This window comes from Paenibacillus sp., from assembly GCF_035645195.1.
Lineage (GTDB): Bacteria > Bacillota > Bacilli > Paenibacillales > YIM-B00363 > Paenibacillus_AE.
On sequence record NZ_DASQNA010000030.1, the window covers coordinates 288,358 to 346,028 of the forward strand.

43 protein-coding genes (2 of these 43 only partly in view) are annotated in these 57,671 nt (G+C 61.7%); 27 read left to right on the forward strand and 16 right to left on the reverse strand.

Translation table 11 applies throughout. The features are described 5' to 3' along the window. From VE009_RS16260 to VE009_RS16295, 8 genes are all read right to left on the reverse strand, one after another. Window positions 1-615 carry the 5' end (the start) of a PAS domain S-box protein gene (locus VE009_RS16260; RefSeq protein ID WP_325009400.1) on the reverse strand. Its footprint begins 1,206 nt before the window's first position, so the window shows 615 of its 1,821 coding nt (coding positions 1-615); its start codon is at window positions 613-615; its stop codon lies off the left edge, out of view. Between the two features lie 184 nt (window positions 616-799). Beyond that, window positions 800-1,060 carry an HPr family phosphocarrier protein gene (locus VE009_RS16265; RefSeq protein ID WP_325009401.1) on the reverse strand — a complete coding sequence of 87 codons (261 nt, stop codon included), beginning with the start codon at window positions 1,058-1,060 and terminating at the stop codon, window positions 800-802. Continuing rightward, window positions 1,057-2,787, reverse strand: coding sequence for a phosphoenolpyruvate--protein phosphotransferase (ptsP, locus tag VE009_RS16270; protein ID WP_325009402.1), 1,731 nt, complete (start codon window positions 2,785-2,787; stop codon window positions 1,057-1,059). Before ptsP ends, VE009_RS16265 begins: the two co-directional genes overlap by 4 nt. Next, entirely contained in the window at window positions 2,784-3,968 is a 1,185-nt protein-coding gene (locus VE009_RS16275; protein ID WP_325009403.1) for a mannitol-1-phosphate 5-dehydrogenase, read from the reverse strand. The genes ptsP and VE009_RS16275 overlap by 4 nt, the downstream gene beginning before the upstream one ends. Next, window positions 3,965-4,402 (reverse strand): PTS sugar transporter subunit IIA, encoded by a 438-nt coding sequence (locus VE009_RS16280; RefSeq protein WP_325009404.1) that lies wholly within the window; start codon window positions 4,400-4,402, stop codon window positions 3,965-3,967. The genes VE009_RS16275 and VE009_RS16280 overlap by 4 nt, the downstream gene beginning before the upstream one ends. A 1-nt stretch (window position 4,403) precedes the next feature. Further along, window positions 4,404-6,494 (reverse strand): BglG family transcription antiterminator, encoded by a 2,091-nt coding sequence (locus VE009_RS16285; protein WP_325009405.1) that lies wholly within the window; start codon window positions 6,492-6,494, stop codon window positions 4,404-4,406. Window positions 6,495-6,577: 83 nt separating this feature from the next. Then, on the reverse strand, window positions 6,578-8,017 hold the full coding sequence (locus VE009_RS16290) for a PTS mannitol transporter subunit IICBA (RefSeq protein ID WP_325009406.1): 1,440 nt from the start codon (window positions 8,015-8,017) through the stop codon (window positions 6,578-6,580). Window positions 8,018-9,327: 1,310 nt separating this feature from the next. Beyond that, complete coding sequence (locus tag VE009_RS16295; protein ID WP_325009407.1) at window positions 9,328-10,068, reverse strand: FadR/GntR family transcriptional regulator; 741 nt, start codon at window positions 10,066-10,068, stop codon at window positions 9,328-9,330. A 149-nt stretch (window positions 10,069-10,217) separates the two neighbouring features. On the opposite strand from VE009_RS16295, the gene VE009_RS16300 reads away from it, so the two are divergent. The 4 genes from VE009_RS16300 to VE009_RS16315 all read left to right on the forward strand — a co-directional run bounded on the left by VE009_RS16300 (window position 10,218) and on the right by VE009_RS16315 (window position 14,908). Beyond that, the gene (locus tag VE009_RS16300; protein WP_325009408.1) at window positions 10,218-11,633 is read left to right on the forward strand and encodes an FAD-linked oxidase C-terminal domain-containing protein; all 1,416 of its coding nucleotides are present in this window, start codon (window positions 10,218-10,220) and stop codon (window positions 11,631-11,633) included. Further along, window positions 11,626-12,954 carry a (Fe-S)-binding protein gene (locus VE009_RS16305; RefSeq protein WP_325009409.1) on the forward strand — a complete coding sequence of 443 codons (1,329 nt, stop codon included), beginning with the start codon at window positions 11,626-11,628 and terminating at the stop codon, window positions 12,952-12,954. The genes VE009_RS16300 and VE009_RS16305 overlap by 8 nt, the downstream gene beginning before the upstream one ends. A gap of 103 nt (window positions 12,955-13,057) precedes the next feature. Continuing rightward, window positions 13,058-14,617 (forward strand): diguanylate cyclase, encoded by a 1,560-nt coding sequence (locus tag VE009_RS16310; RefSeq protein WP_325009410.1) that lies wholly within the window; start codon window positions 13,058-13,060, stop codon window positions 14,615-14,617. 69 nt (window positions 14,618-14,686) lie between these two features. Then, the gene (locus VE009_RS16315; RefSeq protein WP_325009411.1) at window positions 14,687-14,908 is read left to right on the forward strand and encodes a YwbE family protein; all 222 of its coding nucleotides are present in this window, start codon (window positions 14,687-14,689) and stop codon (window positions 14,906-14,908) included. Here the strand turns inward: VE009_RS16315 and VE009_RS16320 are convergent. The 5 genes from VE009_RS16320 to VE009_RS16340 all read right to left on the reverse strand — a co-directional run bounded on the left by VE009_RS16320 (window position 14,899) and on the right by VE009_RS16340 (window position 17,682). Continuing rightward, entirely contained in the window at window positions 14,899-15,231 is a 333-nt protein-coding gene (locus tag VE009_RS16320; RefSeq protein ID WP_325009412.1) for a hypothetical protein, read from the reverse strand. The genes VE009_RS16315 and VE009_RS16320 overlap by 10 nt on opposite strands. A 165-nt stretch (window positions 15,232-15,396) precedes the next feature. Continuing rightward, complete coding sequence (locus tag VE009_RS16325; RefSeq protein WP_325009413.1) at window positions 15,397-16,077, reverse strand: hypothetical protein; 681 nt, start codon at window positions 16,075-16,077, stop codon at window positions 15,397-15,399. Further along, window positions 16,074-16,976, reverse strand: a complete 903-nt coding sequence (locus tag VE009_RS16330) for an ABC transporter ATP-binding protein (RefSeq protein WP_325009414.1) — start codon at window positions 16,974-16,976, stop codon at window positions 16,074-16,076. The genes VE009_RS16325 and VE009_RS16330 overlap by 4 nt, the downstream gene beginning before the upstream one ends. 3 nt (window positions 16,977-16,979) lie before the next feature. Continuing rightward, on the reverse strand, window positions 16,980-17,342 hold the full coding sequence (locus tag VE009_RS16335; RefSeq protein WP_325009415.1) for a GntR family transcriptional regulator: 363 nt from the start codon (window positions 17,340-17,342) through the stop codon (window positions 16,980-16,982). 124 nt (window positions 17,343-17,466) lie between these two features. After that, window positions 17,467-17,682, reverse strand: coding sequence for a hypothetical protein (locus tag VE009_RS16340; RefSeq protein ID WP_325009557.1), 216 nt, complete (start codon window positions 17,680-17,682; stop codon window positions 17,467-17,469). Between the two features lie 206 nt (window positions 17,683-17,888). Between VE009_RS16340 and VE009_RS16345 the strand changes: the two genes are divergently transcribed. Beyond that, the gene (locus tag VE009_RS16345; protein WP_325009417.1) at window positions 17,889-18,905 is read left to right on the forward strand and encodes a potassium channel protein; all 1,017 of its coding nucleotides are present in this window, start codon (window positions 17,889-17,891) and stop codon (window positions 18,903-18,905) included. 90 nt (window positions 18,906-18,995) lie between these two features. Here VE009_RS16345 and VE009_RS16350 read toward each other — a convergent pair whose 3' ends face one another. After that, window positions 18,996-19,874, reverse strand: a complete 879-nt coding sequence (locus VE009_RS16350; RefSeq protein ID WP_325009419.1) for an AraC family transcriptional regulator — start codon at window positions 19,872-19,874, stop codon at window positions 18,996-18,998. Window positions 19,875-20,016: 142 nt separating this feature from the next. Here VE009_RS16350 and VE009_RS16355 point away from each other — a divergent pair, with 142 nt between their 5' ends. From VE009_RS16355 to VE009_RS16435, 17 genes are all read left to right on the forward strand, one after another. Further along, a complete protein-coding gene (locus VE009_RS16355) occupies window positions 20,017-22,092 on the forward strand; it encodes a TIM-barrel domain-containing protein (protein WP_325009421.1) in 2,076 nt (691 codons plus the stop codon). 95 nt (window positions 22,093-22,187) lie between these two features. Beyond that, window positions 22,188-24,422 carry a helix-turn-helix domain-containing protein gene (locus VE009_RS16360; protein WP_325009423.1) on the forward strand — a complete coding sequence of 745 codons (2,235 nt, stop codon included), beginning with the start codon at window positions 22,188-22,190 and terminating at the stop codon, window positions 24,420-24,422. 290 nt (window positions 24,423-24,712) lie between these two features. After that, complete coding sequence (locus tag VE009_RS16365; protein ID WP_325009425.1) at window positions 24,713-25,669, forward strand: ABC transporter permease; 957 nt, start codon at window positions 24,713-24,715, stop codon at window positions 25,667-25,669. 12 nt (window positions 25,670-25,681) lie between these two features. After that, window positions 25,682-26,557, forward strand: a complete 876-nt coding sequence (locus tag VE009_RS16370) for a carbohydrate ABC transporter permease (protein ID WP_325009427.1) — start codon at window positions 25,682-25,684, stop codon at window positions 26,555-26,557. Window positions 26,558-26,668: 111 nt separating this feature from the next. Beyond that, window positions 26,669-28,318: an extracellular solute-binding protein gene (locus VE009_RS16375; protein WP_325009429.1), complete on the forward strand. Its 1,650-nt coding sequence runs from the start codon at window positions 26,669-26,671 to the stop codon at window positions 28,316-28,318. A gap of 83 nt (window positions 28,319-28,401) precedes the next feature. After that, the gene (locus VE009_RS16380) at window positions 28,402-33,321 is read left to right on the forward strand and encodes a right-handed parallel beta-helix repeat-containing protein (protein ID WP_325009430.1); all 4,920 of its coding nucleotides are present in this window, start codon (window positions 28,402-28,404) and stop codon (window positions 33,319-33,321) included. 236 nt (window positions 33,322-33,557) lie between these two features. Beyond that, window positions 33,558-35,804, forward strand: a complete 2,247-nt coding sequence (locus tag VE009_RS16385) for a heparinase II/III domain-containing protein (RefSeq protein ID WP_325009432.1) — start codon at window positions 33,558-33,560, stop codon at window positions 35,802-35,804. A gap of 23 nt (window positions 35,805-35,827) precedes the next feature. After that, entirely contained in the window at window positions 35,828-38,980 is a 3,153-nt protein-coding gene (locus tag VE009_RS16390; protein ID WP_325009434.1) for an alpha-mannosidase, read from the forward strand. Continuing rightward, a complete protein-coding gene (locus VE009_RS16395) occupies window positions 38,977-40,167 on the forward strand; it encodes a glycoside hydrolase family 88 protein (protein ID WP_325009436.1) in 1,191 nt (396 codons plus the stop codon). Before VE009_RS16390 ends, VE009_RS16395 begins: the two co-directional genes overlap by 4 nt. A 231-nt stretch (window positions 40,168-40,398) precedes the next feature. Then, window positions 40,399-42,048: a GTP-binding protein gene (locus tag VE009_RS16400; protein WP_325009438.1), complete on the forward strand. Its 1,650-nt coding sequence runs from the start codon at window positions 40,399-40,401 to the stop codon at window positions 42,046-42,048. Between the two features lie 298 nt (window positions 42,049-42,346). Further along, the gene (gene abc-f, locus VE009_RS16405; RefSeq protein ID WP_325009440.1) at window positions 42,347-44,314 is read left to right on the forward strand and encodes a ribosomal protection-like ABC-F family protein; all 1,968 of its coding nucleotides are present in this window, start codon (window positions 42,347-42,349) and stop codon (window positions 44,312-44,314) included. A 190-nt stretch (window positions 44,315-44,504) separates the two neighbouring features. Beyond that, window positions 44,505-45,353, forward strand: coding sequence for an SPFH domain-containing protein (locus VE009_RS16410; RefSeq protein ID WP_325009442.1), 849 nt, complete (start codon window positions 44,505-44,507; stop codon window positions 45,351-45,353). A gap of 15 nt (window positions 45,354-45,368) precedes the next feature. After that, window positions 45,369-45,560: a toxin-antitoxin system HicB family antitoxin gene (locus VE009_RS16415; RefSeq protein WP_325009444.1), complete on the forward strand. Its 192-nt coding sequence runs from the start codon at window positions 45,369-45,371 to the stop codon at window positions 45,558-45,560. 737 nt (window positions 45,561-46,297) lie between these two features. Further along, on the forward strand, window positions 46,298-46,729 hold the full coding sequence (locus tag VE009_RS16420; RefSeq protein WP_325009446.1) for a hypothetical protein: 432 nt from the start codon (window positions 46,298-46,300) through the stop codon (window positions 46,727-46,729). Between the two features lie 74 nt (window positions 46,730-46,803). Continuing rightward, window positions 46,804-48,747 (forward strand): stalk domain-containing protein, encoded by a 1,944-nt coding sequence (locus VE009_RS16425; RefSeq protein WP_325009447.1) that lies wholly within the window; start codon window positions 46,804-46,806, stop codon window positions 48,745-48,747. A gap of 93 nt (window positions 48,748-48,840) precedes the next feature. Further along, window positions 48,841-50,034 (forward strand): MalY/PatB family protein, encoded by a 1,194-nt coding sequence (locus VE009_RS16430; RefSeq protein WP_325009449.1) that lies wholly within the window; start codon window positions 48,841-48,843, stop codon window positions 50,032-50,034. A 5-nt stretch (window positions 50,035-50,039) separates the two neighbouring features. Further along, window positions 50,040-51,176, forward strand: a complete 1,137-nt coding sequence (locus VE009_RS16435; RefSeq protein ID WP_325009451.1) for a PQQ-dependent sugar dehydrogenase — start codon at window positions 50,040-50,042, stop codon at window positions 51,174-51,176. A gap of 14 nt (window positions 51,177-51,190) precedes the next feature. On the opposite strand, the gene VE009_RS16440 is transcribed toward VE009_RS16435, so the two are convergent. Next, window positions 51,191-52,075: an AraC family transcriptional regulator gene (locus VE009_RS16440; RefSeq protein ID WP_325009453.1), complete on the reverse strand. Its 885-nt coding sequence runs from the start codon at window positions 52,073-52,075 to the stop codon at window positions 51,191-51,193. Window positions 52,076-52,212: 137 nt separating this feature from the next. Between VE009_RS16440 and VE009_RS16445 the strand changes: the two genes are divergently transcribed. The 5 genes from VE009_RS16445 (at window position 52,213) to VE009_RS16465 (ending at window position 57,177) form a co-directional block, all read left to right on the forward strand. Beyond that, complete coding sequence (locus tag VE009_RS16445) at window positions 52,213-53,394, forward strand: galactokinase (protein WP_325009455.1); 1,182 nt, start codon at window positions 52,213-52,215, stop codon at window positions 53,392-53,394. Beyond that, window positions 53,382-54,380: a UDP-glucose 4-epimerase GalE gene (galE, locus tag VE009_RS16450; protein WP_325009456.1), complete on the forward strand. Its 999-nt coding sequence runs from the start codon at window positions 53,382-53,384 to the stop codon at window positions 54,378-54,380. Before VE009_RS16445 ends, galE begins: the two co-directional genes overlap by 13 nt. Further along, a complete protein-coding gene (locus tag VE009_RS16455) occupies window positions 54,377-55,924 on the forward strand; it encodes a UDP-glucose--hexose-1-phosphate uridylyltransferase (RefSeq protein ID WP_325009458.1) in 1,548 nt (515 codons plus the stop codon). The genes galE and VE009_RS16455 overlap by 4 nt, the downstream gene beginning before the upstream one ends. 137 nt (window positions 55,925-56,061) lie before the next feature. Then, on the forward strand, window positions 56,062-56,226 hold the full coding sequence (locus VE009_RS16460) for a hypothetical protein (protein ID WP_325009460.1): 165 nt from the start codon (window positions 56,062-56,064) through the stop codon (window positions 56,224-56,226). A gap of 63 nt (window positions 56,227-56,289) precedes the next feature. Further along, the gene (locus tag VE009_RS16465) at window positions 56,290-57,177 is read left to right on the forward strand and encodes a CPBP family intramembrane glutamic endopeptidase (protein WP_325009462.1); all 888 of its coding nucleotides are present in this window, start codon (window positions 56,290-56,292) and stop codon (window positions 57,175-57,177) included. 476 nt (window positions 57,178-57,653) lie between these two features. Here VE009_RS16465 and VE009_RS16470 read toward each other — a convergent pair whose 3' ends face one another. Next, window positions 57,654-57,671, reverse strand: the end of a protein-coding gene (locus VE009_RS16470) for an LLM class flavin-dependent oxidoreductase (RefSeq protein ID WP_325009464.1). Its footprint extends 996 nt past the window's final position; 18 of the gene's 1,014 nt are visible here — the last part of the coding sequence; its start codon lies beyond the right edge, outside the window; the stop codon is at window positions 57,654-57,656.

Here is a 57,671-nt window from a genome sequence, read left to right on the forward strand (position 1 = left end):
AGCTTTGGCCTGGGCGATCCGGGCTTGTCCTTCGGCAAGGTAATCGGGGTGGACGTGGTCGTAGATGTTCCGGCCGATCAGGTCGGCGGCGGAGCGCGCATGGAACATCCGGACCGCCGAATCGTTCACGTAGTAAACGATATCGTTCGCGTGGAGCACGATCGCATCCGGCGAATGCTGGACCATGCGCCGCAGCGTTCGCTCGCTCCGGTACAGGGAACGTTCGAATCTTTTCTCGGCGGTGAGATCTTTGCCGATCAGCAGCACCGAAGGCTGGCCGTTATAATCCATGGGAAACGCTTGCAATCTAACGATCACCGGTTTCCCGTCGAGCCGTATGAAATGCATGATCGCCGGCCTCGTCGGCATGCCGTTCAGCGGCGATTCGATGAAGCGCTCGAAGGCGGAGCGGTAGGCGCTTGGCACGAAATCGATAACGGAGTTACCTAATATCTGCCCCGGCGTCTGGGCCCCCGCGATCGCCGCGGCAGCGGGGTTCGCATAGACGATACTCCCATCGCGGTAAACGGCGACCGGATCTGGAAGCGAATCAACGATGAATCGGTACTGTTCGGACGAAAACAACGGGACGACGGGTTGCGCGCGATGCGGCATGGAACCAGCCTCTTTCGCCTAACGATGGGTATTTTGATTGTAAGATACCACAAATTATGTATATTAATAAAGATAAAATTACGCGCGCGTGATTTGCTTCGGCAAAAACGCGGCGCCGGACCCGAAAAAAAGGCCGTCCGCCGGAGCGGAACGGCCTTCGTTCGTAGGAATAAACGAGTGCTGATTAATCGTGAATTTGCGCGAACAGCGGCCCGAGCGCTTCCATCGCTTGCGCTTCCTGCTCGCCGTCGATTTCGAGCGTGACTTCGTCGTTCTGGGCGATGCCGAGCGTCAGCATGCTTAACGAGCTTTTGCCGTTCACTTTTTTTCCTTTGCTGATGACGCTGATTTTGCATGGGAACGCGCTCGCTTTTTCGACGAACGTTTTCGTCGGGCGAACGTGAAAGCCTTGCGGGTTGGCGACTACGAACGTTTTGCTGATCATACGGGAACACTCCTCAGTTGGTTTTGGACGAACGCTTTGACTTCTTCGTGGCTGCTCATGTCGAGCGCCTGCTCCGCGAGAGTCTTCCATTGTTCGCGGGAAAGGCCCCCGATGAGCCGGCGCGCCGGCAGGATCGAGCCTGCGCTCATGCTGAATTCATGCAAGCCGAGGCCGAGCAGCAGCGGGATCGCCGTTTCGTCGCCGGCCATTTCGCCGCACATGCCGACCCATTTGCCCTCGCGCTCCGCCGCGCGGATCACCATTCGGATCAGGCGCAAAATGGACGGATGGCAAGGCTGGTACAGATAGGACACGGTTTCGTTCATCCGGTCCGCGGCCATCGTATATTGGATGAGATCGTTCGTGCCGATGCTGAAAAAGTCGACGTCCTTCGCGAACGTATCCGCGGCGATCGCGGCCGCCGGCACTTCGATCATGATGCCGACCTCGATGCGCGCCGCGACGGGAACGCCTTCGGCTTGCAGTTTGGCGCGCTCCTCGTCGAGCAGACGCTTCGCGGCGAGCCATTCCGAGCGGACGGCGACCATCGGGAACATGATTCTCAGGTTCCCATGCGCGCTCGAGCGCAGCAGGGCGCGGAGCTGCGTGCGGAACACGTCCTCGCGGTCGAGGCACAGGCGAAGGGCGCGCTGCCCGAGGAACGGGTTCGATTCCTTCGGCAGGTCGAGGTACGGCAGCTCTTTGTCGCCGCCGATGTCGAGCGTCCGGATGACGACGGGTTTGCCGTTCATTTTCTCGAGCACGGTTTTGTACGTGTGATACTGTTCCTCTTCGGTCGGAAGGGAGGAGCGCTCCATATAGAGAAATTCCGTTCGGAACAGGCCGATCGCTTCGGCTCCGTTCGCGAGCGCCTTCTCGACGTCGGCGATGCCTCCGATGTTGGCGGCCAGCTCGACGCGATGGCCGTCGCTCGAGACGCTCGGCCGCTCGCGCAGCCGCGCCAGCTCGGCTTTGTCCCGTTCGTAGGCGGCTTTCTTCGCTTCGTACTCGGCGAGCCGCTCGGGCGCAGGTTCGACGATGATGCGGCCCTCGACGGCGTCGAGGATGACGGTCGCGCCGTTCGGGACGCTCAGGACGTCCGCGCCCGCGCCGACGACGGCCGGCAGCTCGAGCGACCGCGCCATGATGGCGGAGTGCGACGTCCGGCTGCCGATTTCGGTGACGAAGCCGCGCACGGCGTCAAGGTTCAGCTGCGCCGTATCGGACGGCGTCAAATCGTGCGCGAACACGATGCACGGCTCGGCGACGGAGGCGAGGCTCGCGTTCGGCACGCCGCGCAGATGGCTCATCAGCCGGTCGGCGACGTCCTTCACGTCCGCGGCGCGGGCGCGGAGCAGCTCATTGTCCATGGCGAGCAGCATGTCGATGAAGCCTTGCGCGGTGTCGTGGAGTGCGAACTCCGCGGTGACGCGCTGTTCGGTCAGCCGCTCCTCGATGCCGTCCATCAAGTCAGGGTCCTCGAGCAGCAGGAGATGCCCTTCGAAAATTTCGGCTTTGTCCGCTCCGAGCTTCGCGGCTGTCCGGTCGCGGATCGCTTCCAGCTCGCCGCGCGCCGCGGCGGCCGCTTGCGAGAGCCGCTGGCGCTCCACGGCCGGATCTTCCGCCGTCGTCCGCTCCGGCACGTACGTCTCCGCCGCGGCGACGAACGCCTTGGAGATGACGATGCCCGGGGAGGCGGCGATGCCTTGCAGCGTAATTTCGGTCATGGGCGTAACGCTCCTTTCGGTTCCGCCGCCGTCGAGGCGTGACGTTCGTACGCGGCAGCGGCTTGATCGTGGATCGGATGGCCCTTCGGCAATCCGGTATACTTCTCGAGCGCGCCGTGCACGCCGAGGTCCTGCAGCGCCTGCTGGAGCTCCGCCGCCTCGGGATCGTCCGCGGCGTCGAAGCGGAGGGCTGCGCCCATCGCGGCGGCCAAGTGCGGCACGGCGATGCCGAGCTCGTGCGCGAGCGTCGCCGGGCGAACGAGCCGGTCGTTCGGCGACAGCTTCCGGATCGGCGAGCGGCCGACCCGCGCGACCTCGTCGGTAAGGTAAGGGTTCGCGAAGCGCTCGAGAATCGTTTCGCGGTAGCGGCGGTGCTCTTCTTCGTCGAAGCCGTATTTGGCGACGAGCATCGCGCCGGTTTCTTCGAGAATGGCGACGACTTCCGACTTGACGCGTTCGTCCGCCATGGCGGCTTGAATCGTGTCATGGCCGAGGAGGTAGCCGTGGTACGCGGCGCAGCAGTGGCCGGTGTTGACCGTGAACAGCTTGCGCTCGATATACGGCTGCAGCTCATCGACGTAGTGGACGCCTTCGATGTCGAGCGGTCCGCCGGGCAGCATCGCGGAGCGGTCGACGACCCACTCGGCGAACGGCTCCACCGTGACGCGGAGCGGATCGTCGTGCTTCTGCAGCGGCACGATGCGGTCGACCGCCGCGTTCGGGAACGCGACGCGGCCTTCCGCCGCGGCCCGCGTCTCCGGCGACAGCCGCGCGTAGACATGCTCCTTCAGCTGCTCGCTGCCTCGAATCGCGTTCTCGCAGGCGATGACGTGCAGCGGCGCGGCGACTCCCGCTGCGAGCCGGCGCTCGATGCCCCGCGCGATTCCGTCGGCGATCAGCTTCAGAATGTTCACGCCGACCGCCGTCGTCACGAGATCCGCCTTCGCGACCGCCGCGGCGACGTCGTCCGTCCGCTTGCCGTCGATCGCGTCGACGCCTTCGACGCGGATCGTGTCGCCGCTGCCGTTCGCGAGAGCGACCTCGTAGCTGCCGCGCTCCTGCAGCAGCTTCACGAGGGCGTCGTTCACGTCGACGAACACGACGTTATACCCGGCTTTCGCCAGCATGAGGCCGATGAAGCCGCGTCCGATGTTGCCGGCTCCGAAATGTACCGCGTTCATTCGTCCATCCCGCTTTCGAAAATGTCGATGAGCGCTTGCTCCGAGTCGGCCGACAGGATGCGTTCGAAGCTCTCTTCATCGGAGCAAATCATCGCTACGTTCGTGAGGATGTCGAGGTGATCGTCGCCGGCCGCCGCGATGCCGATGACGAGCTTCGCCGTTTGGCCGTCCCCGAACGGCACGCCGTCCGGGAACACAAGGATCGACATGCCCGTGGTACGGACTAGGCTTTTCGCTTCGTTCGTGCCGTGCGGGATGGCGAGGCCGCCGCCCATGTAGGTGGAAGCAATCGAGTCGCGCTCGATCATCTTGTCGACATACTCGGCGGGCACGTGGCCCGCGTCGACGAGCAGCTGCCCGGCCATGCGGATCGCTTCGTTTTTGTCTGCCGCCTTAGCGTTGAGGCGTACTTTCTCTTTGGATAAAATGCTCATCTTACGCTCCACTCCTATCGATATTTGTATGGATATATTCTTCGAGCTGTCCTGCCAAATAACTCAGTATGGTTGCTGCGTCGTCCGTCGTCAGCGCATCGACGAATTCGGGCTGCAGCAGCATCGCGCTCACTTCGCTGAGCAGCTCGAGCTCGTGGCGGGCGAGCCGCTGCGGCGCGAGCATGAGCAGAAAGCGGGAGATGCGGCCGTCGTTCGCCGCAGGACCGGGGGCCTGCGCGAGCGGCGCGCCGATCGGCGGTTCGAGCTTGAACAGCGCCAGCACCGGCGACTCGAGCCGATCGCTGCGCGTATGCAGCAGCGCCAGCTCCGTCCCCGGGATGAGCAGGGAGCCCTGGCGTTCGCGCTCGAGCAACCGGTCGGCTACGTCGCCGGCCGCCTCGCCGGCCCGCGCCAATCGGCAGGCTTCGGTGAGCAGCTCGCGTTCGCCGCGCCCGGCGGTCCGGAGCGTGTGGACGTCGAACCGCTCGAGCAGCCGCAGCACGCCGTCGGCGTACCGCCGCAGCGAGCGCAGCCGCTCGAGCGCGCCCGCGCCGTCGTGCGCCGCATCGGGTTTGTCCGCGGCATCGTTTCGCTTGCGGGAGGCGACGTCGCGCAGCGCTTCGCGAAGCCGCTCCGTCTCCTCGGCGGTGAGCAGCGGCGACAGCTTCAAATATTGCTCCGGCGGGATCGGCAGGTCGACGGTCGACACGATCAAATCGTAATCGCCGCTCGGCCGATGGGCCGCCTCGAACCACGACGCATGGCCGATGATGTCGACCTGCGGGAATTCTTTGGCGATGCGGACGGCAAGCATGTTCGAAGAGCCGATGCCGCTCGTGCAGACGAGCAGCGCCCGAACGGCCGCCGGCAGCTGCTTCGCCCGCTCCAGCGAAGCGCCGAAATGCATCGCGAGAAATCCGATCTCTTCGTCCGGCAGCGCAAGGTCCGGGAAGGCGTCCGAGGCGGCCGCTTTGACGGCGGCGAACAGCGCCTCGTAGTCCTTGCGGATTTGGGGCAGCAGCGGATTGCGAATCGTTCCGCCGGCGCGGATGCGCGCAAGCGCGGGCTCGAGATGCAGCAGCAGCCCTTCCCGCAGCTGGCGGTCCCCGGCGAGCGACGCGTCGAGGCGCCGTTCCACGCCGCGGATGAGCGCTTCGGCCGCCTGCAGCCGCAGTCCGTCGAACGAGGCCAGGCCGCCGCCGCTCGGCGCCCCGTCCGCCGGCTCCGCGAGCAGCGCGGCGATATGCGCCGCTTCGTCCGGCGGCAGCGCTTCGACGCCGATCCGCTCGGCGAGGGCGCGCGCGGTGTCGAGGTGCGCCGCGGCTTCGCGGGGCGGCTCGGCCGGCGCGCCGATGCGGCGGCCTTTCCGGAAGCGGGCGAACGCGACCGAGAGCTGCAGCAGCTTGCGCGTGTACGCCGCTTCTGACAGCTCGTCGGCGCGGTTGCGCTGCAGCGCCCAGAGCGCCTGCTCGAGCGGGAACAGCGTCGCCCCTCCGACCATGTCGAGCAGCTTCGCGTTGACCGGGTGCGGCGCCTCGCCCGGCTCCGGCCGGCCGAACAAATCGGATTCGTCCAGCATATCGAGGGCGAGCTTCACGATCGCTTCGCGCTTCGCCGCCTCGGAGCCCTCGAGCGCCACGCCGTAGCCTCTGCGGCGCACGAGCGTTAGGCCGCGCTTCGCCGCCCACGGCTCGACCTCGTCGAGGTCGTGCGTCACGGTCGGCGCCGTCACCTGCAGCTCGTGCGAGAGCGCGAACAGCTTCGCCGGCTCGCCGGCGTCGAGCAGCTCGCACAGCAGCAGCGTCTTCCGGTCGACGGCCGACAAATCGTGCGATTCGGCGTGGCGGATGACGTGCTCGAGGGAAGCGAGCCGCTCCGGCGGCGCGTCGAGCCTCAGGCCCGCGCCCGCCTTTTTGTGCAGGGCGACGCCGACCGACGCGAGCAGCGCTTCGATGTCGGGCAGCTCGCGATGGACGGTGCGCCCGCTGACGCCCGCCGCCTCGGCGAGCTCGCCCGCGGATACGTCGCCGTGGGCGCGAAGCAGCGCTTCGATAATTTTCTTTTGTCGCTGGGATACCTTCATGGCATGCATGGCGCGCGGCTCCCTTGGGAAACGGAAATGGACCTAACGCCGACGACTCGGGGTCGGCAGCGTTAGGGTCGGAAGATGTCCAATTACTTGAATCGCTTTACGAGCTCGTCGTATTCCGGGCTCTTCAAGAAATCGTCGATGGAAATATGCTCCGCGTTCGGCGCTTTTTGCTTTGCGCGGTCGGTCAGCGTTTTGTGCGTGATGACGATGTCGGCGTCCGACGGAATGTCGTTGATCGCCGTATTCGTCACCGCGATCGGCACGTCGGCCGACTTCATTTTTTTCCGAAGGATGGACGCGCCCATGGCGCTGGAGCCCATGCCGGCATCGCAGGAGAAGACGATTTTCTTCACTTCGTCCTTCGCTTTGGCCGGCGTTGGCGCCGCAGCTTGCGCCGCAGACTGCGCCGGAGCGGCCGCGGTCGAGCCGGCACTCTTCATTTCGCGCATCTTCGCCTGCGCTTGCTCCAGATCTTCTTCCGACTGACGGCCCGTCTTCAGCAGCAGCGCGGACACCGCGAACGATGCGGCGGCGGCGGTCAATACGCCGGCGAGCACCGGCAGCAGCCCGCCCCGCGGCGACATGGCGGCCAGCGCGAAAATGCTGCCCGGCGACGGCGTCGCGACGAGCCCCGCGCCGAGAATCAAGAACGTGAATGTGCCGACGACGCCGCCTGCAATGACGCCGAGAATGAGGCGCGGGTTCATGAGAATGTACGGGAAGTAAATCTCGTGAATGCCCCCAAGGAAGTGGATGATCGTCGCGCCCGGCGCCGACTGCTTCGCCGCGCCCCGGCCGACGAGCCAGTACGCGAGCAGGACGCCGAGGCCCGGACCCGGGTTCGCTTCCAGCAGGAAGATGATCGACTTGCCGGCGGTCGACGCCTGCTCGAGCGCGATCGGACCGAGCACGCCGTGGTTGATCGCGTTGTTGAGGAACAAAATTTTACCCGGCTCGATCAACAAGTTCGCGAGCGGGAGCAGTCCGGTGTCGACGAGGAAGCCGACGCCGCCTGCGAGCGCCTGGCTGATCGCTTGCACGACCGGGCCGATGCCGACGTACGCGAGCAGCGCCAGCGCCGCGCCGATGATGCCGGCGGAGAAGTTGTTGACGAGCATCTCGAAGCCGGCGCGGACTTTGCCTTCGATCGACTTGTCGAACTTCTTCAGCACCCAGGCCGAGAGCGGTCCGACGATCATCGCCCCGAGGAACATCGGGATCGAGGAGCCGACGACGACGCCCATCGTCGCCACGGCGCCGATGACGCCGCCGCGCGTGCCGTGGATCATCGAGCCGCCCGTATAACCGATGAGGATCGGGAGCAGGTACGTGATCATCGGGCTGACGAGCGCAGCGAGATTTTCGTTCGGAATCCAGCCGGTCGGAATGAACAACGCGGTAATAAGACCCCATGCGATGAACGCGCCGATATTCGGCATCACCATACCGCTTAAGAATCGGCCGAATTTTTGAACCGATACGCGAAGACCTCCTTGGCCTTGCGATGAAGCAGTGTCTTGCATGGACGAAACCTCCTTAACATCCAATCTATTGAGAGTAGTATGGGTTAAATCCTTACGAACAAATCGTAAGATAAACCGTTTTCAGCTTCAACAAAAGGATAATCAGGTTCCGTCATGATTGCCGATGACAGCATTTTGTTTTATTTGCGGCGTTAATAATGAGGGGGCGCGAGCGGCGGGTTTGGTGGGGGAGAGGATGCAGGAGCATCGGGGGGCGTTGAAGTATTCAGCGATTCGTCCGCCTCGGGTCCGCGGGCAGTTTAGCCGGAGTTTTTCCGACTATTTCGTCCCGAGCAGGGGCCGCAGGCAGAATAGTCGGAGTTTTTCCGGCTATTTCGTCCCGCGCAGGGGCCGCAGGCAGAATAGTCGGAGTTACTCCGGCTATTCCGTCCCGAGCAGGGTCCGCGGGCAGTTTAGTCGGAGTTTCTCCGACTATTTCGTCCCGAGCAGGGTCCGCGGGCAGTTTAGTCGGAGTTTCTCCGACTATTCCGTCTCGCGCAAGGTTCGGCGGCAGAATAGTCGGAGTTTCTCCGACTATTTCGTCCCGCGCAGGGGCCGCAGGCAGCTTAGTCGGAGTTTCTCCGACTATTTCGTCCCAAGCAGGGTCGGCGGGCGGTTTAGTCGGAGTTTCTCCGACTATTTCGTCCCGCGTAAGGTCCGGCGGCAGTTTAGTCGGAGTTTTTCCGACTATTTCGACCCGAGCAGAGGCCGCAGGCAGCTTAGTCGGAGTTTCTCCGACTGTACCGCATCGCGCAAGGTCCGCAGGCAGTTTAGTCGGAGTTTCTCCGACTATTCCGTCTCGCGCAAGGTTCGGCGGCAGCTTAGTCGGAGTTTCTCCGACTATTCCGCATCGCTCAAGGTCCGGCGGCAGAATAGTCGGAGTTTTTCCGACTATTTCGTCCCGCGCAGGGGCCGCAGGCAGTTTAGTCGGAGTTTCTCCGACTATTCCGCACCGTGCAAGGTCCAGCGTCAGTTTAGTCGGAGTTTCTCCGACTATTTCGTCCCGCGCAGGGTCCGCGAGCAGTTTAGTCGGAGTTTCTCCAACTATTTCGTTCCGCGCAGGGTCCGGCGGCAGTTTAGTCGGAGTTTCTCCGACTATTCCGCACCGTGCAGGGTCCGCAGGCAGAATAGTCGGAGTTTTTCCGACTATTTCGTCCCGCGCAGGGTCCGCGGGCAGTTTAGTCGGAGTTTCTCCGACTATTCCGCACCGCGCCAGGTCCAGCGGCAATATAGTCGGAGTTTCTCCGACTGTTCCGCATCGCGCAAGGTCCGTCCGCCAGCAGTGTAGTCGAAGTTCCTCCGACGATGGACTACGCGAGCTCGTTCAGCACCTGCTCCACCTTGGCGATATGCGCCTCCATGCGGCGCTGCGCCTCGGCGGCGTCGCCGTCGCGGATCGCTTCGAGGATCGAGCGATGCTCCCGCAGCAGCCGCTCGGCGGTCGACTGCTCGGCGTAAAACCACAGCTCCCGCGTGTCCCGCATGCTGTCGTGCAGCCGCTCTGTCAGCGACTCCATCATGTCGACCAGCAGCGGGTTGCGGGTGGCGGCGGCGACGCCGAGATGAAACTTGACGTCGGCTTGCTCGCCGAGCGACTGGTCGCCGAGGCCGCGCTCCATCTCCGCCACCAGCGCCTCGAGCGCGGCGACGTCCTCCGCGGTCCGGTTGGCGGCGGCGAGGGCGGCGCAGCCCGCCTCGAGCACGCGGCGCACCTCGAGGATGCGCTTCAGCGTCGCGGCGCGGCCGGACCACAGCGCGGGGCGGTCCCGCGCGGGCGCCGGCGGCGGCGCCGCCAAGGCGAACGTGCCCCCGCCTTGGCGAACGGCGAGCCGGCCCATCGCCTTCAAGGCGCTGATCGCTTCGCGGACGGTGGAGCGGCCGACGCCGTAGCGCCGGCTCAATTCGTCGACGGACGGGAGCCTCGCGCCCGGCGCGAACGTGCCGTCGTCGAGCTGGCGGAGCAAATCCGCTTGGACCCATTCGGAGCTTTTCATCGGGCGCGGGGCTTCGCCGGCCGGAAGAGCGGACGGTCCTTCTTGTCGGTTGGTCATCGGCTTTGCCGCCTCCTTTTACGCAGAAGCAAATTTATCGAAACGGTCTCTATTGGCCATATCCATTTCCACTATTTTATTGTATACTACTCTCACACTAAAGTCATCAGATGACCTGACGACCGTGATTTCGGGGAGGATGAAACGCAGTGCTGCCGGAACAAGTAAAACGAGAGCTTGAGGACATATTGGGTTCAGCTTATGTGAAAGACGATCCGCAAACGCGGGTTACGCATTCGTACGATGGAACGCCGATGCTGCAATCGCTGCCGGACGCGGTCGTGTACCCGGCGTCGACGGAGGACGTGTCGCGGACGATGAAGGTGCTACATAAGCATCGCATTCCGGTCGTGTCGCGCGGCTCCGGGACGAACTTGTGCGGAGGCACGGTGCCGACGGAAGGCGGGGTCGTCATGGTTATGCACCGGATGAACCGCATTCTCGAGGTCGACCTCGAAAATTTGACCGCCACGGTTCAGCCGGGCCTCAATACGAAGCAGTTCATTACGCACGTGGAAGAGCTTGGCTTGTTTTATCCGCCGGACCCGAGCTCGATGGCCGTCTCGACGATCGGCGGCAACATCGCCGAATGCTCCGGCGGTCTGCGCGGGCTGAAATACGGCACGACGAAAGATTACGTGATCGGGCTCGAGGCGGTGCTCGCGAACGGAGACGTGCTTCGCACGGGCGGCAAGCTGATGAAGGACGTGGCCGGCTACGATTTGACGAAGCTGCTCGTCGGCTCGGAGGGGACGCTCGCGATCGTGACGGAAGCGACGCTGAAGCTGATTCCGCCCCCGGCGTACAAGAAAACGATGCTCGCCATGTTCAAGGAGCTGCACGGCGCGGCGCGGGCCGTCTCCAGCATCATCGAGGCGAAGATCATTCCGGCGACGCTCGAAATTATGGATAACCCGACGATCCGCGTCGTGGACGACTTCGCGAAGCTCGGGCTGCCCCGCGACATGGAGGCGATCCTCTTAATCGAGCAGGACGGGGATGAGGCGACGGTCGAGCGCGACATCGCCCGAATCGCGGACATTTGCAGGGCGGAGCAGGCGGATCGGGTCGAAGTGGCGAAGACGCAGGAGGAGGCGTTGAAGCTGCTGACCGCGCGGCGCAGCGCGTTCACGGCGCTCGCGCGGCTGCGCCCGACGACGATTCTCGAGGACGCGACGGTGCCGCGGTCCAAAATCGCCGACATGGTGCTCGAAATTAATCGGATCGCGAAAAAATACGACGTGCAAATCGCGACGTTCGGCCATGCCGGCGATGGCAACCTGCATCCGACGGCGACGACGGACGCGCGCGATGTCGACGAGGTGCATCGGGTGGAGGCGGCGTTCGAGGAAATTTTCGAGGCGGCCATCCGGCTCGGCGGCACGATCACCGGCGAGCACGGCGTCGGCCTCGTGAAGGCGCCGTTCCTCGAATGGAAGGTCGGCGCCCCGGGGATTGCCGTCATGCGCGGCATCAAGCAGGCGTTCGACCCGCATAATCTGCTGAATCCCGGCAAGCTGTTCGCCAAGGAGACGCGGAAAAGGGTGGTGATCGACCGTGGCTGAGGCGCTTAGAACGAGCGAAGCGACGGCGGCGAAGCTGAAGCTGAAGCTCGACTACGATCAGTTGACGAACTGCATGCGGTGCGGGTTCTGTCTGCCGGCGTGCCCGACGTTCCGGGAGACAGGCGTCGAAGCGGAATCGCCGCGCGGCCGCATCGCCCTCATGAAGGCGGCCGCCGACGGCCTGCTGAAGCCGGATCGGGCGTTCGAGGAGCAAATGAACCACTGCCTCGGCTGCCGCGCCTGCGAGCCGGCTTGCCCGGCCGACGTCAAGTACGGGCGGCTGATCGAGCAGGCGCGCGACGCGGTGGAGGATCATACCGACAGCCATCGCTGGTGGATTCGCGCGATTCGCAAGACCGCCTTCGACGGCGTCTTCCCGCATCCGAAGCGGATGCGCGCGCTCGGCAAGGCGCTGAAGCTGTACCAGCGCACTCCGCTCCGCCGCTGGGCGCGCGCGAGCGGCGCCATGAATTTGCTGCCGTCCCATCTGAGGGACATGGAGCGGGTGCTTCCCGACGCCGCGGACGACGGCGTCGTCGCCCGCATCGGCGCGTCGCATTCCGCCCGGGGGCGGCCGGCCGCCAAGGTCGGCTTGTTCCGCGGCTGCGTCATGGACGTCTTGTTCACCGAGACGAACGTCAACACGGTGAGGCTGCTGACCGAAGCGGGCTTTACCGTCGTCATTCCGGACGCTCAAAGCTGCTGCGGCGCCTTGCACGCGCACAGCGGCGAGGCGGACGGCGCCAAGGAGCTGGCGAAGCGCAACATTCGCGCGTTCCACGAGGCGGAGGTCGATTATATCGTCACGAACGCGGGAGGCTGCGGCGCCATCCTCGTGGAGTACGACCACCTGCTGCATGGCGAGCCGGAGTGGGAGGAGGCGGCCGCTTGGTTCGCCGCCCGCGTCGTCGACGCCGCGGAGCTGCTCGTGCGCAAGGGACGGCCGCTCGACTTCGAGTCGGCGCTAGAGACGCGCGTCACCTACCAAGATTCGTGCCATCTCCGCAACGTGATGAAGAGCGCCGCCGCTCCCCGGGAGCTCATTCGCCGCGCCGCGGGCGACGCGTTCTGCGAAATGAAGGAGGCCGACCGCTGCTGCGGCTCCGCGGGCATTTACAATTTGACGCAGCCCGAGATGGCCGGACAAATTCTCGAGCACAAGATGGAGCACGCGAACGCGACGGAAGCCGGCGTGCTGCTGACGAGCAACCCCGGCTGCTTGCTCCAAATGAAGCTCGGCATCGAAAAGCACGGCGACCCGAAGAAGATGCAGGCGATGCATGTCATTGATTTTATTTACGCGCGCATGAAAAAACAGTAAAACCGATGCGATGCTGGGACTTTTTGCCCAATTAGAGGTGTACACCCGCCGCTCCCCTGGATTATAATTTGGGAAACCGAATCCGCGTAAGGAGCAATGTGCGATGATTACCCTCGGCTTCATGTTGTCGGCGACCCTAGCCCTATTCGGACTATGGTTCGCGTACCGGCATCGCCATGTGCCCGGAGCCCTGTCGTTTATGGCGGTTTGCGCGCTCGTCTGTTGGACGGCGGTCGCCTCGGGCTTCGAATATACGGGAGTGGGCTTGGAGCAAAAGCTGTTCTGGCGGAATGCGCAGCAGCCCGGGTATTACTTTTTGCCCGTAGCCGTACTTGCGCTGTCGGCTGCCTATGCCTCGGAGGGCGGGAAGATCGCCGCGTCGAAGCTGGCGCTGCTTTCGATCGCGCCCGCCGCGGCGGTGCTGCTGCTGTTTACCGACGAATCCCACCATTGGATGCGGGCGTCGATCGCATGGAACGGGACCGGACAACTGGTCATCGAGCGAACGTTGCTGAGCCAACTGTTTATAAATTATAACTTCCTATTGAATATCGTTTCGCTCGGACTGCTGACGCGAGCGCTGCTGACGGCGAAAGGGCGGCCTCGCAAACAGCTCGCCTTCCTCGCGTCCGGCGTGGCGCTGCCGTGCGTCATCTCGCTGCTGCGGACGTTCGGCATGTTTCCGATTACCGGGTACGCGGCTTTGACCGCCATTACGTACGTGCCGGCTTCCGTCATCATGATGTGGGGCATTTTCAAATATCAACTGCTACAGGTCGTGCCGATCGGGCGAAGCGCGCTCGTGGACGCGATGAAAGAAGGCATCGTCGTATTGGACGCGGACAAGCGGGTGCTCGACGCGAACGTGTCGGCCCGGCGGATGGTCGCCATGCTCGCCGGACGTTCGGAGGAGCCGCTCGAAGGGCGTTCGTTCGCGGACGTGCTGCCGTCCGCCGACGCCTGGCTCGGGGTTCATGACAGCCGGAAGGAAGGAACGATCGAGCTTGCGTCCGGTTTAGGCGAGGAAGGCTATTACTGGACGGTGCGGGTCATGCCGATCTGGCGCGGGGAAGACCGGTTCGGCGGCTCGGTGTCCGTCATTACCGACATGACGGATATCAAGCGCCGGGAGCGGGAGCTGCGCCGCACCGCTTCGATCGACGCGTTGACCGGCGTGTACAACCGCGCGGCGTTCGTCGAGCGGACGGAGAAGCTGATGAAGGCGGCCGCCGTGATGGACCAGCCGGTGTCGCTGCTCCTCATGGATATCGACGAATTCAAACCGATCAACGACCGGTACGGCCGCCGCGTCGGCGACGAGGCGATTCGCGCGTTCGCCCGCGCGGTGGAACCATGTCTCGACCGCACGCATGTGTTCGGCCGCATCGGCGGCGAGGAGTTCGCGGTCGCGCTGCCCGGCGTCGCGCTCGACGGCGCCGCGGCGCTGGCCGACGCGATCCGGCAAGCGGTCGAGCGAACGCGCGTCGCCGCCGGCGACCGGGACATTCGCATGACGGTCAGCATCGGCGCGGCATGCGGCGCGGCGGGGGAGCTGTTCGACCGGCTGCTCGCCGAAGCCGACCGAAGGTTGTACCGGGCGAAGCGAGGCGGACGCAATCGCGTCGCGGCCGACGACGACACGGAAGCTGTCCCCCGCGGATGAACATCCGAAGGGACAGCTTCCTTTTTGGGCATGCTTTTGACATCAAATGAAGTACAGGAGGAATCGAGCATGACGAACGGATCGGGACAAGTGCGCAGCAACATTCGGCCGGGCCTTGCGGTGGATATCGTACTGAAGCAGGACCAGCGAACCGGGAAAACGACCCGCGGCGTCGTGAAGGATATTCTGACGAATTCGCCCCGCCATCCCCACGGCATCAAAGTGCGGCTGCAGGACGGTCAGGTCGGACGCGTCAAAGCGATTCTAAGCGCGGAAGCGGATCAAATTTGAAAATCGGCGCCGATTTCGCGGTGGACGTACGCCCGGAAGCCGGGGCCGGCGGAGGAGACGGCGCGGTACAGCTCTTCCAGCCGGTCGTTCAGCACCGCTTCCATTAACTGAACGCGCAAATTGCCGTCGTCTTTCCGGAGATGGTGTACAACCCGGATCGGCTGCAGCGCGCCGCCGTCGTTCAAGCAAAACAGAGCGAACGACACGCCTTGATAATAAAACGTAACGACGAGTTGACGTTGGGCGGGGATATACTGCAGGGCGACATCTTCCAGCCGGTCGTTGCCGAAAGGCACGGAACGGGCATAGGGTGTTGCGGTCACGTAAATAATCCCTTCTTTCATCGGGCGAAATGGATAGAGCTCAAGAACCATTATGCCATGAACGAAAGAAGGAAACTAGTTCCTTCGCCCGGTTAATTTAGGGTCGAATATGCCGAAAGAATCAGCCTGCGCGGTATGCGGCAGGCTGATTTTTTAGACTTGCGTTTATACGGTCGCCCTGCGCAGCAACACGAAGGAGACGAGCGCCAGAAGCGCCGTGACGGGCAGCACCCAAAGCGAAAGGTCGACGATGCTGTCGAGCGACAGCAGCCATTCGAACACCGCGGGCCAACCGTCGAAGAGGTGAAGGGCCGTCGCCGCGAGGAACAGCCCCGCGAAGAACAGATACAGACTGATATTCCCGAACCGCTTATGGAGCAGCGCCAGCATCATCCCGAGCGCGAAGGCGGACGCGAGGAATACGAACTGCGAGCCCCATTCGCCGCCGAGCCCGATCGTCCGGTACACGGGCATGCTGAAGAACGAAATGCGGATATCCGCGCCGGCGAACACGGCTTGCTCGATGCGGGACAGCAGCGTGGAGAAGGCGCTGAACGCCGCCGCTACGGCGAGGCCGCCGCCGAGCAGCCCGAAATAATAGTCTTTGCGCCGGACGCTCATCCCGAGCGCGTACGGCAGCGTTTCCCGCAGCGCGACGATGCCGAGTATCACCATATATATATACATCGGGGTGAGGCCGCCGGTCGTCGCCTCGCCGCCGCCGAACCGATAGAGCAGCAGCGCCAGAAGCCCGTATACGAAAAATAGAATCGCCCAGAAGATGGCCGCCGACGTTCGCACGTCGAGCAGCATCATTTTCCAAATACCGCCGATCGATCGATTCATTGTCCGCTCGCCGCCTTTCCGTCGGAATGAATTGGATTCGTCAGATGCACGAACAGCTGCTGCAGCGACACCGCTCCGAGCTCGAGGCCGAGACTTTCGGCTTTGCGGATCGCATCCGGCGTCGCCGCGCCTTTCACCGTCAGCGACGCCAGACCGCCGACGGCTTCGGCGTGCAGGACGTCGCGCCCGACGGCGAACGCCTCGGCCTTCGCCTTCGGCCCCGTGACGGTGTAAGCCATGCCCCGCAGCGCGTCGGCCTCTTCGTTCACGAGCAGCCGGCCGCGGTCCAAGATGAGCACGTGCTCCAGCATGCGGCTCACTTCGTCGATGAGGTGCGTGGAGAGCACGATCGTGCGCGGATGCTCGGCGTAATCCTCCAGCAGCAAATCGTAGAACAGCCGGCGGGCGGCCGCGTCGAGGCCGAGGTACGGCTCGTCGAAAATCGTGAGCGGCGCCCGGCTGGCGAGACCGATGATGATGCCGACGGCGGACAGCATGCCGCGGGACAATTTGTTCATGCGCCGATCGAGCGGCAATTCGAACAGCGACGCGAGCCGCAGCGCGTACTCCCGATCCCAGCTCGGGAAGAAGGAGCCCGACAGATCGAGCACGTTTCTTACTTGCAGCGTCTTCGGATACGTCTGGCTTTCTTTCACGAAGCAAATCCGGCGCAGCACGGCGTCGTTCTCGTACGGCGCCTCGCCGAACAGGCGAACCTCGCCGCGCGTGGCGAACTGCTGCGCGGTCAGAATGTGCATCAGCGTCGTTTTGCCCGCGCCGTTGCGGCCGAGGAGGCCGTAAATTTTGTTTGGCGCGAGGCGAAAGCTAACGTCGTCGAGCGCCCGCATCGTGCCATACGTCTTCGCGACGCGGTTCGCCTCGATAATCGGTTCATGCATGGACTATGCCTCCCTCCGAATCATGCGGATCAATTCTTCGCGATCGATCCCAAGCTTACCCGCCTCGTTCAGCATCGAGACGACGAATTGCTCGTAAAACTGTTGTTTGCGTTTTTCGATCAACGTTTCCCTCGCTCCGGCCGCCACGAACATGCCGATCCCTCTTTTCTTGTACAAAATGCCTTGCTCCGCCAACAGATTGACGCCTTTCGCCGCAGTGGCGGGATTGATTTGGTAAAACGCCGCAAACTGGTTGGTCGACGGCACCTGCGTTTCCTCAGGCAGCGTTTCGCTGATGATGTCGTCCTCGATGCGCTCCGCGATTTGTTGAAAGATCGGTTTTCCGTCGTCGATTAAACTCGCCATGGCTTCACCACCACAATGGTTAATTACTCATGTAACTAACCATACAACCGGTGGATGAATTTGTCAACGGGCGAAGGCAAAAAAAATACCGGCTTCGCAAATCGAAGCCGGCGGGCGGAGCCCGTTATTTGGAGGGCATTTCGAAAAATTCGGACTGCTCCCTGTCGTGGTAGGCGACATCGCCGACCCCGGACTGCAGGACGACGACGGACTCGTCGAAACGGACGAGCAGGCCGCCCGAGTCGACGATCATGTCGTCGCGAAACACGCGTACCGGCGTGCGGCGTTCCATCGCTTCCCGAAAATCTTGATCGGTGACCAAACGATTGTTGCGAGGCATGAAATTCTCCTTTCCGTCGGCCATTGCAGCCTACCCTCTTAGAATAGCGGTTATCGCGACTTTTTTCGATAGGAGGCGAACCTCCGACGCGCACCGCACGCGCGATCTACCGAGCGCCCCGGCGGCTGGCTGGCGTCTTGGCTGGCTTTTCTGGCGGTTCCGGTAGGCTAACGATATACTGAAGGTAACGAACGGAGGTGCCGAAGGTGGTCTTACTCCTGCGCGTGACGCAAAAACTGCTAAAACTGAATAACCGCTTCTTGGCGCTGTTTACCGCGTTGTTCGTCCTCGTCAGCTCCACGATCATGTATGCGTTGGAGCCGGAGACGTTCACCACGTGGTTCAATGCGCTGTGGTATGTAATGACGACGATGGCGACGGTCGGATACGGGGATTATTTTCCGACGACGGTGCCGGGCAAGCTGTACGCCATGTTCCTGTACTTGTTCGGGATCGGCCTGCTTAGCCTCGTCATCGGCAAACTGCTTGAGTTTTTCGGCACGCTGAAAAAACGGAAGGAGGCGGGAACATTGAAATTTCACGGCAACGGACACGTACTGATTATCGGCTGGAGCCGGAAAGCGCAGGCGGCGCTCGACGAGCTGCTGCACGCCGAACCGGACCTCGAAGTCGTCGTCGTCGACGATTTGGAGCGCACGCCGGTCGATCGGGAGCGAGTGCATTTCGTAAGCGGCGATCCTGCCGCGGAGGAGACGCTGGAGACGGCGGGCCTTGCGCGGGCGCGGGCGGCGATCGTATTTTCCGACCGCAGCATCGATAACCCGGCGCTGGCCGACGGCAAAGCGCTTCTCGTCGCCTCCAGCATCGAGCGGCTCGCGCCGCACATTCATACGACGGTCGAAATCGTGCTGGAGCAGCATATTCAAAACTTCCGCCACGTTCAGGTGAACGAATTCATTTTGTCGGACGAAGCGGTATCCCGGCTGGCCGTCCGCTCGGCGCTTCACGCGGGCAGCGTGTCGCTGCTGACGCAGCTGCTCAGCCGCCGCATCGGCGAGGACGTGTTCGAGGTGGCGTCGCGCGCGGAGTGGCGGACGTACGGCGACGCTTTCCAAGGCTTGCTTCGGCTCGGCGCGACGCTAATCGCGGACGGAAGCGACATGACGATCAACCGCAAGCTTGACGAACCGCTGCCGAGGGACGCCCGGCTGTTCATCATTTGCGACAAGCCGACGTACGAGCGCATTCGCGGGCAGGCTTGACTCGCCTTACGGGCGGGGCAGGCCGAATGCGCCCAACCATTCAGCAGCTTCTTGAACCGTGTATGCATGACGCAGCGCGATCCGTTGGACTCAGCGATCTTTCCGATATTTCAACGGTGTGGTACCTACGGTTTTTTTGAAAATACGGATGAAGTACGATGGGTTCGGGATCCCGACTTCGATGCCGATGCGCTCAATCGGTAAAGAGGTCGTTTGCAGGAGTCTGCAGGCGATCTTGATTCGCCTTGCCGTTACATACTGGGGGATGCCGCTGCCGGTTTCGTTCTGAAACAGTCGAGATAAATAATATTTCGAAAGATGCATGGCCTCCGCGATGTCCTCCAACCGAATGTCCTCTTTGTAATGCTCTTCGACCCATTGCATCACCTTCTCTGCATACGTGAACGTTCTCGGGAGCATGCCGTTCGATTGCTTCGCCTGACGCGGCTCCAAGTGAGGGGAGATAGCGTTCAATACCTGCATGACCAGCAGGGAGGACAGTTCGAGTGCCGCTTCCCGATTGCCCTCGGCCGCGGGGGCGTTCCTTTCATGAACGGCTAGCACTTGCTCAATATAATCGAAGGTTGTTTCCCCCATATCGAAAGCTTGCAGCGATTGATTCCCTTGCCAAAGCTGAAGCAACAGCGCATGGAGCATGGGGAAGGGGCGAAGCTTGTCCTCAACCTCATAAGGCTCGAAGTGAATATTCGACCGAATGTAGGGCTGTGCGCGGCTCACGTTGGCGGAAACCTTGTGCAGCTGGAAAGGCTGAAAGAAGAAGACCATCCCGCGTCGAATTTCGAACGTCTTTTGGTTGACGATCACGGTGCCGCTGCCTTCGTGAACCATGAGGATCTCGCAGCACTGGTGCCAGTGATAATACCCCGAAAAATCCGCTTCGGTTTTTCTTTTATGTACCCATAGCAGAAGCTCGTTGTGTAACGGTACGGGTTCGAACAAATAATGCACAGGCGCCCCCCCTTCGGTTAAATTGATCAAGCATACTGCTATCATAGCAAGATATGAACATTTTTGTAGCGTCAATGACCACTATCGGGGTGTAAAAAGCACTATAATAGTGCAAAATCATAGATTGCGCTAGGAGATTCCTATGGAGAATATAGCGAACGGAGTTTGGAAATATCGATGGGGAGAACCGGAGAAGCATACGCCAACGACGTATCGCGAATTCGAGATCCAGCACGAGGCTCTCGCTCGATTGGTTTGCGGAGGGAAACCCCCGATTGCGCAGCGCGACATCCATGTCGCAAGATCGTCCAGAGGCGTGCGGATCGAGCTGCCGCTTGGGGCCGATGAACAAGTATACGGCTTCGGCTTACAGCTGCATCGGGTAAACCACACGGGACGCAAGAAAATGATTCGCGTGAACAGCGATCCGGTGGCGGATACGGGCGACAGCCATGCGCCGGTTCCCTTTTACGTATCCACCGCTGGCTACGGCGTATTCGTCGATACGTCGCGCTACGCAACATTTTACTGCGGAACGAATTTGCGGAAAGGCGACTCCGCTTCGAAGGAGAATGTGAAACGTTCCATCGGCACATCGGAAAGTGAGCTATATGCTTATAAAGGCACGGACGTCAGCCGCTCTGTGTTAGTCGACGTGCCGGCTGCGGAGGGTATTGACGTGTACTTCTTCGAGGGACCCGATCTGCGTACGGCGGTGCAGCGGTACGTGCTCTTTTCGGGCGGGGGGTGCTTGCCGCCGATGTGGGGGCTCGGCATATGGTACCGGGCCTACAGCGCCGCGCGGAAAGACGATGTGATGAAGCTGGCCGCAGGCTTCCGTAAGGAGCGGATGCCGGTGGATGTGTTCGGCTTTGAGCCGGGGTGGCAAACCCGTGCCTATAGCTGTTCCTTCGTATGGGACGAGGAACGGTTCCCGCGGCATCAAGAGATGCTGGATCGGCTGTACGAGATGGATTATAAGGTGAACCTGTGGGAGCACCTCTTCGTCCATCCGACCTCGCCGATGTACGATGCCCTCTCGCCGCATTCGGGCGATTACGAGGTATGGGAAGGGCTCGTTCCCGATTTGTCGATTCAAGAAGCGAAGCGTATTTTCGCGGACCATCACAGGGAAGCCTTCGTGGATCGCGGGATATCCGGCTTTAAACTGGATGAATGCGACAGCTCGGACTATGTGCATTCGAATTGGTCCTTCCCGGACGTCAGCTCGTTCCCTTCGGGGATGGACGGAGAGCAGATGCACAATCAGATCGGAACGCTTTACCAATCGGCGATACTGGCTCCCTTCGAAGCAGCGGGCAAGCGCACATGGTCGCAGGTTCGCGCCTCCGGCGCGCTTGCGAGCCCGTATCCGTTCGTATTGTACAGCGACTTGTACGATCATAAGGTGTTTATTCGCGGCATCGTCAGTTCCGGCTTCTCCGGGCTGCTGTGGACGCCCGAAGTAAGGCAGGCCGCTTCCGCGGAGGATCTCATCCGCCGTGTACAGACGGTGATCTTCTCCCCGCTAGCGCTGCTAAACTGTTGGCGAATTCCCAATCCGCCCTGGGTACAAGTGGATCGCGAGAAAAACAAAGCCGGCATTGTCATGAGCGATTATGAATCGGTGCAGCGCATCTGCCGGGAGCTGTTCGAGTTGCGTATGAGTCTGATTCCGTACTTATATTCGGCTTTCGCGAAGTATTGGCAGGAAGGTCTTCCGCCCTTCCGCGCGCTTGCGATGGATTACCCGGACGACGCGGCTGCTCAGCAAATCGATGATGCGTATATGATGGGCGATTCGATCCTCGTCGCCCCCCTGACGGCGGACTCCAGCGAACGCACGGTGTATTTGCCCGCAGGGAGCTGGAGAGACTTCTGGACGCATGAGCGCTATGAAGGCGGAAGTTCGTACTCGTTTGCATATGGGTTGGACCGAATTCCGATATTCGTCAAAGACAACGCGATATTGCCCCTCGCGGTGCCGTTGCAGCACGTCCGCGAGGATGCGGTCTTCGAGCTTACGGTTAGGATGTATGGAGATTCGCCGAAGGAATGCCTTCTCTTCGAGGATGACGGCAACAGCCTATCGTATCGGGAGGGACGCTATAATTGGGTACGGCTTCGTCCCGGAGCGGAGGGAGCGGGCGAAGTCGAACGCCGCGGAAGCTTCGAGGGAATGAAGTATAAGATCAAAGAATGGGTATCGTTCAAGTAGCTCGGGACGCGCGGCAGTGCCGCCGAATTCGTCGCGTCTTCGTTGTCGAAGTGTTGGTTTATGGATAGAATAAGAGCCGAAGGGAGCGAAAAGGTATGCCGAAGAACTGGTATAATCGACTGCTGTTATCCTATATTCCAATTTTCGTTATCGTTCCCTTGGTGCTTATCATCATATTCCTTCTCGGCGCGGCGGAGATGACGAGGAAAGAAACGGTTCGCGCGAACGAGGTGTTTTCCGGCCAGGCGTCGCAATCGTTGGAGTACTCGCTGCGCGCGATCAACGAGATGATGAATCGGGAAATCATTTCTAACGGATTCAAGTCGTTCTTTGCCCAATCCGGAAATCCGTATCTTGCGGCGAACGAGGTGTCCCGCAAGTTGAACGAGATCAAGCTGTCCAATCCGCTGATCGACTCGCTCTATCTGTACCGTCACGTAGACGGCGTCGTGCTCGGGCATCAATCGATGCATGCGGCGGATCAGTTTCCGGATCATGCGTTCCTGACGAGCGTACTCGAACATCCCGGCAGAACGGGATGGTCCGATCCGAGAACGCTGCATCCGGAAGGGAAGGTCGTCGTTAGTTTAACCCGCAACGTGCCTCTCCTGACCGGGGAGCACGGTTTGATGGTCGTGAACGTGTCGCAAAGCGCGTTGCGCGATTTCTTGAGGGGAATGATCGGCAACGATTTGACATTCATTCACCTGTACGACAGCCAAGGGAAGCTATGGTTCGGCACCGAAAGCGAGCATTTGGAGGCGGTGTCGGAGAACGTGGGGCGCGAATTGTCGGGCGTCGAATCGGCATACACGGGCTGGAGCATTCGAAGCGGGATGATCGGCGGTCCGCCGTTCCGGGCGTTCAAGGAGCTGTCCGATATATATATCGTGGCGGTCATTGGGACACTCGCATTCGGCCTCGCTTGGCTCATTCTCGTCTCGAGGCGGCAATACCGCCCGGTCGTCAGCATCGTGAAGCGAATACGCGATATGTCTAACCCCGGAACCGCCGCGGAAGAAAATCCGCCGGTCAAGGACGAGTTTTTATTCATTGAATCCACGCTCAGCAAAATTATGCAGCAATCCGAGGAATATCGAAAGCAGCAAGCGGCGGATGTCGTGTATAAACGCCGGCATTTCTTCCACGAATTAATGGAGGGCGGCAGAACGATCGGGAGAGAGGAATGGGAGAAGGAGCTCCGGCGCTTCGGGATGGACCCCGAATTCGGCGTGATGGCCGCCGGCATGCTAGAGATCGATAAATACCCGACCTTCGAGCAATTGTACTCCGGCAACGGCAAGGATCTCCTTCGATACGCGCTCACGAATGTGATCGCCGAGATCGCGTCGATCCGGTCTGTACAGGTATGGCCGGAGTGGAGCTCGAGCCAGCAGCTGGGGCTGCTCTTCCTAGCGAAGCCCGGCGATGCGGAGCAAGGCTTCGAGGATCGCTTAAGAGAGCTTTGCGAGCACATGGTCCGGTGGACGGCGGACAATCTGAACTTTTCGGTCACGCTCTCGATCGGTACGCTTACGTCGTCGATTTCGGAGCTGCATCTAAGCTACGACGACGCGACGGAGGCCATGAAGTATAAGTCCGTGCTAGGCAACGGGCGGGTCATCAGTCAGGAGGATATCCGGAACAAGTCGGAAGGCGAAGTGTACAAGGGGCTGCAGATGGTTCGCGGCATCGCTCAAGCGTACCGGATGGGCGAGGAGCAATGGGAAGAGAAGTTGAAGGAAATGTTCGACGATTTCCGAAGCCGCATTATTTCCAAAGACGATCTGATCAATGTCATGAACTATTTGATCTACCACTTGTTCCGGGAAATGATGGAGCTTCCGGGGGAAATTCAAGACAACTGGAAGGATGAAGTCGTTCCTTCGTTGAACGAAGCCATGGAACGGTTCGATACGGTTGACGAGCTGTACGAGGACGTACGCCGGCTGCTCGAGGCGAACGCCCAGAAGCTGAAGCAGCTTCGGGAGGGCAAGAGCAACCATCAAGCCATTCAAGAGGTTCGAAAGTTTATCGAGGAGCAAGCGAGCAATCCGAATTTATCGTTGTCGTTGATCGGAGAGCGGTTCCAGATGAGTACCAGCTACGTCAGCCGACTGTTCAAGGATGAATTCGGGGAAAATTTCGTCGACTACGTCGCGAAGGTTCGCATCGAACACGCGAAGCGGCTGCTTAGGGAGACCGGTGAATCGATACACGAGATCGCGACGACCATCGGGTATACGAACTATATGACGTTCAACCGGGTGTTTAAAAAGGTGACGGCGACGACGCCGAGCGAATACCGGAGCCGTCATCAAAAACTGTGAATAAACGGATTGGGGAAGGGCCTGCGGATGAAAGCCGCGGGCCTTTCTTTTTTTTCGAGCGACGGCGGGCTTTTCCGGGAGGCCGCAAAAATTGTGGGGGGCTCAAAAACTGTTATACGGACGCCTAACCGCGCCTTAGGGAAAGCGTTTCAAGATTTGTTAGCAGGCTCAAAAGCTGTGAGTTGTCGTTCCCGCGGCGCTTCGGTTACAGTGGGGGCAGTCGAACGGTCCCGCCGCAAGGCTTACGCCAGGGCAGACCGGACGGCTTACAATCAACTAGAGGTGGGCTTATGCTATCGAACGAGAAAGCTTCCGCGGAGGGAACCGTCGCTGATCGGAATGCGTCGCTCCATCGCAAGAGGAGATGGAATCAAAATAAGCCTCTCCTTGTGATGTTTATTCCGGTAGCCGCGTTCTTCCTTTTATTCAAGTACGCGCCGATGTTGGGTCTTGTAATTGCGTTCAAAGACTACAACTTTGCGGAAGGCATCTGGGGGAGTCCGTGGGTCGGGTTCGCGAATTTCGAGTATTTGTTTAACAATCCCAAGACGCTAAACATTATTCGCAATACGCTGGTGCTCAGCGCTTTAAACGTGTTCGTGGGATTTCCGTTCCCGATCATACTCGCGATTCTCTTGAACGAGGTGCGAAGGGCTTGGTTTAAGAAATGGGTACAGACGTTGGTCTTTCTTCCCCATTTCCTGAACTGGGTCATCGTCGGCGGGTTGGTGCTGATGGTATTCGCCTTGGAGACGGGATTCGTCAATAACATGCTGTATGCGTTAACCGGACAGAAGTTCCCGTTCCTGTTCCACGAGACGTCCTGGATCGCGATTTTCGTAGGTTCCGGGATTTGGAAGGGTGCGGGATGGGCGGCGATCATCTATCTTGCGGCGTTGACGTCGATCGATCCGAGTCTGTACGAGGCGGCGAATATGGACGGCGCCAACAAGTGGAAGCAGCTGTGGAACATTACGATACCGGGGATCCAGCCGACGATCGTGCTCATGTTTATTCTAAATATCGGCAACGTCATGGATGTCGGCTTCGATCAGGTGTATGTATTGCAAAATCCAGTCATCGTCAACGTCGGCGAGGTGATCAGCACGTGGAACTTCAAAGTAGGCCTCGGCGCCGGACAGTTCAGCAACGCGACGGCCATGGGATTGTTCGAATCGCTGATCGGTCTCGTACTGGTGCTTACCGCGAATCAAATTGCTCGTAAATTCGACAGAGGCTTATGGTAGGAGGGGATCAACGTGAAACAATCTTGGGGCGAGAGAGCATTTGACGGAATCAATTACGTCATCTTATCGCTGGTCGCGATGAGCTGCTTGCTGCCGCTCATTCATCTCGTGGCGCTGAGCCTAAGCAGCGGAGAAGCGATTACGCTCGGAAAAGTAGGTCTTTGGCCGGTCGAACCGACGTGGGAGGCGTACAAAAAGCTGATTCACGGGACGGACATCGTCAACGCGCTGCGGAACAGCCTCGTCATTACGGTCGTCGGGACAGCATTAAATATGGTCTTCACGGTACTGGCGGCGTATCCGCTGGCGAAGAAACACTTTTATGCGCGAAAATATTTGACGCTTGCGATCGTATTCACGATGCTGTTCTCCGCCGGTCTTATTCCGAACTATATGCTTGCGAAAGCGTTAGGCCTCGTGAACACGTACGGCGCATTGTGGCTGCCCGGTCTCGTAAGTGCCTACAACATGTTAATATTGCGGTCGTTCTTCGAGAACATTCCGGATGAACTCGAAGAGGCTGCGCGGATCGACGGCTGCGGAGAATGGCGCATCATCGGCCAAATCGTCCTTCCGTTATCGCTCCCGGCGATCGCGACGGTAGCCCTGTTCTACGGCGTCAACCATTGGAATTCGTTCTTCAATGTGTTGATGTATATCAACGATTCGGAAAAGTTCAATTTGTCCGTCCTCGTGCAAAATATGATCCAAAGTCAATCGCTCCTCATGGAGATGGCGCAGCTCGATCCGGACGCGTTTACGCAGCTTACGCCGGAGTCGATCAAGTCTGCGGGGGTGCTCGTCATGGTCGTCCCGATGCTGATCGTTTATCCGTTCCTGCAAAAGTATTTCGTGAAGGGCGCGCTCATCGGTTCCGTCAAAGGCTAACGCGGGGAAGGACAGGGAAAGGGGGAATGCCGGCGCTCGGCAACATTTTCCGGATGTACATGGTAAGCTAGTTGCATGATAAGGATTGGATGATAAAAGGGAGGCAATTGCATGTTTACACAACGAACGAAGAAGAACATCGCTTGGTCCACATCGGCCGTATTATCGCTATCCGTCTTGGCGGCTTGCGGCAGCGGCGGAGCGGCGAACGAGCCGAAGGCCGAAGCGCCGGCACCGGCAACCGCCGGGGAAACGAAAGCGGAACCTAGAGGGAAAATAACCGTCTCGATCTACGATCGCGGACAGATTCCGAAGGAAGAGGGGACGTATTCGGATAACCGATGGACGCGCTGGATCAACGAGAATGGCCCGGTGGACGTTGAGTTCGTACCCATTCCTCGGAACGAATCGCAGCAGAAGTACAGCATGCTCTTCGCGTCAGGGGAGGCGCCGGACTTGGTGCTGGAATATGACAACGCTTTCGTCAATACGCTGTGGGCGCAGAAGCAGCTCCTGCCGTTGGACGACCTCATCGCGGAGCACAGCACGGAGTACAAGAAGCTGCTCGAGAAATTTCCGGAGCTGAAGAAGCTGGCGACAAAGCCGGACGGCAAAATGTACGAAATCGCTCGCATTATGAAGCCGGAAGTGCTCGGGATGATGGTCATCCGCAAGGATTGGCTGGATAAGCTCGGTCTGCAGGTGCCGCAAACGATCGAGGAGCTGTACCAAGTGGCCGACGCATTCGCGAACGGCGACCCGGACGGGAACGGCAAGAAGGATACGTTCGGCATTAACCTGAGCCAGCACGCTACGTATTACGTGGACGCTATGTTCCAGAACGAGATGTTCATCGTCGAAAACGGCGAACTGATCCGCCAATTCGATCGGATCAAGCCGGCGTACGAATTCAAGCGTCGTCTGTTCGAGAATAACATCGTAGATAAAGATTTCCTTACCGATACGAACGGTCAGAAGGCGGAACAGGATTTCGCGAGCGGCAAGCTTGGCATCTACTTGGCGTACAGCTCCGTAATCAGCAGAAACTTCGATACGCTGAAGCAGAATACGCCGGGGGCCGAAATCGTGGCGATGCCGTTCCCGAAGACGGAGTACGGGCAGTTCGGACCGGACTTCAACCCTCCCTTCCAGTTGACGGGCTCCGTGAACGCGAAGGCCAAGGACCCGGTCGCGGTGATGAAGTATATCGACTTCATGGTTTCCGAACCGACGGTTCAATATTTCGCGAACGGCGAAGAAGGCGTTCACTACACCGCATCGGCGAGCGGTTGCCCGCAGCCGATCGACCGCGAGAAGAACAAAACCGAAATGGGTTATATCAACGACTATAAGATGTTCATGCCGACGTATTTGTTGAAGACATGCGCGGTGAACGAGCGCTCGCTCGAATCGACGAATGCGATCGACCAAGAGTGGATTCAAATCGCGACGGAAGCGCAAAAGCTCTACTTGGATCCGAATCGACCGCATCCGGGCTTTACCCATGCGAAGTTCCGTCCGGCGCTGGAAAAAGATTTGAATACGCTCTTCAATGACGGCAGGAACACAATGAACGAAATTATGGCGAAGACGATCGTGAGCGGAAATGCGTATACGGTCGATCAAGGCGTTGCCGACGTCGTCAGCGCTTGGAATCAAGCGGGCGGCAAGAAACTCGAGGAATGGTATAAGAACTGGTATCAAGAAAACAAAGACAGTTGGTTGTTCATGCAGGACCTGTATCAAATGGAGTTCGAATAAGGGATCGGGTCGGGAGTTCGGCGGGGCGTACCGCCCCGCCCGCTTACCGAATTTTTTTAAACAAGTATGAAAGGGGTTACATGATGCGAATTCGAAGAAGTTCATTGGCATTCCTTCTCGCGATTTCCTTGCTGGTTGGCGTCGCGGTTCCCGGCGCCGGAGCGGCAACGGCTGCGGCGAGCGGCGATGGAGCTGCGCCGGAGCCGATCGTCTATCGAGCGTCGGCGGGGTTTTCCGGTACGCAGGGCGGGAACGGCTGGCATTACTGGAAGCAGCGCAGCGGCGTGCGATCCGACTTGGTGTACGCGGAGACGCCGACGGGCAATCCGGTCGTGCCGCGTTGGAAGGACGCCGTGTCGAACACGCCGTGGATTTCCGCGACGGCGATGCATCCGGGAGCGTCCGACGACGTCGTACGCGCGTGGAAAGCGCCGAGTCATGGGACGGTCGGCATCGGCGGTTCCGCTCGCAAAGGCGATAATCTCGGCGATGGCGTGCTGGTTTCGATCGAGAAGAACGATGCGGTGCTGTGGAGCGCCCATTTGACGACGACGGAGCCGTCGCTGCCGACGGGCGTCGAGTCGGTGCCGGTCGCCGAAGGCGATATCATCGCTTTTGTCGTCCGCAAGAACGTCACGCTGAACAACGACCATACGAATTGGGATCCGATCGTTACGTTCACGCCCGGCGGCGGGAACGGCGGGGAGCCGGGCGAAGAAGCGCCCGACGCGATTCCGGTCGCAGCCGCGGTGAATACGCGGGGCGGACCGCATGCGGACGTGAACCAGAAGATGCTCGTCGCGAACGGGAGCGAATTCGTGATTAAGCATTTCCTGAAGAACGGCGCTACCGACGCGCCGACGCATCGGGAAGGATATCTTCAGGCGGACTTTGGCATTCTAATAGGTCGGGCGGAGGCGGTCGACACCGTTACGATGAACGTCTATGTGCCCGAGGCTGCGGGGAAGGATGTGCCGATTACGATCCGAGGTTTGCAGAACGCCGAGTGGACGGAGTCGGAGATTACATACAATAACGCGCCTGCGGAGCCGGGAGTTGTGTTGGACACCGTCGTCGTGAACAATGCCGGCTGGTATCGCTTCGACGTCACATCCTATGTGCTAGCACGGATCGAAGCGGGGCTGCCGGTCGTCTCGTTCCGTGTGACAGACGACGCCGCGACCGATACGCTGGTTCGGTTTCGCTCTAACGATGCGTCCGAGCCGGAGCTGCGCCCTTACTTATCGCTGGATGAAGCCGGCGGGGGCGACGGGCGGTTGAGCCGCGGCACCGTCGCCAACTTGCCGGAGAGCTTCTACGCGCGGCCCGGATTGGAAGGGATGCCGCGCATCGATTACGCATCCATGTACGTTGCCGATGTGAAGAAGTTCGGAGCCGCGGGCGACGGCGAGACGAACGACCGAGAGGCGTTCGACCGGGCGATCGCCGCGCTCGAACAGGTCGGAGGCGGCATCGTATATATGCCTGCGGGTAGATATTATTTCGCGGCGACGCCCCCGCCGGGGACGGATGCGCGGGACCGGCGATTCTGGGATCGGACCGACGAGCGTGCGCTTGAAAATATTCATTTCGTCGGCGAAGGCGATGCCACGACGATCGTATTTCGGAGCCCGGGTCTCGCGGCGCTGCCGGAAGGGCAGCTATTCCATACCGCTAACGGTGCCTATAACGGCCGCCCGTACGGCTGGAGAATCGATGGCGTGAATATTTCGTTCCGCAGCTTCGGGACGTCCTGGTCGCCTCGGTTGGATATGCGCGCGATCAACGGACCTTATAATATCGGGCTCAGCGGGGAAAACATTCAAGCCATCGACTTAAATGTCGACCAAGGCGCGATCGGCATCGTCTTCTGGCAGGGCACTAAGAATGTCTGGGCCGTCGATAACGAGGTGCGAAATACGGGCGCGGACGGGATTCATTTCGCCAATGTCGTGAATGCGGTGGCGGCTTACAACTATACGGAAAATATTAACGACGACGCGATCGGGTTCGTATCCGACGCTCCGGGTACGAGAGGGTGGCCCGTCTCGGAAAATAACTTCGCGCTGCACAACACGATTGTACGGACGACGTGGGGGAGAGGCGTCAGCGCCGGCGGAATCGGGCACCGCATCGAAGGGAACTGGATCGAAAGCTCGCTGCTCGCGGGCGTGTTTACGAATTCTCTGGGGCAAGCCGGCGAGACCGGCGTGCCGGTCGAACGTATTTCGATCAAGAATAATACGATTCTTCGTTCGGATCAGAACAACAGAGCCGACAACAATTTCAACCAAAGCCACCTGTACCGGGGCGCGATCGCGATGAACAACCTCGCGAACGAGGTGACGATCGAGGACAATCGCATTTTCGGCACCCCGGGCAGCGGCATCTTGTTAAGCGCATGGGGTTCCGCGCTGCGAGCCGCGAATCTTGCGATCCGCGGGAACGAGATCGCCGATTCTGCGGCGGGTGCGATCAAGATTAACAATAATGCAACGATACACGGGCTGGACATCTCGAATAACCGATTGCTCGGGAACGCGAATAGCGTGTTGTTCGGAGGGACGTTGTCCGGCGAAACGTATGCCGGCAATCTGGTATCGCAGCCGACGGTTCCTGCGAAGGAAGGGTTTGAGGTTTCGGCGGCCGCGCCGTCGTTCACAGATATCTACGACGCCATGGAGAACGCGCCGAACGAGACGGCTTGGGCGAACGCCCCGGAGGTGAACGTACCCGAAACGATCGTCAACGTCAAGGCGTACGGGGCGAAGGGGGACGGGACCGGCAACGATCTCGTTGCGTTCTACGATGCCCTGGACGCGATTCCGGAGACCGGCGGCGTACTCTATGTGCCGCAAGGCATCTATAACTTGGAGCCGATTGCGGAACGATCCAACGTCCCGTTCACGGCGATCCGCCACCATCTGTTGATCCAGGGGCGCAGCCATATCGAGCTTCGGGGAGACGGGGAAGGCTCCGTTCTGCGCTTCCGCTCCGAGGATCATCAAGGGATCCGGCTATTGGGCGCAAACCAAGCGAAGGTGACCGGACTTCGGCTGGAGCTGGCCGATCCGCCGACGCAACGCCATAATCGGGCGTTACTCGACGTATCCGCCAGCACGGGGGTCGAGATCGACGGCGTCCGCCTGGTCGATTCGGGCGGCCCGGGCTTGCTCGTGGATGCATCGACGGGCGTCGCCGTGCGCAACAGCCGCGTGGACGGCGCCGGAACGGCGGGTATCGAAATCCTGGGCAGCCGGCAAGTGTTCGTTGAGGATTCGACGATCGCAGGCGCTCGGGACAGCGGTATTCATCTGAACAAGCTTGGCGCCATCGCGCGCGAGCCTCAATACGTAAGATTGCAAGGCAACCGCATCGAAGGCTCTCGCGACCATGCGGGCATTTCGATCGCAAGCGGGAATCATATCGAAATTCAAGGAAATCTCATTTCGGATACGCATATGGCCGGCATCTTGCTGTATTACACAAGCGAAGCTTTCTCTCACGAGAAGGTCAAGGTCGTCGGCAATACGTTGGTGAATACGAACAGCGGCCCGCTCACGTACCATTACGGGGCGATTACGGTGCAGCACAGTCGGAAAGGCGATTTGGAAGTACACAGTAATCGGATCCAGGGAACGCCGTATTCCGGCTTCGCCGTAGACCGCAGCACGCTGACGAGGCTCCAACTCGGTAGGAACGTCTATGAAGGCGTCGGCGGAGAAGCGGTGCTGCTGTGCCCGCCGAACGCTCAGAATCAGGCTTGTACGATCGCGTCTTTCGTCGATCTCGACAGGACCGTCAATGTGAATGCGATCAAGCCGAAGCTCCTCGATTCGAACGATTGGCAGCGTTGGGCGGTTGAGGTGGAGCTTGAGAACATTGGCGAGACGGTGATCGACGGGGAAGTCGTCGTAACGGTCCCCTACGACTCTTCCCCGGTTCCGTTCACGGCTGCGCCGGGAGAGATCGTTCGCCGGATCATCGAGGTGCCCGCGGATGTATTGTCCCGCACGGAAGCCGTTCCGCTTCGCATCGAGGCGCGCCTTCCCGGCGGGATCACGGTTCCGGCCGAGGCGGCCGTGAACTTCCTCGCCGCGGCGAAAACGATTGTACCGCCATCCGTTGACGGCGATCTCCGGGAATGGGAGCAGGCGATGGCGTTCCGATTGGAGTCGCCGCGCCAATATAAGACGGTGAGCGGGGGTACGACGCCTTGGGGCGGAATCGCCGATCTGAGCGGGTCGGGAATGGTGATGTGGGATGACGAAAGTCTCTATCTCGCCGCCGCCGTTCGCGATAACGTGCACCGCCAAGGGCAGACGGACGGAGCGGCCTGGATGGGCGACAGCATTCAATTCATGATCGATCCGGGCCGGGTGGAAGGCCCCGGAAGCAAGGGATACAGCGAATTGTTGTTCGCGCTCGCGGATACGGGCGACATCGTGAAATGGCGTTGGGCGTCGGTTGCCGGCCGTCCGATCGGTTCGCTGGCGAACAGCGAAGCGGCGATCGTACGCGACGGGGATACAACGAAATACGAAATACGCATCCCTTGGTCGGAGCTGCTCCCCGCGGGGGAGGCGGCGCCGGAATCGCTGATCGGCTTCTCGTTCCTCGCGAACGATGACGACGGTCCCGGGCGGCACGGCTGGTTGGAGTACATGAGCGGGATCGGCAGCGGGAAGAACGCCGCGTTGTTCGGGGATCTGACTCTTGCGCCGGCGCCTCCGGTCCAACTTGAGCATTTGCAAGCCTTACTGGATTATTTCGCGGAAGCGGGCGAGCTCGAGCATTCGCTGTATGCGGCGTTACGAAACTCGGCAATGGCTGCGAAGCAGCACGCGGAGAAGGAACGGTTCGAGCAAGCGGCTAAGCAGCTCGAGGATTTTGTAAAGCATATCGAACGACCCTCCGGGGCGGCGCTGACGCCCCAGGCGGAGGCGCGCCTGAAGCGAACGGCGGAGACGCTGATCGCGGAGTGGCGCAACTCCGGACTCTAAAGGCAAACATGTCCCGCGTCGGAACCGGCGCGGGGCATGTTGTTTTCGCGGTCCCAAGCGATATTCAAAATATGCAAGTTGCTCAAAAACTGTTAGATCGGACCATCAACGGCGTTCTCCTGCGCGGACGCAAGCGTTGTTAGCGTTGCAAAACTTGATAGTTGTTACCTGCTCCTCCGCTCCGTTACATTGGGGCTGTGGCGAACGGAAGAGTCATGTGAGGGGGAGTGCAGACCGTGCTATACGATGCATCGGCGCTCGCCGAAATCGGCGATAAGCGCGAATCGATTCCGGCGGTTCGCGAGGGATGGGAACGCTTCGCAGCGAGAATGCGGGCGATCGACGAGCGTTCAATCGCGGCATACGAGAGCAAGCTGGAAACGCTGCGCAATCGGGCGAGAGAACTCGGAGGAAACAAACGGTTTACGTTGGGCAATTTCGTAAGGGAGCTCTCGAAGGAGGCGCATCGCCTTGCGTTCTACTACAACATGACGGCCGAGCCCGCGGCGGCCGATGGCGCGCGGCGATTGCTGTCGGCGCTATGCCTTGAGGAGGCGTGGTTATATCAAGAGGGCGGGAACCGAAAATCGGATTTGTGGACCGCGGATATCGGCGTGAACGCCTCGATCGCCTTCGCTTCGATTCGTTCCGTTCTGAGCGACGAGGAGCGGGATACGATCTCGGGTTGTTTGCGAGAGAAAGCGTTCTTGCCGCTGTATGACGATTGGCTGCATCCGTCGAGACGCATCCATGCGCTGGACACGATGGGACATAACTGGTGGAGCGTATGCGTGGCGGGGGCAGGCGTCGTTTTGTTGGCGTTGGGGGAGGACGGGGACGAAGACGATGCGTACTTGCACGCCGTCGCCGAAGGCCTGAAGGAATGGTTTGCGTATCCGGGCAACGTGCTGCAAAACAAAAAGGGCAACTTCGGGACCGGCGGGGATTATATCGAGACGATGAGTTATCTCGATTACGCGTTAAGCAATGTCGTCGTCTTCGAATCGCTGTACCGCAGACGCACCGGGGACGACGGACTGCTGCGTCTGCCGATGCTCGAAGGGGTGCCCGATGCTTATATCGCTACGGTGTATCGCGCGGCGGACGGCGCCATGAAGACACTCAATTTCGGAGACGTCGGCGATCGGGCGAGTTACACGTACGTGTGGCTGCGGCTCGGCGAGCTGCTGCGGCGGGGGGATATGCTCGCGTTCTATCATGCCTTCAAGTCCGCGCCGGACGGTCCGCTCGAGCTGTTCTATTATCCTTCGGCGTTGGCGCCGACGCCTTCCCTTCCGAGCGCCGACACGGCGGTGCTGGCGCATTCCGGTTACGCCGTGCTGCGGACCGAACGGCAAGACGGCGGCGAGACGTTGTTCGCGATCAAGACCGGCGAAAGTTGGAACCACAATCATTTGGACGTCGGAACGTTCCAACTGATCAGCCGCGGGAAAGAAATTATCGTGGACTCCGGCTATTGCGTCTATTCCAAACCGTTGTATAACAGCTACTACCGACAATCCCGGGCGCATAATGTCGTGCTGCTGAACGGCGAGGGTCAGCCGCCGGAGATGATCGAATTCGGGACGAAATTCGAAGGGACGATCCCCGTGACGCTGGAAGCGCCGGGGTACCGATACGTACTTGCGGATTGCACCGGGCCTTATATGCATCTGTATCACCGTTTCTACCGTCACGTGGTATTGGCGGACCGGTTCCTTGTGATGTTGGACGACCTGCATGCGAATCGGGACGGCGACTTCGAATGGCTGCTGCATTACGACGGGGCAGCAGAACGGCACGACGATACGACACGCATCGTAATCGACGGGGAGACGCTCGAGGTTCGCCATCTGTATCCCGAGCGGAAGACGTACGCGACGGAGCAAGGCTACCTCAGCTCCTTCCACCGGAGCAGCGGAATGGAGGATGTGTTCCCGGAAGCGGAGTATGTCTCGATTCGGGCGAGCGCTGCAGAGCGGCGGTTGAAATTCGTCAACCTGTTCCTGCTTCCCGGCGAGGACCCGGCGAGCTTTGGGATCGAGAAGTTCGGCGACGAACGCGTGCACGCGTTCCGCATTCGGGAGCCGCATGGGGACGAGACCGTATTTTACTGCAACACGCTGGCCGACGGCCGCGTCATGCATGACAACTCTCATGTCCGATTCGAGCGAATCGAGACGGACGCGTTTCTCGTTTCGCTGACCTTCGACGGGGGAGGGCGGTTGATTCGAGCTAGCCTGCACAACGGAAGCTATGTGAAGGTAGACGGGGTTTGTCTGTTCAGCACGCTGCTCAAATGCGACGCGACGTTAGATTATCGGGACGGGCTCGAGATCCGGACCGTCATGACTGCGGCCGCATGGTGCCACTTCAAATATGACGGCGACGCCACGGCAGACGGCATCCGGTACGATCCGAACGCCGGCATGTATCGGAAGCGATTAGAGGCGGGGGCCGGAACGGTACGACTGCAATCTTAATTTGAAAACGGGGAGAATGCGCGATGTTTTATACAGAGGAAAAGCTATCGATGCGCATCGATGAAATCGGCGTGCTGCGATATCGGCATGCCCAGCCGCTCGAGGCGATGGAGACGCTGCCCGACGACGAGACGAGGAACGGCGTATACCCGCCCGAAGGCGGCGTGCGGTCGATAGTTCGCATGGGGGACCGCTGGAAAGGGCGGGATGCGTACATCTGGCTATTGGCGAAAGTACGCCTTCCGGACCCGCTTCCGGGACACCGTATCATCGGCAGGTTCGACTTCGGCAAGACGTACCATGGCAACAACCAAGGCTTCGAGTCCTTGCTGTTCGTTGACGGGAAGCCGTATCAAGGGGTCGACTCGAACCACCAGGAGGTGTTCCTCGACCGCTTCGGCAGCCGTTCCGTCGAGCTCGCGTTCCGCTTATGGTCCGGGTTGGAGGGCGGAGGGGCGCCGACGCCGCAGGAGCACGAGATCAAACGGGCGGAAATCGCGTATTTGCACGAAGGAGCCGACGATCTGTATTACACGGCACGCGCGACGGCAAGCACGGTTCGGGTTTTGTCCGCGGACTCGCCGGAACGGCATCGGCTGCTCTCGGCGCTGGATCGGGCGTTCAAGCTGATCGATTGGACCTGTCCCGGCTCCGATGCGTTCTACGCATCTGTCGCGGATGCGCGGGCTGCGCTAAGCGCTTCCCTCGCGGAGATGGAATCGAATCATCCCGTGACGGTGCGCTGCATCGGACATACCCATATCGATGTCGCTTGGCTGTGGCGGCTTCGCCATACGAGGGAGAAGGCGGCCCGCTCGTTCTCGACGGTGCTCCGTTTAATGGAAGAATACCCGGATTACATCTTCCTTCAGACGCAGCCGCAGCTGTACGAGTATATGAAGCAGGATTATCCGGAAATTTACGAAAAGATCCGGGAGCGCGTGAGCTCGGGCGCATGGGAAGCGGGCGGGGCGATGTGGCTGGAATCCGATTGCAACCTGACGTCGGGGGAATCGCTCGTTCGGCAAATTTTGTTCGGCACTCGGTTTTTCCGCGAAGAATTCGGGGTGGAATGCCGGTATTTATGGCTGCCGGACGTGTTCGGGTACAGCTCCGCGCTGCCGCAAATTTTGCGTAAATCCGGAATTACGTCCTTCATGACCACGAAGATCAGCTGGAGCCAGTACAATCGTATGCCGCACGATACCTTCTATTGGCGGGGCATCGACGGCTCGGAATTGCTAACCCACTTCATCACCACGCCGGAGATCGAATTTCCGCATGAAACGTATTATACGTACAACGGTTATGTGGTGCCGGAGACCGTTAGCGGCATCTGGCGCAACTATCGGGATAAGTCGGTGAATCAGGAGCTGCTCCTTTGCTACGGTTACGGGGACGGCGGCGGCGGCGTCAACCGCGATATGTTGGAGATGCGGAGGCGCCTTGAATCGATGCCGGGCCTCCCGAAGGCGGTGCCGGGCCGCGCGGACGACTATTTCGCGAAGCTGGAAGAGACCGTCGCCGCAACGGACCAATACGTTCACGTCTGGGACGGCGAGCTGTATATGGAGAACCACCGCGGCACGTATACGAGTCAAGCGTTCATCAAGAAGGCGAACCGCCGCATGGAGCTCTCGCTTCGCGCCGCGGAGCTTCGCGCCGTGACAGCGGGTCTGTTGGGCGGCTACGATCTTGCGCGGGGACAGGCGTTATTGAACGAGGCGTGGAAAATTACGCTTCGGAATCAGTTCCACGATATTATCCCGGGTTCCTCGATCGCAGAGGTGTACGATGACGCACGCCTCGAATACGAAGAGGCCGAGCGCCTCGTCGCGGCGGCGGATCGGGAGGCGAACGACGCGCTGATGGCTCCGGCGGCGGCGGCGAACGTCGGGTCACCGACTGTTCGTGCGTACACGATTTACAACAGCGCCTCTTGGGAGCGCGACGGCTTGGTCGCCGTACCGGAGGAGCAGGCGGAGAACGGGCTCTGGCGCCGGTCGGACGGAACGCTTCTTGAGGCGCAGCGCACCGAGAACGGGTGGCTCGTTGCGGCCGCGGCTATGCCGGCGATGGGGTTCGAGACGGTAACGTTCGAACCGAACGAAGCAGCCCGGGAGAATGAAGCGGACAGCTTCGTGTGGCTCGGGGACGGAATCGATACGCCGTACTACCAGCTTCGTTGGAACGCCGCCGGTCAGCTGGAGCGCATCTACGATAAGACGTTCGGGCGCGACGTGCTGGCGCCTGGGGCGCTCGGCAACGAACTGCAGGTGTTCGAGGATAAGCCGATGCAATTCGACGCATGGAACATCGACTTGTTCTACCAGGAGAAGATGCGCACGGTTGATGCCTTGTCGTCGGTCGAGCTCGTCGAACTGGGGTCTCTCCGCGCGATCGTCGCGTTCGAGTGGACGTATGCGGATTCGACGATTCGCCAAGAGATGCATCTGTATGCGAAACGCCGCCGGATCGACTTCCGCACCGAGGTCGATTGGCGCGAGCATCACCAGCTGCTGAAGGCGGCGTTCCCGGTGGACGTTCGCGCCGCGGAAGCGACCTACGACATTCAATACGGCAACGTGAAGCGCCCGACTCACTGGAACACAAGTTGGGACTACGCGCGCTTCGAGACCGTGGGCCATCAATGGGCCGATTTGTCGGAACGGGGGTACGGCGTCAGCTTGTTGAACGACTGCAAATACGGCTACGACATCAAGGATAACGTCATGCGCATCAGCTTAATTAAGTCCGCGACGTACCCGGATCCGAACGCCGACCAAGGGGCGCATGCGTTCACGTATTCGTTGCTGCCGCACGGCGACGATTGGGCGGCCGGCGGCACCGTGGAAGAAGCTTGGGACTTGAACGACCCGGCGAGGGCGGCGGCCGGCGCGGCACTGCGCGAGCGCTTCTCCTTCTTGCGCGCCTCCGCGGGACACATCGCCTTCGACGCCGTGAAGAAGTCCGAGGACGGCGACGGCATCATCGTCCGGTTCCATGAATTCGAGGGACGGCGCGGGACGGTCACGATCGACTCCGACCTGACGATCGACTCCTGGCAGGAAACCGACTTAATGGAACGGCCGATCGGAGACGTGCGGGACGGAGCGCTGGAATGCTTGGTGAGGCCATACGAAATTAAGACGTTCCTTGTGAGGTTCCGACCATGAGGAAGACGGGGAGCGGCGAAACGGAGGTACGCGAATCGGTGGATCAGTTGATCGAGCGGGCGCTGCGGGACGCCGTCGCGAAGACGAAGCGGAATACGCTGAGACACGGCGATCGCTTCCCGTATATTACGGAGGAGCAGCGTTACGACTGGCGAGACAGCAACGACGAGTGGATCGAGGGCTTCTATGCCGGACTGGCGTGGCTGGGGTTCGAGTGCGAGCGGGATGCCGCGCTCGGCGACGCGGCGCGGCGCTTGACCGCGCGACTCGTCGAACGCATGGAAGCGAATCGCGCGATGGGGCATCACGATATAGGATTTCTTTATTCGTTATCGACGAAAGCGGAATGGATCGTCGACGGGGCATGCGCGTCGCGCGACCGGACGGTGCAGGCGGCGGATGTGTTGATGCAACGATGGCGAACCGGAGGCCGATTCCTGCAGGCATGGGGGGAAGAGGGGCATGCGGAGCACGGCGGGCGGATTATTATTGATTGCTTAATGAATTTGCCGCTGCTCTTCTGGGCTTCCGAATCGACGGGGAATCCGCGGTATCGGGAAGTCGCAGAGACGCAAGCGGCGCGCTCGTTGAAGTATTTGATGCGCGGAGACGGTTCTTCGTATCATACGTTCCGATTCGATCCGGTCACGGGCGAACCGATCCGCGGCGAGACGCACCAAGGCTACCGCGACGGCTCGACGTGGGCGCGCGGGCAGGCGTGGGCGGTCTACGGCTTCGCGCTCGTGCATCGGTACACGGGGGAACGGCGGTACCTGGACGCGGCGGTCCGTGCGGCGGCGTATTTCCTCTCCCGGCTGCCGGACGACGGAGTCGCGCACTGGGACTTCGATGCCGCGAAGGATGGACTAGACAACCGGGACAGCTCCGCTTCGGCGATTGCCTTGTGCGGACTGCTCGAGCTTGGACAGCTTCTTGAAGAGCACGCTCCGGAGAGGGAGTCGTTCCGACAAGCAAGCGAGCGCCTTATGCGCGCGTTAATCGTCTCCTGTTCGACGCTGGACGACCCCGACGCCGAAGGGCTGCTGAGGCACGGCGCTTATAATGTCTTGGCCGGCAAAGGGCCGGACGATTATATGATCTGGGGCGATTATTTCTATGTCGAGGCCCTCATGCGCGTCGCAAGAGGCGTGCCTGGGTACTGGTACGAGAGAAAGCGGGAAGTTTGAAACGGACGCAAGGTTAGCGTACGAAGCAGTCCTCCTCCGGCGTTCCGACGGAGTGGGGCTGCTTTTGTTTGCCGATGCGGGGACGAGCTGAAGCGTAGAGTGAATTGATCGAGATGGGTCCCGGCTTATTTAACACGAGCTTTTCGGCGCCGCAACGCGGCTTCCTCCTTGTTTGCACCATGTGATACACTGATGTTACTTTATCGAAACGCTGGGGAAGGGCAGAGAGACATGATGGGACGAACGATTCCGGTGCATATCGTCGCCGGTTTTTTGGGCAGCGGGAAAACGACGGCGCTCCGGCGCGCGATCGACGCGTATCAGCTTCGAGGGCTGCGTCCGGTCGTCATTATGAACGAGCTCGGCGACGTCAATCTGGACGGCGAGGCTCTTGGGGCGAGCGGCGAGCCGGTGCCGACGGCGGAGATGCTGGGCGGCTGCATCTGCTGCACGATCCGCGGCGACATCGCATTGCGGCTGCAGGAGCTGGTGCGCGAATACGAGCCGGACGCGGTGTTTATCGAAACGACCGGCGTCGCGAATCCGATGGAGCTGATGGACGCGGTCACAGAAGCGTCGCTGTATTTGCCGGTTACGCTCGAGTCGGTCGCGACGGTTGTCGACGCGGCGTTCGTCGCGGGCGAAGCGGGGAAGCCGACGGCGCGAACGATGCGGCTGCTGCGCGATCAGGTGCGGTGCGCGACCCGCATCGCGCTGAACAAAACCGACCGCGTGTCGCCGGAGGCGGCGGACCGGGCGGAGGCGCAGGTGCGGGAGTGGAATCCGGTTGCGCCGCTAGTCCGCACGGCGTACGGGGCGCTGCCCGCGGCATGGTGGTTCGAGCGCGGCGGCGGCGCGCGTTCGGAGCGGGACGCCGCATCGTCGGACGCTCATGCCTGCGGACCGGATTGCGGCCATGATCATCATGGCGGACACGACGTTCGCGCACATGGCGCCCGGGGGCATCACGATTCGCACGAGCATGTGTCGGCGTATACGCGTTATTTCCAAGCGCCGGTCGACAGCCTCGCGTTCGAGTCGTTCGTCAAATCGCTGCCGGACAACGTGTACCGGGCGAAAGGCGTCGTCACATTCACGGATACGGCGAGCCGCTTTTTGTTCCAGTACGCTTATAAGGAGCTCGACTTCATCCGGATCCAGCCGCAGGGACATGTGAACGACGTTGCGGTGTTTCTCGGGGAGCAATTCACGCCGGAATCCATCGAAGCGGGGCTTGCGGCGCTCGAGCGGCCGGCATCGGTGCGAGCCGGATTGCGGGAAGCGTACGACCGGCATGCGGAGGAGCGGGACGGCGGCGGCATCCAGGATTGGAAGGTCGCCGAGCGGGACCGGTTTTTGGCGGCGCTGCGGGAAGCGAAGGCGGAGTCTCTGCTGGAAATCGGCGCGGGTCCGGGGCGCGACAGCCTATTTTTCGCGGAGAACGGCCTGCGCGTCACGGCGGTCGACCTGTCGGCCGAAATGGTGCGTCTGTGCCGGGAGAAAGGGCTCGACGCGCGGCAAATGGACATGGCGGAGCTCGATTTTCCCGACGATTGTTTCGACGCCGTGTACGCTTTGAATTGCTTGCTGCACATCCCGAAGGCGGAGCTCGATTCCGTGCTCCGGGAAATTCGGCGCGTGCTGAAGCCCGGCGGGATGTTTTACATGGGCGTGTACGGCGGGATCGATTCGGAAGGCGTATGGGAGCAGGACGTGTACGAGCCGAAGCGGTTTTTCGCCATGTACGAGGACGACGATATGCGGGAGGCGGTCGGACGCGTGTTCGAGGTGGCGTATTTCGGCACCGTGAAGATGGCCGACGGCGGGCGTCAGCCGCATTTTCAATCGATGATCTTGCGGAAATCCGCCAATTTATGGTAAGCTGATTCGTAAGTTTTCAACTTCGGTAGATAAGGAGGTGTCAACATGTTGTCGATCGCCGCTCGTAGCAAAGGCGCCCAAACCTGGGTCCGTCAAGCTACCATCGTATTCCGTTTCGCTGCGAACGGGAGAGGTGTGTCCAAATTCGGCGATGACAACGCGTTGACCCTTTAGCGTTCGGAGCTGCAGTCGGCTTGTTTAGCGCGACGGCTTTGGCCGCGGGTGGAAGGTTGTCCTTTCGCCTGCGGCTTTTTTGCGTGCTCTGAATTCCAAAAATTTACACCGAAGGTGATGCTATATGTTGCTGTGCGCAGCGGATCGAATTTCGAAAAACTGGGGCGGCGCCCCTGTCTTGAACGAATGTTCATTGGAAATTCGCGAAGGCGAGCGGATCGGCCTCGTCGGGCCGAACGGTTGCGGCAAAACGACGCTGCTGACGCTGCTGTCCGGTGCGGAAGCTCCCGATGCCGGAGCGATTCATTATAAGAAAGGCTGCCGGGCGGCGCTGCTCTCGCAAATCCCGGACTTCGGCCCGACGCGTACGGCGGGCGAGGTGCTCGCGGAGGCGTTCGAGGAGCTGCTCGCGATGCGGCGTCGGCTGACCGAGCTGGAGCGGGACATGGCGGACCCGGACCCGGCGTCGGCGGAGAAGGCGATGAAGGCGTACGGGCCGCTGCTCGACGCGTTCGGGGCGAGGGGCGGATACGAGATGGAGGCCCAGCTGTCGCGCGTGGCCGACGGGTTAGGCATCTCGGGGCTGCTCGATCGCCCGTTCGGGCAGCTCAGCGGCGGGGAGCGGACGAAGGTCGGGCTCGGGCGCATTTTGCTGCTGAAGCCGGACGTGCTGCTGCTCGACGAACCGACGAATCATCTCGATTTGCCGTCGGTCGAGTGGCTCGAGTCGTATCTGCTCGATTACCCGGGCGCCGTGCTCATCGTGTCCCACGACCGGTATTTCCTCGACCGGGCGGCGACGAAAATCGTCGACCTCGAAGGCGGCGCGGCTGAGACGTATCACGGGAACTACTCGTATTTCGTCGAGGAGAAGGAGCGGCGGCTGCTCGCGGAGTTCGCGGCGTATCAGGAGCAGCAGAAGAAAATCAAGAAGATGGAGGAAGCGATCAAACGGCTGCGCGCCTGGGCGTCGCAGGCGGACAATCCGGCGCTGTTCAAGCGGGCGGCGGCGATGCAGAAGGCGATCGACCGGATGGACCGGATTCAAAAGCCCGTGCTGGAGCGAAAGCGGATGGGGCTCGCGTTCGATATGACGGAGCGGAGCGGCAAGGACGTCGTCGTCATGGAGGGCGTCGGCGCCGTCTTCGGCGGGCGGCGGCTGTTCGCCGGCGTCGACCTGCTCGTCCGGTTCCGGGAGTCGGCGGCGATCGTCGGCGAGAACGGGAGCGGCAAGTCGACGCTGCTGCGGATGGTGACGGAGGGGCTGGCGCCGGCGGAAGGCGAGGTGCGCGTCGGCGCGGGCGTGAGCGTCGGATATTTGGCGCAGCACGACTTGTTCCCGGATCCCGAGCGGACGATCCTCGATGCGTTCCGCGACGAGGTGCCGGTCGAGGAAGGCGAGGCGCGGCATTTGCTCGCGAAGTTTTTGTTTTACGGTGCGTCCGTGTTTCGGAAGGTGAAGCATTTGAGCGGCGGCGAACGGATGCGGCTGCGGCTCGCGCAGCTGATGCACCGGGACGTGAACTTCCTGGTGCTCGACGAACCGACGAACCATCTCGACATCGACGCGCGGGAGGCGCTGGAAGACACGTTGGCGTCGTTCCCCGGCACCATTCTGTGCGTATCGCACGACCGATATTTTTTGAATAAGCTGTTCCCGGTCACGTACTGGCTGGAGGGCGGACGGCTGACGCGATACGAAGGCGGATACGACGAAGCGAAGCGCAAGCGCGCCGAGCTGGCTGCGCGGCCTAGGGCGCCGGTGCCGGGCGTTGGCGCGGGCGCAGGAGCGGGCGCAGGCGAAGGCGCGGGGTCGGGCGCAGGCACGGGCGCCGGTGCGGCGCGAGGCGGCGGGGCGGCCGCTGGCGCGGCGGCGCGGAAGCGGCCGTCCGAAGCGGGCGCGAAGTCGGGCGGCCCGGCGGAGGCGGCGCGGCTCGAGCGCGACATCGAGACCGCGGAGCGGCGCATCGCGCTGCTCGACGAGGCGATGGCGCAGGAGATCGACGCGGCGAAGTTGGCCGCGCTTTACGCCGAGCGCTCCTTGCTCGAAGCCGAACGGGAGCTGCTATACGATCGGCTTGCGCGGCCGTAGGCGGCGGGTAACTCCCGGATTCCGTAGGGGATCCGGGAGTTTCTTTATGTTGCGATCCGCACGCCGCGTTTTTCCGAACTTACATCCTTCCCGGCTTGCGGCCCATGCGCCCGAGGTTCCAATCAATTTACAACAATTAGAAAATGTGATATCATATAAATATCAAAATGATGTGGAGGGGATATGTCCCATGAAAGAAACCGGCGCGTGGAAACTGAACGGGTTCGTCGCTCTGCTGGTGGCGTTCGTCCTGGCGGGCTTAGGCGCTTACGCGTTAACATTGGCTTCCTTCTTTCCGATCATCGGCGTGCTCTTCATCGCTGCGGCGGTTATCGCGCTCAGTTCCATTACGGTCGTTCAGCCGAATCAGGCGACGGTGCTGACGTTTTTCGGCGAGTATAAGGGGACGGTTCGGCAGGACGGCATTTGGATGGTGCTGCCGTTCTCGGCGCGCAAGAAGCTGTCTTTGCGGGTGCGCAACTTCAACAGCGCGAAGTTGAAGGTGAACGACGTCGAAGGCAACCCGATCGAGATCGCGGCCGTCATCGTCTTCAAAGTCGTCGAGACGGCGAAGGCGTCCTTCGAGGTCGACAACTACGGAGAGTTCGTGGAAATTCAGAGCGAAGCGGCGCTCCGGCACGTGGCGAGCAAGTACCCTTACGATAACTTCAAGGAGGACGGCATGTCGCTGCGCGGCAACTCCGACGAAGTATCGGCGGAACTGGCGTTAGAATTGCAGGCTCGGCTGGCGGTGGCCGGCGTCGAAGTGATCGAAGCGCGGCTGACACACCTCGCGTATTCGACCGAAATCGCCGGCGCGATGCTCCAGCGCCAGCAGGCGTCCGCGATTATCGCCGCCCGCCAAAAAATCGTCGAAGGCGCGGTCGGCATGGTGAAGGACGCGCTGGAGCAGCTCGAGCGGGAGAGCGGCGTCGCGCTCGATCCGGAGCGTAAGGCGGCGATGGCGAACAATTTGATGGTCGCCATCGTATCGGACCGCTCCGCGCAGCCGGTCATTAATACGGGCAGCCTGTACTAGGGGCCGGACGGACCGATGCCGGGCAAGAAACAGTACCCGCTGCGCATCGACGCGGACGTATACGAAGCTTTGGAGCGGTGGGCGGCCGACGAGTTTCGCAGCGTCAACGCGCATATCGAATTCGTGCTTCGCGAAGCGCTCCGCCGGGCGGGACGTTTGCCCGGGGCGGCGCCGCGGCGGGACGAGGGCAACGAGGCGCGCGAGTAGCGGCGGCGGGGGATCGAGCGTATTCCTACGGGTGGAAAGCATGCGAAACAGGGGCAGGACGGCGGCGAGGGGAGCTGCCATCCGGCCCCTGTTTGCTTTGTCGGGGGAAACGGGCGACGCCGCGGCTGCACGCTCGGGGGTCGGCTCGCGCCCCCGGGTGTCGGGCACGCCCCTTGGCCGTGCTCCCGGTTCGCGGCGTGCCCACGGCCGGCGGATCCCGGGACTGACGGGCACGCCCACCCAGTCCGCGCTCCCGGGGCAGCCGGCATACATTATGTGTACCACGTATGCAAAACAAAGGAAGGGTGGTTGCATAAGAAGCCACCACCCTACCCATAATGGCCCCAGGACCATGCTCCCGGGGCAACTTGGCATACATTATGTGTACTACGTATGCAAAACAAGGGTAGGGTGGTTGCATAAGAAGCCACCTCCCTACCCATAATGCCCTCGGCCAGCGCTCCCGGGGCTCCCGGACCCCGGCCCTCGGCCAGCGCTCCCCGGGCCCGGCCCTCGGCCAGCGCTCCCGGGGCTCCCGGACCGCTGTCCTCGACCAACGCCCCTGGGGCATCCAGGCCCGACTCTCGGCCAGCGCTCCCGGGGCTCCTAGGCCCGGCTCCCGGCCGCCCTCCCGCCGCTGGCCCGGCATTTTCCAATAAGGAAAGCGCGCCTGCGCGAAACTTTCGGCCCTCGTCTTGCGTTTGAAAGGTACCTTGATTCTTCAGGAGGCTGCGCCTATGCTTCGGAATTACGCCAAAGAGCTGCTGTTTCAATTGTTCGCCGTGTCGGTGACGGTCGTCACCTTCCCGGCGGTCGCCGCGCTGCTGTTCATGCGCCAGGGCGGTTTCGCGGGCATGTACTTTTTCCTGCTCGTTATGTCCGCGCCCGCCTTTTACTTCCTCGGCGTTCCGTTGTCTGCGGCGATCCAGCAAGCGAAACGGGCCGCTTTCCGCGGCCGGCCGGCCGCGGGCTTGGCGTTCGAACTGACGGCGTACGCCGCGCTAGGCGCGGCCGCGATGTACGTGTACCTGGTCACCGCGCTGGCGGGTCTCCAGCTGCACCGCGCCGGCGAACTCGACCGGCTGCTCGCGATCGGCGCAGGCGCGGCCTTATATTTGGGCCTTGCGAATCTTGCGCTGTCGCGCCTCCGCGCCCGCGCAAAAAAGTAGAACCGGGTCCGAAAGTCCCGTGATATAATACCCCCATGCTAATCACGACTCGAACGATCATTGGGGGAGCTTTCATGAGATTCGGAAAACCGTTTGCCGCGCTGCTGGCCGCGGTATTACTCGTCGGCGGGCTGCCTTCGGGAACCGCGCAGGCCGTCAACATTTGGGCGCTGTACAACCAAGCGCTCGCCGCCGAGGCGAAGGGCGACTGCGCCGCCGCCGTCGACAAGCTGACGGGCATGATCCCGACGCTGGTCGATGAGAAAAACTATACGAACGCCGCGAACATCTACAAAAAAATCGGTGACTGTAGGGCGAAGCTGAAGCAGTACGACCTCGCCGTGCAAGCGTGGGATCAAGAGTCGGCGAACTGGAAGCTTGCCGGACTCTCCGCGGAGACGGCCGCGTCGAAGCGGCGCGCGGACTATTTGCGCAGCACGGTGAAGCTGTTCGCGGCGGTGCAGCCGCAGGCGCTCGCGGATACATACGATCACGGCGCGCGGTTCGAGCCGACCGTCGGCGCGTACCTCGGGGCGTACGCCGAATCGAACGCGAAAGTGCACGATACGAAGCATTGGAAATATTTTTATACGGAAAAGTTTCCGGAGCTGACCGGCCGCAAGCATGCCGCTTACCTGTTGTACACGACGTGGGGAAGAACGTTCCAGGAGCTGTCCCAACACGTGAAAGAGGCGAAAGAGCACGGCACTGCCCTTCAAATCGCGCTCCAGCCGATGAACGGACTGTCGGAGGTCGTCGATGGACCGTATTTGCGCGAGTACGCGAGAGCGGCGGGGGAATCCGGCGTGCCGATTTTCCTCCGTTTCGCGAACGAAATGAACGGCAACTGGGTACCGTGGTACGGCAATCCGCAGCAGTATATCGAGAAGTTTCGCCTCGTCGCTAACGTGTTCCGCGAAGAGGCGCCGGACAACGTCGTTATGGTGTGGGCGCCGAACGACATTCCGGTCGACACGATTACCCAGTACTATCCGGGCGACGAGTACGTCGATTGGATCGGCGTCAGCCTGTACAGCATCTATAATCCCTCGCTCGATCCGTTGAAGGCGGGCGTCGATCGGTCGAATCATTTGCAGAAATTCGAGTACATTTACAACCTCTATGCGAAAAAGAAGCCCTTGTTCATCTCCGAAGGCGCGATTTCGTATGTATACCCGGAGGAGAACCGGCTCGTCGACGAATGGGCGGCCTACCGGACGAAGGAGTTTTACGCGACACTGCCGATGCTGTACCCCGGCGTGAAGGGCGTGTTCTGGTTCGACGCGACGAAGACGGAAGCGGCGCGCGAAAAGCATTTCATGCTGACGGCGAACGAGGCGATGCTGGAGGCGTATCGCGATGCGGTCCAGCACCCGTTCTACCTGGACACGGTCGGCGAGGAAAGCCAAAAAGCGTACATCAACGTCGCCGAGGCGGGCGTGCCGCCGCGGCCGACGGAGCTGAGCGCCTACGTGCAGACGCTCGAGCCGATGCTCGGCAAGGTCGAATACGCGATCCAAGGTCGAACGATCGGCTCCGCGACGGCGCCGCCATGGACGATACGGCACGATTTCGCGCCGTACCGGGGAAAGCCGGTGACGATCACCGTCAAAGCGTACGCGCGCGACGGCACGCTCGTGACGACGCAGCAGGTGAAGGCGGCGGTCGGCGACGCGCTGGTGACGCTGAAGGGCGAGCGCATCGATTTCGATTCGCAGCCGAAAATCGTGAACGGCCGCATGTTCGTCCCGGTGAAGCAAATCGCGGACGCGCTGCTGGCGAACACTGTTTGGAATGCGGCGACGCAGTCGATTTCGCTGAAAGACGAGGCCAAGGGGCTGTCGGTCGAGTTCGCCATCGGCTCGACCGCGGCACGGAAGAACGGGATGCCAGTGACGCTGGAGGCGGCGCCGTTCGCCCATAACGGACGGACGTACATTCCGCTCAGCTTCGTCGCCGAGGCGTTCGGCCTTGCGAAGTCGTGGGACGACAAAACCGGCACCGCCGTTTTCCAATAACCTGACATCACGAATGAGGCCCTCGGACGTTTCGACACGTTCGGGGGTTGTTTGTTACAATCTAGTTATCTATTAAGCAGAGGTGGGAGTTCGATGAAATACGATTTCGACCGCGTCATCGACCGGAGGAATACGGCTTCTTATAAATGGGATCAATTGACGGCGCTGTTCGGCGGCGAAGACGTCCTGCCGCTATGGGTGGCCGACATGGATTTCGCCTGCGCGCAGCCGATCGTCGACGCGCTCGTCCGACGCGCCGAGACGGGCGTCTACGGCTACACGTTCCGCACGGACGATTGGTACGCAGCGATTCAAGGCTGGTACGGCCGGCGTCACGGCTGGCAGATCGAGAAGGAGTCGATTCTCATGTCGCCGAGCGTCGTGACATCGCTGTCGCTCGCCGTCGAGCTGTTCTCGGAGCCGGGGGACGGCGTCATCCTGCAGTCGCCGGTATACTACCCGTTCTACGACGTCATCCGGTCGAACGGGCGGCGCGTCGTGAAAAATCCGCTGACGATCGGCGAGCGCGGCGTGTTCGAGATGGACTTCGCGGCGCTGGAAGAGCGGATGCGCGAAGGCGCGAAAATGCTGCTCTTGTGCAATCCGCACAACCCGGGCGGCCGGGTGTGGACGAAGGAAGAGCTTGCGAGGGTCGCCGCCCTGGCGGCGCAGTACGGCGTAACCGTCGTCTCCGACGAAATTCACGGCGACCTCGTGTTCGCTCCGAACGCGTACACCCCGTTTGCGACCGTCAGCGAGGAAGCGGCGAAGACGTCTATCACGCTGCTCGCGCCGACGAAGACGTTCAATTTGCCCGGCGTGCAGTCGTCACTTATTGTCGCGGACGAACCAACCATGCGCGTGAAGCTGGCCAACCGAATCCACTCGCTGGCGCTGCATATGCAGAACTACTTCTCGCACGCGGCGACGATCGCGGCGTACAACGAAGGCGACGAATGGCTCGATCAGCTGCTGCCGTACCTGAAAGCGAATATCGACTACGCTGTGGAAACGCTGCGCGAGAAGGCGCCGATGCTTAGGCCCATGATGCCGGAGGGGACGTACCTGCTTTGGATCGACGGTCGGGAGCTCGGGTTGAATGCGAAGGGAATGAAGCAATTCATGTACCAAGAGGCGAAAGTCGCGTTCAACGAAGGCTCGACGTTCGGCGACGAGGGAGAGGGCTTCGTGCGCATCAACTGCGCTTGCCCGCGTTCTGTGCTGGAAGAGGCGCTGCGCCGATTCGTCGCGGCGATCGAACGAAAAACCGCTCTGCAAGGAGGTTGACCGGCATGCTGCTGATACCGTGGAAGCTGCTGGCGCTGCTCGCGGCGGCGGGGCTTGCGGGCGGCTGCTTCGGCGTCGCCGAAGCTCCGCCGCCGCCTGCCGCGCCGTTGCCGGCGGCGGGAACGCCGACGCCGGCGAAGGAGGCCGCGCAGGAGCCGGTCGAGGCGGGCGTTCGGACGCTCGCAGAGAAGCTTCGCACGCCGTGGGCGATCGAGTTCGCGGGCGACGCGATCTACATCAGCGAACGGGAAGGCAGTATCGTGCGCATCGAACAGAACGGAACGGCGGAGCGCAAGCCGGTCCGGTTGAAGGAAGCCGCCTATCCGACGGGCGAGGCGGGCTTCCTCGGGTTCGTCCTGGCGCCGGATTTCGCCGAATCGAAGTCGGCGTTCGCTTACCACACGTACGAGCAAGGCGGACGCGCGCTGAACCGCGTCGTCCGGCTGGAGGAGCGCGAGACGGAATGGGTCGAGACGGGCACGCTGCTCGAAGGCATTCCGGGCGCGCGCGTGCACGACGGAGGCCGGATGGCGTTCGGGCCGGACGGCATGCTGTACGTCACGACGGGCGACGCGGGCGAAGAAGAGCTGGCGCAGGACTTGGACAGCCTCGCTGGAAAAATTTTGCGGATCGGCCCCGCCGGCGCCGTGCCCGAGGACAACCCGTTCCCGGGCTCGTACGTGTATTCGTACGGCCATCGCAATCCGCAGGGGCTCGCCTGGACCGCGGACGGCATCATGTATGCCGCGGAGCACGGGCCGTCCGGCCAGCCGGGCGGGCATGACGAAATCAACGTCATCCGCCCCGGCGGCAACTACGGCTGGCCGCATGTGTACGGCGACGCCGAACAACAAGGAATGATCGGGCCGCTGTACCATTCCGGCGAGCCGCCGGCGATCGCGCCTTCCGGCATCGCGGCGGACGAGACAGGTCGGCTGTACCTGGCGACGCTGCGCGGCGAAACGCTGTTCCGCTTCGACCCGAAGACGCAGGAGCTTGTCCCCGTGCTGCAAGGCGAGGGCAGGCTGCGCGACGTCGCCATCCGCGGCGAATACCTCTACGTGCTGACGAACAACACGGACGGCCGCGGCACGCCCGCGGCGAACGACGACCGGCTGCTCCGCCTGCCGCTGCCGAAGTAAGGGGCGCGAGGCCCTTACGGCTTCAACCCGTCGCGGAAGCGCGCCCGGTACGCGGTCGGCGTTTCGCCGTATGCGCGGCGAAACTGCTTCGAGAAATACAGCGCGTCCGCGAAGCCGACGGACGAGGCGACCTGCTCGACCGTCAGCTCGAGCCGCTCGCGCAGCAGCCGTCTGGCCCGGTCGAGCCGCAGGCGCGACAGGAACACGATCGGGCTGACCCCCGTCCGCTCCTTGAACGTTCGCGACAAATACGCCCGGTTGTAGCCTAGGCTCTCCGCCATCAGCTCGATGGTGATCGGCTCCGCGTACTGGGTCGTCATGTAATGAATCGCCTGCCGGACGAGCGCCGCGCCGGGTCCGCCGTCGGCGGCTCCGGCGCGCGCTGCGTCCGGCGCTTCCCCGGCGCCGCGCGCGTCCGCGTATTCGGCGAGCAGCAGCTGCAGGCAGCCGTTCGCCCGCAGGTTGACGCCCTGCAGGCCTTCGCGGAACGCGCGCATGACGCGCTCGAACCAGCGTCCTACGCGCGCGTCGGCGGCGGTTCGCACCGTCGGCGCGTCCGGCGCGATGCCGGCCGCCTCGACGAGCGCGGCCGCGTCGCTCCCCTTGAAGGCGATCCACCGATACTGCCAAGGATCGGCTTCGTCCGCGGCGTAGCTGACCAGCGCCTCCGGGTAAATAACGAAGCTGTCTCCCGCCTCCAGCGCGTATTCGCGCCCTTCCACCGCATATGTACCTCTGCCGCTTTCTATGTAATGGATCAGAAAATGGTCGAACACTTTCGGTCCGAGCCGGTGCCCGGGCTTCGTTTGGCTGCGTCCGGAAAACAGCACCTGCAGCGAAGGAAGCGCTTCGTCGGGATCCGGGTTGGACACGACGGCGTAGGTCGATTTCGGGGGCACGTCGCATCCTCCTTTTTTTCATTCATCATATCACATTATTCCATATCGGACGCACATCGTTCCATAGCCGCCGGCGCCGAGAACCTCTATACTTAAGGCATATGAAGAACTCATAATGGAGCAAAGGAAGGGTTTCGATGGAGGAGTTACGGCAACTGCAGGACGAATTCATCCGGCTGTACGGGGGCGGCGAAGAAGGAATCGCGGCGTTCCATGCGCCGGGACGCGTCAACTTGATCGGCGAGCATACGGACTACAACGGGGGATACGTGTTCCCCGCGGCGCTGACGTTCGGCACCGCGCTGCTGATCCGGCCGCGCGACGACCGAAGAATCGGACTGGCATCCCTGAATTTTCCGGGGCCGGTGAAACATTTTTCCATAGATGAACTCGCATACGACGAAGCCGACGACTGGATGAATTACCCGAAAGGCGTCGCCGCGTTCCTCCAAGAAGAAGGGCATCGGTTCCAGCGCGGATACGACCTGCTGTTCTCCGGCAAAATTCCGAACGGCGCCGGGTTGTCTTCCTCCGCTTCGATCGAAGTGGTGACGGGCTTCGGGCTGCTTGCGATGGAAGGCAAGGAGAACATCGACACCGTGCAGCTGTCGCTGCTCGCGCAGAAGGTAGAAAACCGGTTCATCGGCGTCAACTGCGGCATCATGGACCAGTTCGCGGTCGCCAACGGCAAGAAGGACCACGCGATCCTGCTCATGTGCGACACGCTCGAATACGAGCTCGTGCCGTTCAACAGCGGGGCGTACAAGGTCGTCATCGCGAACACGAACAAACGGCGCGGTCTCGTCGACTCCGAATACAATACGCGGCGCGCGCAGTGCGAGCAGGCGGTGCGGGATTTGCAGACGCGCCTTCCGGGGCTCAAGCTGCTCGGCGAGCTGACGATCGAGCAGTTCGAAGCAAACAAGCACGCAATCGAGGACGACATCGTCCGGAAGCGGGCGCAGCACGTCGTCGAGGAAATCGACCGCGTCAAGCGGGCGGTGGCGGCGCTCAAGGAAGACGATCTCGCGGGCTTCGGCCGGTTGATGAACGGATCGCACGAAAGCTTGCGCGACTTGTACGAGGTCAGCTGCGAGGAGCTCGACACGCTGGTGGAAGAGGCGCGCGCCATTCCCGGTACGCTCGGCTCGCGCATGACGGGCGGCGGCTTCGGCGGCTGCACCGTGTCGCTCGTGCATGAGGACTCTATTGAAGGATTCCAGCGCCAAGTCGGCGAAAATTATAAGAAACGTACAGGATTGACGGCGTCGTTCTACGTCGCCGATATCGGAGACGGGGTGAAAGCATGGCGGTTTTAGTGACGGGTGGCGCAGGGTATATCGGCTCGCACACGGTGGCGGAGCTGCTTGCGCTCGGAGAGGACGTCGTCGTCGTCGACAGCTTGGAGACGGGGCATAAGGAAGCGGTCCTTGGCGGGAAGCTGTACGTGTGCGACCTGCGCGACGAAGCGGCGATGCGAAAGGTGTTCGCGGAGAACGACATCGACGCGGTCATCCATTTCGCGGCGAACTCGCTCGTCGGGGAGAGCATGACGAATCCGGGAAAATATTATCACAACAACGTGTACGGCACGCTGTGCCTGCTCGAGCGGATGGTGGAAGCCGGCGTGAAGCGAATCGTCTTCTCGTCGACGGCGGCGACGTACGGCAATCCGGAGCGGGTGCCGATCGAAGAGAGCGACCGGACGGAGCCGACGAACGCGTACGGCGAAACGAAGCTCGCGATGGAGCGCATGATGCGCTGGTTCGATACGGCGCACGGGATCAAATTCGTGTCGCTGCGCTACTTCAACGCGGCGGGCGCCCACGAGAACGGGCTGATCGGCGAAGACCACAAGCCGGAGACGCATCTCATACCGCTCGTGCTGCAGGTCGCGCTCGGACAGCGCGAGGCGATCGCGATGTTCGGCGACGATTATCCGACGCCGGACGGCACGTGCATCCGCGACTACATCCACGTGCAGGATTTGGCGGACGCGCATGTGCTCGCGGTGAAGAAGCTGCGCGAGGGCACAGGCAGCGCAGTCTATAACCTCGGCAACGGCCGCGGCTACACGGTGCGCGAGGTCGTCGAAGCGGCGCGCCGGGTGACCGGCCATCCGATTCCGGCCAAGGTGGAAGCGCGGCGCGCGGGCGACCCGGCGGTGCTCGTCGCTTCGTCGGCGCGCACGGTCGCCGAGCTCGGCTGGAATCCGAAGCGCGCGTCGCTCGAGGACATTATCGCGAGCGCATGGGCTTGGCATCAGGCGCATCCGAACGGGTACGGCGGAGGCGAGCGGTCATGACGGCGCCGCGGGTCGACGCCGCGTACGAGGTCGAGCGGCTCCTGCGGTTCGCCCTGCAGAAGCGGCTGCTCGAATCGTTCGACGTCGCCTTCGCGCGCAACGCCCTGCTCGAGACGCTGCGTCTCCCCGAGCCGCACGAGGGACCGATGCCGGAGGAGGCGCTGAGCGACCCGTACGAACCTCTCTCGCGCCTCGCCGATTATGCGGCGGCGGAAGGGCTGCTCGAAGCGGATACGTTCACGCACCGCGATTTGTTCGAGACGCGGCTGATGGGCTTCTTGACGCCACGGCCGTCCGAGGTGGTGCGCGAATTCCGCGGCATCCTGTCCGCCGAAGGCGTCGAAGCGGCGACGGACCGGTTTTACGCGATGTCGATCGACTCGGCGTACATTCGGATGGACCGCATCCGGAAGAACTTGTATTGGCGTACGACGACCGACTTCGGCGAGCTCGAGATCACGGTCAACCTGACGAAGCCGGAGAAAGATCCGCGCGAAATCGCGCTGCTGAAGACGGCGCCGGCGGTCGCTTACCCGAAATGCTTGCTGTGCGCGGACAACGTCGGCTACCCGGGGCGGCTCAATCACCCGGCGCGCCAAAACCTGCGCGTGCTGCCGCTTGCGATCGGCGGCGAAGACTGGCATTTCCAATACTCGCCTTACGTGTACTACAATGAGCACTGCATCGTGCTGCACGGCCGGCACGTGCCGATGCAAATCAGCGACAAGACGTTCGACCGGCTGTTCGATTTCTTGGACCAATTCCCGCATTATTTCATCGGCTCCAATGCGGATTTGCCGATCGTCGGCGGCTCGATCCTGAACCACGACCACTTCCAGGGCGGCCGCCACGTGTTCCCGGAGGAGCGGGCGCCGCTGACGCGAACGTTCGCGAATCCGGCGTTTCCGGACGTGCGAGCGGGGCTCGTGCGGTGGCCGATGTCGGTCGTCCGGCTGTCGTCGCCGAACCGCGCGCAGCTCCACGCGGCCGCTTCGGCTATGCTCGCCGCCTGGCGCGGGTATTCGGACGAATCCGTCGGCGTTCTCGCCTTCACCGGCGATACGCCGCACAACACGATTACGCCGATCGCGCGGCGGAAGCCGGACGGCGCCTACGAGCTCGATCTCGTGCTGCGCAACAACCGCACGAGCGACGAGCATCCGGAAGGCATCTTCCACCCGCACCGCGAGCTGCATCACGTGAAGAAGGAAAACATCGGCCTCATCGAGGTCATGGGGCTCGCCGTGCTGCCCGGCCGTCTGAAGGATGAGCTCGGCGGCATCGCCGCGCTGCTGACGGGGCGTACCGCGGACCGCGGCTGGGTGACGGACGAAGCGCACCCGCTCCATAAGCACGCCGAATGGATCCGGCGGCTGCTGGCGGCGCACGGGACGTCGCTCGGCGAAGCGGAGGCGGAACGGCTGCTGCAGGACGAGGTCGGACGCATTTTCTTGAACGTGCTGACGCATGCCGGCGTGTTCAAGCAGGACGCGCAGGGGCAGGCGGCGTTCGCCGCGTTCCTGCAGTCGATCGGGTATCGATAAACGCAACATTCTCGAAGCCTTCGGCGGCGCCGCCAAAGGCTTCTTTGCGCGCGCAGCTCCTCGCGCCGTCCGGGCGCGCTGCCGTATGGTCATCGCACGGTCGGGGTACGCTATGGGAAAATTAAGGAGGTGGGCCGATGGACAAGCTGGAGATCATTCCGGGCCGCCGCGTCGAAATCGGCGGACTCGGCGAAGGAACGATCGTGGAAAATCGCGAAGACGAGGTCGAGATCGCGCTGTCGGAAATCGAGACGGTCCGCGTCCGGCCGGAGGAGCTGGAGGGCGAGCGCGGCGAGGAATGAATTTCGGGCCTTCGTTTGGTATGATGGAGAAGAATGCCATCGATCGAACGGAGGTTTTTTCTTTTGCTCAAAGCATTAGGCAAGGTCGCGTTCGCCGCCGTCGTATTCCTCGCGCTGAACGTGATCGTCAGCATCCCGCTCGGCATCGTCGGGGGCATTATCGCCGCGATGCAATCCGCGGGGCCGCTGACGGCGGAATCCATCACGGAGCTAATGATGAGCCATCCGCTGCTGAAAACCGCCGCCTTCTCGTTGAGCGCCGCGGCCGGCGTCGGCACGGCGGCGCTGCTGTATCATACGATGGAGAAGGACCGGTCGTGGTCGCTCGGATGGAAGCAGGAACGCTGGTTCCCGAAGCTCGTGGCCGGTTTGGTTTGGGGCGCCGCACTGATTACGCTATGTTATCTGATCGTATTGTCGCTCGGCGGCATCCGCGTCGCCGGAACCGGCGAAGGCGGCGCGCTGGCGCTGCTGCTCGCGCTCGACGTCATCGTGTTCGCCGCCGTGGCGATCGGCGAGGAGACGTTCAGCCGCGGTTACGTGTACGGCGTCGTGAAGCGGCAGGGCGGCATCGCGGCCGCGGTCGCCGTGTCTTCGCTGCTGTTCGCGCTGCTGCATGCGAATAACGCCGCCGTCTTCGAGACGCCGTTTCCGATGCTGAATCTGACGCTGGCGGGCGTCATGCTGGCGCTGTTCCGCGAATGGAGCGGCGGTCTGTGGCTGCCGATCGGCGTCCATCTGACGTGGAACTATTTCCAAGGCGACGTGCTCGGCATGGCGGTGTCGGGCGTGCGGACGCCGTCGCTGCTCGAGGTCGACATTCTGGATCCGTTCCTCGCGGGCGGCGACTTCGGGCTCGAAGGCAGCTTCGTCACGACGCTCGTGATGCTCGCCGTATCGGCGTGGCTGTGGCTGCGCATCCGGCGGCGGAGCCGGCTTCAGAATGGATGAGACGCCGAAGCGAAATCGAATCGCCCTTGACCCGGCCGGCAGCCGAGGCAAGGGCGATTTTTGCGTTCGTCGGAGTTTCTCCGACTGCTGCCGCGAATTCGGCCGTCGGGCCGCGGATAGTCGGAGAAACTCCGACTGCTGCCGCGAGTTCGGCTGTCGGGCCGCGGATAGTCGGAGTTTCTCCGACTGCTGCCGCGAATTCGGCCGTCGAGCCGCGGATAGTCGGAGTATCTCCGACTGCTGCCGCGAGTTCGGCTGCCGGATCGCCAATAGTCGGAGTTTCTCCGACTGCTGCCGCGAATTCGGCCGTCGGGCCGCGGATAGTCGGAGTTTCTCCGACTGCTGCCGCGAATCCGGCCGTCGAGCCGCGGATAGTCGGAGTTTCTCCGACTGCTGCCGCGAATTCGGCCGTCGGGCCGCCAATAGTCGGAGTTTCTCCGACTCCGTGAACGACTTCCGGCGCGACTAGCGTGTGATCACTTCAAGCCGCCGAT

Coding starts and splice junctions, on each gene's coding strand:
- VE009_RS16265 (WP_325009401.1), bottom strand. CDS start 1,060: ATGATCAGCAAAACGTTCGTAGTCGCCAACCCGCAAGGCTTTCACGTT.
- ptsP (WP_325009402.1), bottom strand. CDS start 2,787: ATGACCGAAATTACGCTGCAAGGCATCGCCGCCTCCCCGGGCATCGTC.
- VE009_RS16275 (WP_325009403.1), bottom strand. CDS start 3,968: ATGAACGCGGTACATTTCGGAGCCGGCAACATCGGACGCGGCTTCATC.
- VE009_RS16280 (WP_325009404.1), bottom strand. CDS start 4,402: ATGAGCATTTTATCCAAAGAGAAAGTACGCCTCAACGCTAAGGCGGCA.
- VE009_RS16285 (WP_325009405.1), bottom strand. CDS start 6,494: ATGCATGCCATGAAGGTATCCCAGCGACAAAAGAAAATTATCGAAGCG.
- VE009_RS16290 (WP_325009406.1), bottom strand. CDS start 8,017: ATGCAAGACACTGCTTCATCGCAAGGCCAAGGAGGTCTTCGCGTATCG.
- VE009_RS16295 (WP_325009407.1), bottom strand. CDS start 10,068: ATGACCAACCGACAAGAAGGACCGTCCGCTCTTCCGGCCGGCGAAGCC.
- VE009_RS16310 (WP_325009410.1), top strand. CDS start 13,058: ATGATTACCCTCGGCTTCATGTTGTCGGCGACCCTAGCCCTATTCGGA.
- VE009_RS16315 (WP_325009411.1), top strand. CDS start 14,687: ATGACGAACGGATCGGGACAAGTGCGCAGCAACATTCGGCCGGGCCTT.
- VE009_RS16325 (WP_325009413.1), bottom strand. CDS start 16,077: ATGAATCGATCGATCGGCGGTATTTGGAAAATGATGCTGCTCGACGTG.
- VE009_RS16330 (WP_325009414.1), bottom strand. CDS start 16,976: ATGCATGAACCGATTATCGAGGCGAACCGCGTCGCGAAGACGTATGGC.
- VE009_RS16335 (WP_325009415.1), bottom strand. CDS start 17,342: ATGGCGAGTTTAATCGACGACGGAAAACCGATCTTTCAACAAATCGCG.
- VE009_RS16340 (WP_325009557.1), bottom strand. CDS start 17,682: ATGCCTCGCAACAATCGTTTGGTCACCGATCAAGATTTTCGGGAAGCG.
- VE009_RS16355 (WP_325009421.1), top strand. CDS start 20,017: ATGGAGAATATAGCGAACGGAGTTTGGAAATATCGATGGGGAGAACCG.
- VE009_RS16360 (WP_325009423.1), top strand. CDS start 22,188: ATGCCGAAGAACTGGTATAATCGACTGCTGTTATCCTATATTCCAATT.
- VE009_RS16365 (WP_325009425.1), top strand. CDS start 24,713: ATGCTATCGAACGAGAAAGCTTCCGCGGAGGGAACCGTCGCTGATCGG.
- VE009_RS16375 (WP_325009429.1), top strand. CDS start 26,669: ATGTTTACACAACGAACGAAGAAGAACATCGCTTGGTCCACATCGGCC.
- VE009_RS16380 (WP_325009430.1), top strand. CDS start 28,402: ATGCGAATTCGAAGAAGTTCATTGGCATTCCTTCTCGCGATTTCCTTG.
- VE009_RS16390 (WP_325009434.1), top strand. CDS start 35,828: ATGTTTTATACAGAGGAAAAGCTATCGATGCGCATCGATGAAATCGGC.
- VE009_RS16395 (WP_325009436.1), top strand. CDS start 38,977: ATGAGGAAGACGGGGAGCGGCGAAACGGAGGTACGCGAATCGGTGGAT.
- VE009_RS16400 (WP_325009438.1), top strand. CDS start 40,399: ATGATGGGACGAACGATTCCGGTGCATATCGTCGCCGGTTTTTTGGGC.
- abc-f (WP_325009440.1), top strand. CDS start 42,347: ATGTTGCTGTGCGCAGCGGATCGAATTTCGAAAAACTGGGGCGGCGCC.
- VE009_RS16410 (WP_325009442.1), top strand. CDS start 44,505: ATGAAAGAAACCGGCGCGTGGAAACTGAACGGGTTCGTCGCTCTGCTG.
- VE009_RS16415 (WP_325009444.1), top strand. CDS start 45,369: ATGCCGGGCAAGAAACAGTACCCGCTGCGCATCGACGCGGACGTATAC.
- VE009_RS16420 (WP_325009446.1), top strand. CDS start 46,298: ATGCTTCGGAATTACGCCAAAGAGCTGCTGTTTCAATTGTTCGCCGTG.
- VE009_RS16425 (WP_325009447.1), top strand. CDS start 46,804: ATGAGATTCGGAAAACCGTTTGCCGCGCTGCTGGCCGCGGTATTACTC.
- VE009_RS16430 (WP_325009449.1), top strand. CDS start 48,841: ATGAAATACGATTTCGACCGCGTCATCGACCGGAGGAATACGGCTTCT.
- VE009_RS16435 (WP_325009451.1), top strand. CDS start 50,040: ATGCTGCTGATACCGTGGAAGCTGCTGGCGCTGCTCGCGGCGGCGGGG.
- VE009_RS16445 (WP_325009455.1), top strand. CDS start 52,213: ATGGAGGAGTTACGGCAACTGCAGGACGAATTCATCCGGCTGTACGGG.
- galE (WP_325009456.1), top strand. CDS start 53,382: ATGGCGGTTTTAGTGACGGGTGGCGCAGGGTATATCGGCTCGCACACG.
- VE009_RS16455 (WP_325009458.1), top strand. CDS start 54,377: ATGACGGCGCCGCGGGTCGACGCCGCGTACGAGGTCGAGCGGCTCCTG.
- VE009_RS16460 (WP_325009460.1), top strand. CDS start 56,062: ATGGACAAGCTGGAGATCATTCCGGGCCGCCGCGTCGAAATCGGCGGA.